Origin of the sequence: Rhodanobacter sp. PCA2 (assembly GCF_013620825.1) — a bacterium.
Lineage (GTDB): Bacteria > Pseudomonadota > Gammaproteobacteria > Xanthomonadales > Rhodanobacteraceae > Rhodanobacter_A.
On the sequence record NZ_NJIC01000042.1, the window covers coordinates 3488 to 59830 of the forward strand.

Genomic DNA, 56343 nt, shown 5'->3' on the forward strand with positions numbered 1-56343 from the left:
AACAATTTATGTTGCTTATAAGTCAATCGCCGCCCAGCCCGGCGCCACCCGCGGCCGCGCCATCGCCGCGGCAGCCACAAGCCCGCAAACACCCGATCAAGCCCTCACGGGCAACACACCGGCCGCTCTTCGAGCCGGCGCTCAGCCGGTCAGCCACACCTCGCCGTCGCGCACGCTGACCGCCAGCGCGCGCAGGTGTTCGCCGCGGCAGGGGCCGGCCACGCAGATGCCGTCGTTGCGGTTGAAGCTGGCGCCGTGCACGGCACAGATCAGCAGTTCGTCCTTGAGCAGGAAGCGGCCGGGTGCGTAGTCCAGCCGGCGGCCGGCGTGCGGGCAGACATTGAGCCAGGCCCGCACCTCGCCACCGCGACGCTGGACGATCACGCTCTCGCCATCCAGTGCGCCCACGCCTTCGACCGCGGTGACGTCGCCGTCGGGAATCTCGTCCAGCCGGCACAACAGGGATTCGGGGGAAACGGTGTCCATCGGCACTTGTCCTGCGGGCCGGATGGCCTCATCGTTGCACGCGTAAGTCGTTGATTTTAGCACACGGATTTTTAACACATGCGCTTCCATCTGCCCTCTCCCCGTCGTTCCCGCCACCCGCTGGTGCGCGCCCTGTCGCTGTTGCTGGGCATTGCGATGCTGGGCGTGCTGCTGGTGTTCGGGCTGGCCGTGGCCGGCGTGCTGCTGGTCGGCGGCGCCCTGTTGCTGGCGTGGCGCCAGTGGAAGCAGCCGCGCGCGCCGATCGCTACTGCAGCCAGGCCGAACAAGCCGACCGACGTCCTGGAAGGCGAGTTCGTGGTGATCCGCCAGGGTCCGGTGGTACACCACTGACGCAAGATCCGGATGGCGTGCGTCGCCGCACCGGCACACCATGGCGTCGTGCCCTGCCGGACGACGCCATGAACGCCCAACCCGCCTCCATCGCCGAAACCCTCGAACGCGTGCGTGCCCGCATCGAGCACGCCGACGAAGCGCCCACGCTCGACGCGCTCGCGCAGTTCGCCGGACTGAGCCCCAGCCACCTGCAGCGCGCGTTCCGCCGCCGCTACGGCATGAGCCCGGCCGAATACCATCGCGCCCGCCGCTTCGGGCAACTCAAGGCGGCGCTGCGCGACGGCGCCGCAGTCGCCGATGCGGTGTACGAAGCCGGCTTCGGCTCCGGCAGCCGTGTCTACGAGAACAGCGACCGCCTGCTCGGCATGACGCCGGCCAGCTACCGCGCCGGTGGCGCGGGCGCCAGCATCCGCTACACCACCACCGCCACGCCGCTCGGCCGGCTGCTGGTGGCGGCCACGGCGCGCGGCATCTGCGCCGTGACCCTGGGCGCGAACGACGCCGAACTCGAGGCGCGGCTCGCCGCCGAATTTCCGCAGGCCGCGCGCGAACGCGTGGACGCTGGCCGCGAGGAGTGGCTGGATGCGGTGATCGCGCGCATCGCCAGCGAACTCGGCTGGAGCGATGCCGCCGCACCCGCGCTGCCGCCGCTGGATGTGGCCGCCACGGCCTTCCAGTGGCGCGTGTGGAACGCGCTCACCCGCATACCAGCCGGCGAGACGCGCAGCTACGGCGAACTGGCCGCCGCGATCGGCGCGCCCAAGGCTGCTCGCGCGGTGGGCAACGCCTGCGGCAACAACCGCCTTGCCCTGATCGTGCCCTGCCATCGCGTGATCCGCGAGGACGGCACGCCGGGCGGCTGGCGCTGGGGCGTGGAACGCAAGCGCACGCTGCTGGCGCAGGAACGGCGTCGCGCCACGCCGCCGGAAGCGCGCCGCAAGCAGGGCTGAGCGTTCGCCCCGGGCCTTGATTCCGCCTCAAGCCTGCCTTGCGCACGGCGCGCTACCGCACGGACCGCATCTCCTCCATCATGCATGCCGCCGCCGTCCCCACGGCGGCATGCCGTGCCCGACGAAGTGCCGGATGAGGCCATGCCCAGCCTGTAGACTGCGCCGCGCGCTGCACCCCTCTGCCGAGTTTCCGCAATGAACGATGCCACCGCCCTCACCGCCAACGGCGCGACGAACGCCGCCGCCGACCGATCCCGCTTGCTGGTGCCGCTGGGCCTGCTCGCGCTGTACGTGATCTGGGGCTCGACCTATCTCGGCATCCGCTTCGCGCTGGAAAGCTGGCCGCCGTTCCTGCTCGCCGGCGTGCGCTTCCTGATCGCCGGCTCGCTGCTGTTCGGCTGGCTGTGCCTGCGCGGCGTGGCGTCGCCCACCCTGCTGCAGTGGCGCAACGCGGCCTTCGTCGGCACGCTGCTGCTCGGCCTCGGCAACGGCCTGGTGTGCTTCGCCGAGGAACGCGTGAGCTCGGGCATCGCCGCCGTGGCGGTGGCCAGCATGCCGCTGTTCGCCGCGCTGTTCGGCAGCTGGTACGGGCACCGATCGAACCGGCGCGAGATGTTCGGCCTGCTGATCGGTTTCGCGGGCGTGATCGTGCTCAACTTCGGCAGCGACCTCTCCGGCTCGCGCATCGCCGCGCTGGCGCTGCTGACGGCCGCCGCCGCATGGGCGTTCGGCTCGGTGTGGAGCAAGCACCAGGACATGCCGGCCGGCCCGATGAACACCGCGGCACAGATGCTGTGCGGCAGCGCGGCGCTGCTGCTCATGGGCTTCGGCGGCGGCGAGCGCCTGCCGGCGCATCCTTCGCTGCACGCCAACCTCGCGCTGGCCTACCTGGTGGTGTTCGGCTCGCTGATCGGCTTCAGCGCCTACCTCTACGTGCTCAAGCATGCGCGTCCCGTGCTCGCCACCAGCTACGCCTACGTGAACCCGCCGGTGGCCGTGCTGTTCGGCATGCTGCTGGCCAACGAGCACATCGGGCCGCTCGAACTCGCCGGCATGGCGGTGATCCTGCTCGGCGTGGCGGCGATCACGCTGGCGCACCAGAAACGCGCCTAGGCGCCACGCCCCGACCATCGTCGGCTTGCCCCGCACGACAACCGCGCGCCACCATGCCCGCGGCATCGCATGGGAGGAGCTCGGCCATGAACACGACGAACGAAGGCCTGATGGCGCGCATGGCGCTGCGCAGCGCGGCATGGTCGGAGCGCTGGTTTCCCGACGCCTGGGTGTTCGCGGCGCTGGGCGTGGCGATCGTGGCGGTGGCCGCGCTGGGCTTCGGCTCGACGCCCGTGGCCACCGTCAACGCGTTCGGCGACGGCTTCTGGAGCCTGATCCCCTTCACCATGCAGATGGCCTTCGTGGTGATCGGCGGCTACGTGGTGGCCACCGCGCCGGTGGTCGCGCGCTTCATCGATCTGCTGGCGCGGGTGCCGAAGAGCGGACGCGGCGCGATCTGCTACGTGGCGCTGGTGAGCATGCTGGCCTCGCTGCTGTCCTGGGGCTTCTCGCTGGTGTTCGGCGGCCTGCTGGTGCGCGCGCTGGCGCGGCGCGAGGAGCTGCGCATGGATTACCGCGCGGCCGGCGCGGCGGCCTACCTCGGCCTCGGCGCGGTGTGGGCGATGGGTCTCTCCTCGTCGGCGGCGCAGCTGCAGGCGAACCCGGCGAGCATGCCGCCCGGCCTGCTCGCGATCACCGGCGTGCTGCCGTTCACCAGCACGATCTTCCTGTGGCAGTCCTTCGTGCTCACCGCCTGCCTGATCGCGGCCTCGCTGGTGGTGTGCTGGCTCACCGCGCCGTCGGAGCGCAATGCGCGCACCGCGCGCGATTTCGGCGTGACCGAAGCCGCCGCCGTGCCCAAGTTGCCGCCGCGCACCCGTCCCGGCGAATGGCTGGAATACAGCCCGCTGCTGGCGGTGCTGATCGGCCTGCTGGGGCTGGGCTGGCTGGGCCACGAGTTCGCCACCAAGAACGCGGTGACCGCGATCGCGAACCTCAATACCTACAACTTCCTGTTCCTCACCGTGGGCCTGCTGCTGCACTGGCGCCCGCGCAGCTTCCTCGACGCGGTGGCGCGCGCGGTGCCGAGCACCGCCGGCGTGCTGATCCAGTTCCCGCTGTACGGCGGCATCGCGGCCCTGCTCACCCACGCGCAGGGCGCGGGCGGCGTGACGCTGGCGCACCGTCTGTCGCAGCTGTTCGTGCACGTGGCCAGCACCGACAGCTTCCCCGCGGTGATGGGCGCGTACTCCGCCATCCTCGGCTTCTTCGTGCCCTCGGGCGGCGGCAAGTGGCTGGTGGAGGCGCCCTACGTGATGCAGGCGGCGAACGACCTGCACGTGCATCTCGGCTGGGCGGTGCAGGTATACAACGCCGCCGAGGCGCTGCCGAACCTGATCAACCCGTTCTGGATGCTGCCCCTGCTCGGCGTGCTCGGCCTCAAGGCGCGCGACGTGGTGGGCTACACCTTCATGCAGTTGCTGGTGCACGTGCCGCTGGTGCTTGGGCTGCTGTGGCTGCTGGGGCTGACGCTTACGTATGTGCCGCCCGTGATGCCTTGAAGGGGCGGGAGCAGCCCGTTTGCTGTCTGGCCGCCGTTCCACTCTTGCTCGCCGTCATTCCTGCGGAAGCAGGAATCCAGTGACTTTCCCCAAAGAGCCGAAGGCGCTGGATCCCGGCTTTCGCCGGGATGACGCTTCATGGGCGCAGCGCCTAGAGGCGTCAGACTGACTTCGGCATGCCTCTCAGCCCGGCTCCTCTCACCACGGGAGAGGAGCCTCGCATGCTCATAGCTCGCGCAGCGCCGTGGTCACCGGCAACCGCGCAGCACGCACGGCGGGAAATAGCCCTCCGACGAAGCCGATCGCCAGCGCCCACTTCAAACCCGTCCAGATCAGGTTGGGGCCGACCTTGAACTGGAACATCACGTCGGTGAAGCCGTTGAGCGTGGAGGCGGAGTAACCGTCGAACACTAGCCACACCAGCAGCGCGCCGAGCAGGCCGCCGGCGAGGGCGAGCAGCATGGTTTCCAGCATCACCGACACCACCACCGGCACGCCGCGGAAACCGATGGCGCGCAGGGTGGCGATTTCGCGGGCGCGCGAGGCCACGGCGGCGAACATGCAGTTGAGCGCGCCGAACACCGCGCCGATGGCCATGATCAGGCCCACGACGATGCCCACCACGCGGATCGTCCTGGCGAGGGATTCGGACTGGCGCGCGAAGAAGGCGCGCGTGGTGTCGGCTTCCACCTTCAGCTTGGGATCGGCCGCCAGCGCCGCCTTGAACGGCTCGAACGCCGCCGCGCCGGTGAGTTTCACCAGCACGGATTCCGCACTGTTGCCGCGACGGTAGACCGCGGCCACTTCCTGGCGGTCGGCCCACAGCTCGGAATCGTAGGCGTCGCCGCTGGCGAACACGCCGACCACCTTCCAGCTCTGCCGGCCCAGCTTCACTTCGTCGCCGACGTCGAGGCCGGCGAACTCGTGGTGCGCGCCCTGGCCCACCACCAGCTCGTCGAGGCCGGGCTCGAACATGCGGCCCGCGACGATCTTCAGCGTCGGCCGCAAGGCCCAGGCCGCGCCGTCCACGCCGCGCAGCTGCGCATTGGCATCGTCGGTGGAACCCTTCTTGTGCAGGGTGGCGGTCACCACCAGCTCGGCCGAGGCCAGCGGCTTGCCGTCGCTGCCGCGGGCGATGCCGGGCGCCTGTTCGACGGCGACGATGTCGTCGCGCGTCAGCACCGACTGCGCCTCGGACACCGAGCCGCCGCGCAGCACGATCGCGGTGTCGTCGCGGCCGCCGCTCTGCAGCGTGGCCTGGAAGCCCTGCCCCATCGCCAGCAGCGCCACCAGCACGCCGACCACGCCGGCGATGCCGACCACGATCACCGAGGACGAACCCAGCCGTTGCCGCAACGTGCCGACGCCCACCGCCGTCACCGAACCCGCCTGGCGGCCGCTGCGCGTGAGCGCCATCCACAACGCCAGCACGACGGCGAGCGCCGCGACGCCGAACCACGGCAACGCCGTCCACGCCATCAGCGCCACCACGACGAGCAGCAGCAGGCCGAGATTGATCAGGAATTTCTTCATGGCTGCTTCCTCACCGCCCGCTCAGGGCATCGACGATGTTCAGGCGCATCGCGCGCCACGCAGGCGGCAGGCCCACCACCAGGCCGATCAGCACCATCAGCAGCACGCCGGCCGACCAGGTGCTGCCGGATACCGCATGCACCGGCACCATGCCGCCGCTGGCGGCGCCGATGTGGGGCACGATGAACGACACCAGCGCCAGCCCGATCACGCCGCCGAGCAGCAGCATCAGCACGCCCTCGGTCAGCACCATCGCCAGCACGCTGCGGCTGGAGAAGCCGATCGTCTTGAGCACCGCCAGCTCCGACGTGCGCTCGCGCACCGCCTGCATCATGGTGTTGCCGGTCAGCAGCAGCAGGGTGAAGAACACCGCGCCCATGATCGCGCTGACGATCAGGCCGATGTTCACCAGCTGCTTGATGAAGGAAGCCTGGAACGCCTGCTCGGTCTGCGCGCGCGTCTCGTGGTCGGAATTCGCCGAGATCGCGTCGATCGTCTTCGCCACCGCATCGGCCCGCGCCGGGTCGGCCACCTTCACCACGTACCAGTGCACGGTGCCGGAACCGAAGGCGTTGTTCTCGTCGAAATACTTCCAGTGGAACATCAGCATCTGCTCGCGCCCGGCGTCGCTCGGAGTCTTCCCGTGGAAGATGCCCACGATGTCGAACGTCCAGGTGCTGTTGCCGCTGGCCTTGGACGGGAAGATCGTCGACTGCAGCGGGATCTTGTCGCCGATCTTCCAGCCGAAGCGCTTCGCCAGCGCCGCGCCGACCACGGCGCCGGTGCGCGTCTTGTCCCAGCTGGCGCGCTGGTCGGCGGGCAGGCTCATTTCCGGATAGAGGTCGAAGTAGTTCGGGCTCACCGCGAAGCTGATGACCTGGTTGCGCGGGTCCTGGTAGACGCCGCCGAACCAGTTCGCCGTGGCCACCGCCGACACGCCCGGCACCGCGGCGATGCGCGCGCCCAGGCTTTCGGGCAGGGCCTGCTGCATCGACATCTTCGAGTTCACGATCAGCCGGCCCGCGCCCGCCACGCTGTCGCCCGCGTTGAAGGCCTGGCGCACGGAGTCGAGCAGGCCGAACAGCACGAACGCGGCCATGATCGACACCAGGGTGAGGAAGGTGCGCGACTTGCGCCGGAACAGCGCCGCCCAGATCAGATGGAAGTATTTCATGGGGTTGCCTCCAGCGTTTTTCCTTCTCCCCGCTGGGGAGAAGGTGGCCCGAAGGGTCGTATGAGGGGCTGGCGTTTGCGATGGCATGGCCCGCGGTGCGCTTTCATCGAGCCCTTCCGCAAGCCTTTCCCCTCACCCCAACCCTCTCCCCGCAGGGGAGAAGAAGCTGCATCCAACGCGTTCACGCCGTCACCTGTTCGACGAGGGTGCCCTTGTCCAGGTGCAGGGTGTGGTTGGCGTACTCGGCGGCCTTGGGATCGTGGGTGACCATCACGATGGTCTTGCCGTGCTCGCGATTCAGCGTGCGCAGCAGGCCGAGCACGTCCTCGGCGCTCTGGCGGTCGAGGTCGCCGGTGGGCTCGTCGCAGACCAGCAGGGTGGGATCGGAGACGATCGCGCGGGCGATCGCCACGCGCTGCTGCTGGCCGCCGGAGAGCTCGCTGGGCTTGTGCGAGGCGCGGTCGGCCAGGCCCACCAGTTGCAGCGCGATGCCCGCGTTCTTCCGGCGCTGCGCGCCCGAGAGCTTGGTGAGCAGCAGCGGCAGCTCCACGTTCTTCTGCGCGCTCAGCATCGGCATCAGGTTGTAGAACTGGAACACGAAGCCGACGTTGGCCGCGCGCCACTTCGCCAGCGCGCCGCCGCCGAGCTGGTCGATGCGCGAGCCGGCCACGCCGATGCTGCCGGCAGTGGGCGAGTCGAGCCCGCCGATCAGGTTGAGCAGGGTGGTCTTGCCCGAGCCGGACGGCCCCATCAGCGCGAGGAAGTCGCCCTCGGCGATGTCGAGGTTGATGTGGTGCAGCACCTCGACCTTCTGCTTGCCGCGCTGGTAGACCTTGGAAAGGTCGCGGATCTGGATCAGTGTGTCCATGGCGTTGCTCCGATGGATGTTGGCCGGATGGATGGCGGTGCGCGCCTGCCGGTGCGGGCGCGGCGATCAGGGAGAGCTTTTTTCCGTCTGGACGTCGGCGCCGTCGCGCAGCTCGGCCGGCGGCGACAGCACCAGCACGTCGCCCGGCTGCAGCGCGTCCGGTACCAGCTTCAGCTCGCCGTAGTTCAGTGCCGCCGGTTTCACCGCGCGCAGTTGCGCCTTGCCGGCGGCGACCACGAACACCACGCTGCGGCCGTCGCGCTGCACGATCGCCTTCGCCGGCACCAGCACGCCTTTCGGCGCCTGCGCCACGTTCGCCGGCTTCTGTTCGAGAAAGGACACCCGCACGCCCATGTTCGGCACGATGCGCGCGTCCTTCTGCTCCAGCGCCACGCGCACCTTCACCGTGGCCTTGCCGCGGTCGGCAGCGGGCACGATGGCGATCACGTGGGCGGGAATCTTCCAGTCCGGGTAGGCGTCGAGCACCGCCTCGGCGGGCATGTCCGGCTTCACGCGGCCGATGTAGGCCTCGTTGACGTCCACGTCGACTTCCAGCGAATCCATGTCGACGATGGTGCCGATGCCGGTGCGGGTGAAGCCGCCGCCGGCGGAGAACGGCGAGACGATCTCGCCCACCTGCGCGTCCTTGGTGGTGATGACGCCGTCGAACGGCGCGCGCACCACGCAGTAGTCGAAGTTGACCTGTGCCTGCATCACCTGCGCGTCCGCCGAACCCGCCGTCTTCATCTGCGCGGCGAGCTGGGCGCGCGTGCCTTCGGCCAGCGTGCGTGCCTGCTCGGCCGCCTGCTTCGGCACCAGTCCCTGCGCGGCCAGCGATTGCTGGCGCGCGGCGTCGCGATCGTTCTGCGCCAGTTGCGCCTTGTATTGCGCCACCAGCGCATGCGCGGCGGCAGCCTGCGCCCTCGCTGCCTCCAGCCCGGCCCGGTACGCGCTGTCGTCCAGCCGGGCCAGCACCTGGCCCTTCTTCACGTGATCGCCTTCCTCGATCAGCACGGCGGTGAGCGTGCCGGTGATCTGCGCCGACACCGTGGCCTGCCGCCGCGCGGTGACGTAGCCGGTGGCCTGCAGCACCGCGCCGGCGCCGCTGTCGCTGGCCGGCGACACCGCGATGGCGGTCTGCACGGCGATGGCGCGATGCCCCAGCATCCACCACGCACCGCCGCCCAGCAACGCCAGCAAGAGCACCAGCGCAAGCACGATCCACGGCCAGCGCGGCATGCGCCCGTCGTGCGCCTCGCGCTGGTGGCGCTCGATGCGCAGCTCCTTCAGCAGCTCGCTGTTGCTCACCGCATTCCCCTTCATCGCTTGATGCCGGATACGGTAGGTTCGCCGCGACACGCCCGACATGGGCAGGCATCAGGCATCGCGCGTGACAGCTGTCATCCACCCCCCGCGAGGCGTTACGCTGGGCGGCATGGACTACGCCATCGCCCCGCCCGCCGTACCCAGCCTGCCGATCCTCGGTTCGGATCGGCGCTTCCCGATCCGCCGCGTGTTCTGCATCGGCCGCAACTACGCCGACCACGTGAAGGAAATGGGCGCCACGGTGGAACCCGGCCGGCCGATGTTCTTCTGCAAGCCGGCCGACGCGGTGGTGGCGGATGGCGCCGACGTGCCCTACCCGTCCATCACGCAGGATCTGCACCACGAGGTGGAAATGGTGCTGGCGCTGGGCGCCGGCGGCCGCGACGTGCCGGTGGAACGTGCCGCCGCGCTGGTGTGGGGCGTGGGCGTGGGGCTGGACCTCACGCGCCGCGACCTGCAGGCGCAGGCCAAGGCCAAGGGCCAGCCCTGGGACGTGGCCAAGGCGTTCGACCACAGCGCGCCGGTATCGGCGCTGCGCCCGCTGGCCGGCGCCCTGCCCGGCCCGGACACCGAGCTGCGGCTGAGCGTGAACGGCACGCTGCGCCAGCACGCACGGCTCAGCGAGATGCTGCACGACGTGCCGCACATCCTCGCCGCGCTTTCCACCCTGTTCGAGCTGAAACCCGGCGACCTGGTATTCACCGGCACGCCCGCCGGCGTGGCCGCGCTCGCGCGCGGCGACCGCTTCCACGCCGAGCTGGCCGGCTACGCCGAACTCGACGGCCGCATCGCCTGAGCCAGCGCAAGATCCTGCCGCCGCCGTTTACCCCGCCCTTGCAGCTGTTGCGCTAGAGTCTCCCGGCCATTCGGCGCACCACCCAGGGAGAACACAGCAATGAGCATGCTGCAGGAATTCAAGGCGTTTGCCATGCGCGGCAACGTGATGGACATGGCGGTCGGTATCGTGATCGGCGGTGCGTTCGGCAAGATCGTCAGTTCCCTGGTCAGCGACGTGATCATGCCGCCGATCGGCGCGCTCACCGGCGGCGTCGATTTCTCGGCGATGAAGTGGGTGCTCAAAGCCGCCGACGACAGCGACCCCAAGCACAAGATCGCCGAAGTGGCGATCAACTACGGCAGCTTCATCAATACCATCATCACCTTCCTCATCGTCGCATTCGCGATCTTCATGGTGATCAAGCTGATGAACCGGCTGCAGCAGAAGAAGGAAGAGGCGCCTGCCGCGCCGCCGGCCGACGTGGCCCTGCTCACCGAAATCCGCGACCTGCTCAAGAACAAGCAGTGATCCGCGCCCGCGGGGGCGGCTACGCGCCGCCTCCGCGCACCACGCGCCGTGACTTCCGGCCCAAGCGGCAGGAACGCGCGGCGCGATAATCGCGGTTCCTTCGCACGGAGTCGCACATGCGCCGCCCCGCCCTCACCCTACTCGCCGCCAGCCTGCTGCTCGCCGGCGGCCTCGCCAGCGCCGCCGATACCGTTGTTCCCGCCGCCGCCGTGAAGACGGCCGAGCAACTGCGCGACAAGGCGCTGCACGACGACACCGCCTGGCAGGTGGTGAAATCGCTGACCACCGAGGTCGGCCCGCGCATGGCCGGCAGCCCGGCCGACCAGCGCGCCCGCGACTGGGCGGTGGCGAAGTTCAAGGCGCTGGGTTTCGACAAGGTCTACACCGAGCCGGTGAGCTATCCGCTGTGGGAGCGCCGCCACGAGAGCGGCGCCATCGTGGCGCCGTTCCCGCAATCGCTGGTGCTCACCGCGCTGGGCTATTCGCCGGGCACGCCCAAGGGCGGCCTCACCGCGCAGGTGGTCAGCTTCGACAGCCTCGCCGCGCTGAAGGCGGCCGACCCAGCCACGATCAAGGGCAGGATCGTCTACGTCGGTCCCCGCATGCAGCGCAAGAAGGACGGCGCCGACTACGCCATCGGCTCCGGCGCGCGCGTGGCCGGCCCGGTGATCGCCGCGGAGAAAGGCGCGGTGGGTTACCTGCTGCGCTCGGCCGGCACCGACGCGCACCAGCGCATCGCCCACACCGGCGTCACCGGCTTCCGCGACGCGGCCAAGGCGATTCCCGCCGCGGCGCTATCCAACCCCGACGCCGACCAGCTCGAACGCGTGCTGGCCTACGGCAAGCCGGTGACGGTAAAGCTCGACCTCGATTGCGGCATCGTGGGCGAATACACCGGCGCGAACGTGATCGGCGAGATCACCGGCCGCAAGCATCCCGACCAGTTCGTCGCCATCGGCGGCCACCTGGATTCCTGGGACCCCGGCACCGGCGCGATCGACGACGGCGCCGGCGTGGCGATCGCGATGGCCGCCGCCAAGCTGATCCACGACCTGCCGCAGCGCCCCGACCGCAGCATCCGCGTGATCGCCTTCGCCAACGAGGAAATGGGCCTGTGGGGCGGCCGCGCGTATGCGGAGAAGCACGCGAACGAAGTAGCGAAGTTCCAGCTCGGCACCGAGTCCGACCTCGGCGCCGACAAGGTGTACCGGATGAGCGCCAGCGTGAAGCCGCAGGCGCGGCATGCCATCGAGCAGATCGCCGGCGTGCTGAAGCCGCTGGGCGTGGCCTATGACGCACGGCGCCCGGGTGGCGGCGGTTCCGACCTGTCGCAGATGCACGCCAGGGGCATGGCCGCGCTCACCCTCGACCAGGACGCCACGCGCTATTTCGACTGGCACCACACGCCGAACGACACGCTGGACAAGATCGACCCGGACCAGCTCGCGCAGAACGTGGCGGTGTACGCGGCGTTCTCGTACATGGCGGCCCAGGCCGATGGCGACTTCGGCTCCGCGCCCGGCGCATTCGCGGGCGACGGCGCCGAGGACTGACCGTCCCGGACCCGCATGACGAACGAAGCAGGCGGCCCGCGGGCCGCCTGCTTCGTCATGGCGCCGGAAGGCTCTCCACGTTCGTCTTGCGCTTGCGCCCGAAGCGCTGCTGCAACCTGTCCATGTACAGGTAGATCACCGGCGTGAGGTACAGCGTGAGCACCTGCGACACCACCAGGCCGCCCACCACGGCGAGGCCCAGCGGGCGGCGCGAGGAGGCGCCGGCGCCCATGCCCAGCGCGATCGGCAAGGTGCCGGCGAACGCAGCCATCGTGGTCATCATGATCGGGCGGAAGCGCACGTGGCAGGCCTCGACGATGGCCGCGGCCGGCGCCATGCCTTCCACGCGCTGCCGTTCCAGCGCGAAGTCGATCAGCATGATCGCGTTCTTCTTCACGATGCCGATCAGCATCACGATGCCGACGAAGGAGAACAGGTCCAGCGGCGCGTTGAACAGCATCAGCGTGAGCAGCGCGCCCACGCCCGCCGCGGGCAGGCCGGAAAGAATTGTCAGCGGGTGGATGAAGCTCTCGTACAGGATGCCGAGCACCAGGTAGATCACGAACAGCGCCAGCGCGAGCAGCAGGCCCATACCCTGCATCGACTGCTGGAACGCCTGCGCCGTGCCCTGCACGCTGCCGGTGATGGAGGCGGGCAAATCGAGCTGGCGCATCGCGCCGTCGATCTCGCTCACCGCCTGGCTGAGGCTCACGCCGGGCGCGAGGTTGAACGACACGGTCACCGCGGGCAGCTCGCCCTGGTGGTTCACGGTGAGCGCCTGCGCCTTGCGCGTGAACGTGGCGACCGCGTTCAGCGGCACCAGCGTGCCGGTGTTCGAGGTGACGTAGAGCTGCGACAGCACGTCCGGATCGTTCTGCAGCTGGTACGGCACCTGCAGGATCACCCAGTATTGCGTGGCGGCGCCGTAGATCGTGGAGACCTGGCCCGCGCCGAACGCGGTGCCCAGCGCGGTCTGCACCTGGCGCATGGTCAGGCCCAGCGGCGCCAGCTTCTCGCGGTCCACCTGCACGCTGATGGCCGGGCCGTTGAGGTCGAGGTCGCTGGTGACGTCCTGGAAACCGGGCAGCCTGGCGAACGCGGTCAGCACCTTGCCCGACTCCGCGTACAGCGCGTTGAGGTCGGTGGACTGCAAGGTGTACTGGTACTGCGCCTTGGACGCGCGGCCGCCCACCTGGATCGCCGGCGGGTTCTGGATGTAGGCGCGGATGCCCGGCACCTGGGCGAATTTTGCACGCAGCTCCTGGATGATCTCGTCCGGGGTCAGCTCGCGCTCGTTCGCGGGCTTGAGCCGCATGAAGATCGAGCCGTTGTTCGTGGTGGTGCGCGAGCCGCCGGAGCCCACCGACGACATGTAGGCGGCGATGTTCGGGTCCTCGCCCACGATCGCCGCGAGCTGCTGCTGGCGGATGCTCATGCCGGCGATGGAGATGTCGTCCGGACCCTCGGTGTTGACCATCAGCTGGCCGGTGTCGCCCGCGGGGATGAAGTCCTTGTTCACCACCACGAACAGCAGCGCGGTGGCGAGGAGGCTGGCGAAGAACACGCCCAGCACCGTGCGCGGATGCGCCACCGCCCAGCCCAGCGAACGGTTGTAGCCGTCGCGCACGCGGTTGAAGCCGCGGTCGAAGGCCAGCGCCACGCGCGACTTCCTTTCGTGCTCGGCGTGCTTCACGAAGCGGCTGCACAGCATGGGCGTGAGCGTGATCGAGACGAAGCCGGAGATCAGGATCGCGGTGGAGATCACCACCGCGAACTCGTGGAACAGCCGGCCCACGATGCCGCCCATGAACATCACCGGCAGGAACACCGCCACCAGCGACAGCGTCATCGAGAAGATGGTGAAGCCGATCTCGCCGGCGCCGAGCAGCGAGGCCTCGTACGGGTCCATGCCGGCCTCGACGTGACGCACGATGTTCTCCAGCATCACGATCGCGTCGTCCACCACGAAGCCCACCACCAGGGTGAGCGCCAGCAGCGAGAGGTTGTCCAGGCTGTAGCCCAGCGCGTACATCACGCCGAAGGTGCCGATCACCGACACCGGCAGCGCCAGCGCGGGGATCAGCGTGGCCGAGGCGTTGCCGAGGAACAGGTAGATCACCAGCACCACCAGCACGCCGGCCAGCAGCAGGGTGAACTGCACGTCGTCCACCGAGGCGCGGATGGAATCGGAGCGGTCGTACAGCGTCTGCAGCCGGATCGACGGCGGCAGCGTGGCCTCGAACTGCGGCAGCACCGCGCGGATGCGGTCGATCGTGGCCACGGTGTTGGAGCCGGGCTGGCGGTCGATCGCCAGCACCACCGCGCGCTTGCCGTTGAACCAGCTCGCCACCTGGTCGTTCTGCACGCCATCCTCGGCCTGGCCAAGCTGCGACAGGCGCACCGGCGCGCCGTTGCGGTACGCCACGACGATATTGTTGTAAGGCGCGGCCTGCTTGAGCTGGCCGTCCGAGTTCACCTGCAGCAGCTGGCGGCTGCCGTTGAGCGAACCGGTGGCGAGGTTGACGTTGGCGTTCGCGATCGCCTGCTGCACGGTGTCGATGCCGACGCCGTTCGCGGCCAGCTTGCCGGGGTCGACCTTGATGCGCACCGCGTACTTCTGCGAGCCGAACACGCTCACCTGCGCCACGCCGCTGATCATCGACAGCTGCTGCGCCAGCTGCGTCTCGCCGTACTCGTCCACGGTGGACAGCGGCAGCGTGTCGGAGCCGAGCGTGAGGTAGAGGATCGCCTTGTCCGCCGGGTTCACCTTGCGGAAGGTGGGCGGCGTGGGCATGGTGGTGGGCAGCTGCCGCTGCGCCGCGGAGATCGCCGCCTGCACGTCCTGCGCGGCGCCGTCGATCTCGCGGCTGAGGTCGAAGGTCAGCGTGATCGAGGTCGAGCCCAGCGCGCTGGTCGAGGTCATCTGGCTGATGCCGGCGATGGTGGAGAACTGGTTCTCCAGCGGCGTCGCCACCGCGGTGGCCATGGTCTCCGGCGAGGCGCCCGGCAGGCTCGCGCTCACCGAGATGGTGGGGAAGTCCACGTTCGGCAGCTCGTTCACCGGCAGCTTCGGGTACGCCGCCACGCCGAACACGATCAGCGCGATCATCAGCAGCGCCGTCATCACCGGCCGGCGTATGCAGAGTGCGGGGAGGTTCAAGGGGTCCGCCCTCCGTGCAGGCGACCCGTCTTCCACGTGCCACGCGCCAAGTCACGCAGACCTGCATCGCGCGTCGTCTCCCTCTCCCCTCCGGGGAGAGGGCCGGGGTGAGGGGCCGGTCTTGCCTCGCCGCCGCTCATCCGTTCACCACCCGCACGTGCGTGCCGTTGGTCAGCAGCATCTGGCCGTCGGTGACCACCTGCTCGCCGCCCTCCAGGCCTTTCTCGATCACCAGCCGGCCGCCGCTGCCGGGCCCGGCCGTCACCATGCGCTGCTGCACGCTGCCGTCGGCGCCCACCACGAACACGAAGCTGCCGTTCGGCGAGTTCTGCAACGCCTCGACCGGCACCGTCACCACGTCGACGAGCCGCGTGGTGGGCAGGCGCACCTGCACGAACTGGCCCGGGGTGAGCCGGTCGTCCGCGTTCGGGTAGGCCGCCTTGAGCTGGATCGTGCCGGTGCTGGCGTCCACCGCGTTGTTGATGAAGTCCAGCGCGGCCTCCAGCAGCGGCCCCTTCACGCCGGGGATGCCGACCTCCACCGTGACCTTGCCGTGCGCGAACGCCTCCTTCACGCCGGCCAGCGCGGTCTCGGGCACGGAGAACGTGATGTGGATCGGCCGCACCTGGTTCAGCACCACCAGGTTGGTGCTGTTCGCGCTGGCCTGCGCGCCGGGGTAGACCAGCGGCGCGCCGGCGATGCTGTCCACCGGCGCCACGATGCGCGCGTAGCCGAGCTGGGTGCGGGCCATCTCCACCGCCGCCTGGTCCGCCTTCACCGTGGCGGCGTACACGCCCACGTTCGCCTTGTAGCTGTCGTACTCCGTCTGCGAGACGTAGCCCTTGGCCAGCATCGGCGTGTAGCGGCGCAGCACCTGTTCGGCGTTCGCCAGCTGGGCCTGGTCCCTGGCGAGGTTGCCGCGCGCCTGGTCGAGTTGCGCCTGCAACAGGCTGGGATCGATCTGCGCGATCGCCTGCCCCGCCTTCACGCGGCCGCCCGGGGTGAACGCCAGCGACTGCAACTGGCCGCTGACGCGCGACTGCACGGTCACGGTGGAGTACGCCTCGACGCTGCCGATCGCCTGCAGCGAGAGATCCAGGTTGCCGCGCTGCGCCAGCGCGGTCTTCACCGGCACCGCCTTCGCCGTGGCCGGCTTGCCGGGCGCCGGCTTGCCGCGACCGGTCCACCAGTGCGCCGCCAGTACCACCAGTACCACCGCGACCAGCAGCGCAGCGAGCTTCTTCCAGGACATGCGCTGAGGCATGGAAACTCCAGTATCGAATCGAACCTTCCGGCCGGGAGCGGACCACACCCATGTGACACCTGAGCACGGGAGGGATCAAGGCAGGGTCAAACGCACGCCTGCATGGATGCGTTGACTGTCGCGGCAGGGAAATGCACGCCGATGCCGCGGCGCCCCTGCGCCGCCCGGGGCCGGAACGGGGCGCCCGGACCCTTTATTCTGCGCGCGGCACCGCCGCGTCGCAGCCGTCCAGCGCCTGCAGGTTCTCCTTGATCCGGCCAATCACTGCCAGCGCCTGCTTCAGCTCCTCGTAGGCGATGCCCGCGGTGACTTCCCGGCGCAGATCGCGCGCGATCTGCTCCATGTCGTCCACCACGTCGTGCGCCTGCGCCGTGACGTAAAGGCGCCACGCGCGACGGTCGCGCGGGTCGGGACGGCGCTCCACGAAGCCCGCGGCCTGCAGGCGGTCGATCACCCGGCCCACCGCGATCGGTTCCATCTCCAGCGCCTCGGCCAGCTCGGTCTGGCGCATGCCTTCGCGGTGGTACAGCATCTTGGTGGCGCGCCATTGCGCGCGGGTGAGGCCGAACTTCACCGCGCGGCGATCGAAGTGCTTGCGGAACAGCAAGGTCACGTCGTTCAGCAGGTAGCCGAAGGAAAGGTCTTCCGTTTTCGCCATGGTGATTGCAACCTCGCCGTCACATGCCCCAAGCATAAGCCGAAGCACCCGCCGCCATGCTGATCTCCGTCATTACCGCCGACATCACCACGCTCGCCGTGGACGCCATCGTGAACGCAGCGAACGAGACCTTGCTGGGCGGCGGCGGGGTGGACGGCGCCATCCATCGTGCCGCCGGGCCGGCCCTGCTCGCCGCCTGCCGCAGGCTGCCGGAAGTGTCGCCCGGCGTGCGCTGCCCCACCGGCGAGGCACGCATCACGCCCGGCTTCGCGCTGCCGGCGGCCCGGGTGATCCATACCGTGGGGCCGGTGTGGCGCGGCGGCGGCCACGGCGAGCCGGCGCTGCTGGGGAACTGCCACCGCAACGTGCTGCTCCTGGCGCGCGAACACGGCCTGCGCCGCATCGCCTTCCCCGCGATCAGTTGCGGCGTCTACGGCTACCCGGCGCCGCTGGCCGCCGAGGTGGCGCTGCGCACCTTGCACGAGTCGCTGGCCAGCGACCCGGCGCTCGAGCTCACGCTGTGCTGCTACAGCGAGCCGATGCGCGCAGTGTTCCAGGACGCGCTCACTTCACTTTGAACGGATACAGCGGCGGCAGGGCGTCGTCATCTGCCTTGTCCGCTGCGCGCCATGCGAAGCCGCGCTTGAACGCCGCGGCCAGCTCGTCGCCCGACGCCACGGTGGCCGCGGCATCGCCATAGCAGCGGCGCTGCAGGCCGGCGATCGCCTGCCGCTGCGCTTCATCCGCCAGCGCCGCGGCCAGGGCGCCCGGATGCTGGATCGCCGGGCGCTCGGCCTGGGCCCAGGCCAGCAGGCTGCGCAACTGCGCCGGCGCATCGCTGCCCCGCGCGGCGGCGAGGAAGGCCTGGCGCAGTTGGCGCGCGGTGTCGCCCGTTGCGCCGCCTGCTCCTGCCGCCGCACCGACGCCTCGCACGGTGCGCCTGCGCCACAGCCACCACGCCAGCATGCTGAGCAGCCACAGCAGCAGGCTGGCCAGGGCGATCCAGCGCCATGGCGTGCCATGTGCCTGCACGCCGGCAGGCGCCGCCGCGACCGCGGGCGCCGAAGCCGCCACGGCCGGCGACGACGACACAGCGGGCGCCGCGGCCTGCGGTGGCGTGGCCGCCGCACCGGCGGCCGGCAGCACGGTGATGCTGTGCGCGGGAATCTCGGCCGTGCGCGGCTGGCCGCTGGTCACGTCGAACCAGCGCAGCGTGGTGGCCGGCACGGTGAGCGTGCCGGCCTGCTCGGGCACCACCGCGAAGGCGCGCTGGCGGGTGCCGACCAGCCACGGGCCGTCGTTCGCGGTGGACGTGAACGGCTGGTCCGGGTACACGGTGGCGCCCTGCAACGCGGGCAGGCTCAGCGCGGGCAGCGTGTCGACCGGCAGGCCGGTGGCGCCGAGCTTCATGGTCAGGTTGATCGGCTGGCCCACGCGCACCGGCGTGTTTGCATCGGGCCAGCCCTCCAGAGTGAGCGTGAGCGCGCGCGCCGGCAGCCACGCCGCCTTGCCCCAGTCTGCCGGCGGCGCCTGGATCTGCGCGGTGAGCGGCGGCGAGCTGGCCGACACCGGCGCGCCGGCGCCGAAGAAACTGTCCGGATCGCCGGGATCCAGCGCCTGGCCCTGGAAACCCACGGCGGGAATCGCCAGCGTGCCGGCATGCTGCGGCACCAGCGCGTAGCGCCGCTCGATCACGTGGTAGTCGCGGCCGCCGCGCTCGGCGTCGTAGCGCAGGTCGCCGCCCACCTGGCTGAGCTGCACGCCGTCGATCTGCGGCGCGTCCAGCGCGCCGCTGGTGATGTTGCCGCTGTAATAGAGCCGCAGCACGTAGCTGAGCTGCTGGCCCACCCACGCCTGCTGCGGCGCGACCTGGGCTTCCATGAACACGCTGCGGTGCATGGCGGCCGCGGCGGCCGGATTCGACGGGGCGACCTGCAGTTGCAGCGGCGCGGTCCGTGCCCCCGCCACCGTCAGCGCCGGAATCGTGAGCATGCCCGCATGCCTGGGCTGCAGCACCACGCCGACCACCAGTTCCGAACTGCTCCTGCCGTTGACGATGCTGAGGCTGCTGCTTTGCGAGCGGCCGAGTATGTCGAAGTCCTGCAGCAGCGGCGTCAGGTCCGGCATCGCCACGCTGCCGCTGCCGCCGGTGACGTGCAGGTTCAAGGTCACCGTCTCGCCCATCTGCACCGTGCCGCGGTCCAGCGTGGCCCGCACGTCGGCGGCATGCGCCAGCAGCGGCAGCGCCAGGAAAAGCAAGAGGCAAAGCCCTTGAACAACCCGGCCGTGGATGGCCGCTCTTTTCACCTTCGCGGTCACGCACGAAAGCAGCATGGACAAAACCGGCATCACGGGCCGTCCTCGTCGGGTGTGCCGCCATGGCGGCGCTGGTATTCCAGCTCGAACTTGCGGCGCAGCAGCGCGCCGGGATCGTCGGGCACGCGCTGCAAGGCCTGGCGCAGGTCGGCCGGCAGTTTCGATTGCGGATCGTCGGCGCCGGCCGCGCCCAGCTCGTGGCTGGTGGGCGGCTTCGCCGCGGGCTTGCCGGGGGCGCCCAGCGCCTGGTCCAGTTGCTGCTTCAGCGCCTGCTGCGCCTTCGCGGCCTGCGCCTGCTGCTCGGCCTGCTGTTCGGGCGTGGGCTGCGGCTGGTCCTGCTGCGCACCGTCCTTGCCGGACGACTGCTGCGGGTCGTGCCGGCTCTGGTCCTGCGGCGACTGGCCGGACTGGCTGTCGTTCCTGTCCTGCCCGCCCTGGTCCTGCCCGTTCTTGTTCTGGCCGTTCTGGTTCTGGCCGTCCTTGCCCTGCCCGTTCTTGTCCTGCCCGTTCTTGTCCTGCCCGTTCTGGCCCTGGTCGCCCTGCGGCTTGCCATCCTGTCCGTTCTGGCCCGGCTTCTGCTGGGACGGGTCCTGCGGCGGCTGCTTGCGCAGCCAGTCCTCGACCGCCTGCCGGTTCGCCTTCGCGTCCGCATTCGCGGGATCGATCTGCAGCGCGCGGTCGTAGGCCCGGATCGCGTCCTGGTACTTGCCGCCCCGCGCCAGCGCATTGCCGAGGTTGTAGGCCGCGTCCCCGCCCTTGGCCTCACGCAGGGCCTGGCTCGCGGCGGCGTAGTCGCCGGCGCGATACGCTGCCGCGCCGCGCCACGCCGGATCGCGCGCCAGCTGCATCGCCTGCTTCGCGTCGCCCTGGCCCAACGCTGCCGCAGCCTGCTGGTCGCGGCGCTGCCAGAGGTCGCGCCAGCTCGCGGCATGCGCCGTACCAGGCAGCATGGGCAGCAGCACCAACGGCAACAGCAGCAGCCAGCCGCGGCGGAAGGCCAGGGCCGCCAGCGGCAGGAGCAGCAGCAGCAACCACGGGCCGCGGTCCTGCCACTCGTCGCCGACCTGGCCTTGCACCGCCTGGGTGGAACCCGCGCGCAGTTCATCGCGCAGGGCCGCGATGTCGCTGCCGTCGGCGCTGGGCGGCACGTAACGGCCGCCGCCCGCCGCGGCGAGCGCGCTCAATGCGGCATCGTCGCGGGCGGCCAGCTGCAGGGCGCCGTTCGCATCGTGCAGGAAGCCGCCGCCGGGCAGCGGCACCGGCGCGCCCTGCGGCGTGCCCACGCCCAGCACCGAGACGCGCACGCCTTCGGCCAGCGCCTTGCGCGCGGCGTCCTGCGCGGCCGCGTCGGCGGTGTCGGTGATCAGCACCAGCGAGCCGCCGCCGGCCTTGGCGTCGCGGATCAACGCGGCGCCACGCCGGATCGCCGCCGCCGCGTTGTCGCCGCCCACCGGCATGGTGTCCGGCGCCATCGCGTCCAGCAGCGCGCCCAGGCTGTGCACGTCCGAAGTAAGGGGAGCCACCACGAACGCTTCACCGGCATAACCGAGCAGCCCGTTGAGGCCGTCGCGGTTCGCCAGCAGCAGGTCGTGCGCCTTGTAGCGCGCGCGGTCGAGTCGGCTGGGCGCCACGTCGTGCGACAGCATGCGCTGCGACAGCGAGATCGCCACCACCTGCGCCGCGCGGCGCGCGTACAGCGGCTGCTCGACCCGGCTCCAGGTGGGGCCGGCCAGCGCGAGCACCGCCAGCGTCCACGCCAGCGAGAGCAGGCCCAGCGGCAGCCGCTGCCGCACCGCCTGCCCCTGCAGCAGGGCGGGCAGCAGCTCCGCATCGACCAGCCGCGCCAGCGCCTGCAGGCCGCGGCCGCGGCGCGCGGCCTGCCACAACAGCCACGGCAATACGGCGAGCGCGCACAGCCACCACGGCCGGAGGAAATGGAACTGCGCCAGCGCCGCGCTCATGCCGGCAGCTCCCGCACGCGCAGGCGCGGCAGCCCGGCCAGCAACCACAGCAGCAGCGCCGTCGCCAGCGGCCAGATGAACCACTCGCGCCGCGGCCTGAGGCTGGGGCCTTGCTGCGGCATCGGCTCCAGCGCGTCGATGGTGCGGTAGGCGTCGGCCAGCTGGTCGCTGTCGGTGGCGCGGAAGAAACGGCCGCCGGTCTCGTCGGCGATCTTCGTCAGCATGCCCGCGTCGAGATCGGCGGAAGGATTGATCACCTGGCTGCCGAAGAAGCCCGGCACGCGCATGCGGGTGGCGCCGATGCCCACGGTGTAGATGCGCACGCCGGCCGCCTTCGCGGTACGCGCGGCTTCCAGCGGCGTGATGCTGCCCGCGTTGTTGACGCCGTCGGTAAGCAGCACAAGCACGCGTGCCTCCTGCGGCAGCGCGGACAGGCGTTTCACCGCGATGGCGATGGCGTCGCCGATCGCCGTCTCGGTGCCGGCCAGGCCCACGGCCACGCCCTGCAGTTGCGCGCGCACCGCGTCCAGGTCGTAGGTGAGCGGCGTCACCAGGAACGCCTGGCTGCCGAACAGCACCAGGCCCATCTCGTCGCCGCGGCGGCGATCGATGAAGTTGCCGGCGATCGCCTTCACCGCGCCGAAGCGGCTCACCGGTTGGCCGGCCAGTTCCATGTCCGGCGTGCGCATGCTGCCGGAGAGATCGACCGCCAGCATCAGCGCGCGGCCGCTGCGCTGCTGCGGCTGCGGCGGCCCCACCCATTGCGGGCGCGCTGCCGCGGCCACCAGGCACAGCCATGACAACGCCAGCAGCCACGGCGCGACGCTGCGCACCGCGTCGCCGCCCGCCGCCGCGAGATGCAAGCCCGGTTGCGGCAGATGCAGCGCCTGCCCGGGCAGGGTCGGCGGCAGCCAGCGGCGCAGCAGCCAGGGCAACGGCAGCAGCAGGAACAGCCAGGGCCAGGCGAACTCAAACACGGCCCGGCTCCGCGACTACGTGCTTCCATGCACGCGGTCGCGCGGCCGCGTGCAGCCAGGTGCGCGCCGCCGCCAGCGTGGCGGGCGCGTCGAAGCTGGCCTGCGGCCGGTAGATCGCCTGCTCCAGCGACAGCAGGCGGTCCAGCACCGGCGTCGCCACCGGCACGCGCGCCAGCGTCTGACGCCAGCTCTCGCCACGCTGCCGTACGGCGGCGGCATCCTGTCGGCGCGCCACGCGGCGCAGCAACTGCTGCAGCGAAGCCGCCAGCGCGGCGGCGTCGCCATCGCGCGCATGCTGTGCCTCCAGCCGCGCCAGTTCGTCCAGCAATTGCCGGCGCTGCCGCTGCAACCGCGCGCGGCGGCGCCAGGCCCAGGCCACACCCAGCAGGACCAGCACCGCCAGCGCCGTCAGCAGCCACCAGCCCGGTGCGGGCGGCCACCATGGCGGCGCCGGCGGCAGGTGGATGTCGCGCAGCTCCGGGCCGCTGGCTGCCGGCGTGGACACGATCATTGCCACACCTTCGCCACGCCCAGCAACTCGCCCACGGCCGCCAGCGGATCATCGCGGGTATCGATCACGCAACAACGCAGGGCGGCGCTGCGCGCCAGTGTTTCGAGACTCGCCGGGCCGGCGCCCAGCGCCTGCTGGAACTCGCGTCGTTGGCGCTCGCCCAGCAGCACCACGTCGCGGCGCTCGCCGGCGTGTTCCAGCGGATAGCGGCCCGGCGGCGGCGGCTCGCGTTCCAGCGCGTCGGCCACCACCAGCACGCCGACCCCGGCGCGCGCGCGCAGATCGAGCAGGCGCTGGCGCGCGGCTTCGTCCGCACTGAAGCCGTCGCTGACCAGCAGCACGCGACTGGCGCCGTGCTGCAGCCGGCGCGCGCGCAGCAGCGCGGCGGACAGCGCCTCGTGGCGATCCACGGGCGGTGCGGCATCCCAGTCCGCCAGTGCGCCGCACACCGCCAGCGCGCCATGCGCGCCGCCCTGGGGGCGCAGCAGTTGATCGGCAGCGCCGAACGCCATCAGCCCCACGCGTTCGCCGGCGCGCACGGCCAGCCACGCGGCGATCGCGGCGGCGCGCGCGGCCTGCACGGACTTGAAGCGCACGCGGGTGCCGAAGCGCATGCTGGCGTGAGTATCCAGCAGGATCAGCAGGCGCCCTTCGCGTTCCTCCTGGAACAGCTTGGTGTGCAACCGGCCGCTGCGCGCTGTAAGCCGCCAGTCCATCCGGCGCACGTCGTCGCCGGCCTGGTAGACGCGCGATTCGGCGTAGTCCATGCCGCGGCCGTAGAGCCGGCTGGACTGCTGGCCGCTGCGCTCGGCGCGGCTTTGCGCCGGCGCGAGTTTCGCGCGGCCCACGCGCGCGCCCAGCGCGATCAGCTCGGCCAGCGCCACGCGCGTGCGGCCGTCGCCATCGACGCGACGCGGCAGGACGGCATCCGCGAGCGCGCTCACGGCAGCGGCACGAGGTCCAGCAGCCGGGCGATCACCTGGTCGCTGCGCATGCCCTCGGCCTCGGCCTCGTAGCTGAGCAGCACGCGGTGGCGCAGCACCTCGTGCACGATCGCATGCACGTCCTCGGGCAACACGTAGTCGCGGCCGGCCAGCCACGCCTGCGCGCGGGCGCAGCGGTCCAGCGCGATGGTGGCGCGCGGGCTGGCGCCCCAGGCGATCCAGCGCTTCAGTTCCGGGCCGTAGCGGCCGGCGTCGCGGGTGGCCAGCACCAGCTGGGCGAGGTATTCCTCCAGCGCGCCCGCCATGTGCACGGCCATCGCGGCATCGCGCGCGGCGAACACCTCGGCCTGGCTCAGCAGCGCGGCCGGCAGCGGCGCCGGGTGCGCGCGGCGGCTGGCCTGCTCGCGGGCGAGCCGGAGGATCGCCAGTTCCGACGTGGCGTCGGGGTAGCCGATGGTGACGTGCAGCAGGAAGCGGTCGAGCTGGGCCTCGGGCAGCGCGAACGTGCCCTCCTGCTCGATCGGGTTCTGCGTGGCCATCACCATGAACAGCTCCGGCAACGGCCGGGTGTTGCGGCCCACGGTGATCTGGCGCTCGGCCATCGCCTCCAGCAGCGCCGACTGCACCTTGGCCGGCGCGCGGTTGATCTCGTCGGCCAGCACGATGTTGTGGAACAGCGGGCCGCGCTCGAACTCGAAGCTGCCGCTCTGCGGCCGGAACACGTCGGTGCCGGTGAGGTCGGCGGGCAGCAGGTCGGGGGTGAACTGCACGCGATGGAAGTCCGCCTCGATGCGCGTTGCCAGCGCCTTCACGGCGGTGGTCTTGGCCAGGCCCGGCGCGCCTTCCACCAGCAGGTGGCCGTCGGCGAGCAGCGCCACCAGCAGGCAGTCGACCAGCCTGGGCTGGCCGATGATGCAGGCCTGCAGATCCTCGCGCAGCCGCGCGAAGGCCTGCTGCAGACGGCCGAGGGGCGGGGTTTCGGGCATGTCCATCATGGGATTCCGGCAGCAAGTCGCCGCTGTTGACCGCGGCGGAGTCCGGAAGTTTAGTCGACGGCGCCCGCGCATTCAGTCCCCGCACGCAAAGAGGCGGCCGCAGCCGCCTCTTTGCGTGCCTTGCGGGCGCGCAGCCTTATTGCAGCGAATCGTTGAGGATGCGCGGCGTCACGAAGATCAGCAGTTCCGCCTTGGTGTTGTTGCGGTAGGTGTTGCGGAACAGGTAGCCGATGCCTGGGATGTCGCCCAGGCCTGGCACCTTGGTGACGGTATTGTTCTTGTTGATCTCGTAGATGCCGCCCAGCACCACGGTCTGGCCGTTGTCCACCAGCACCGACGTGTTCACCGACTGGGTGTTGATCTGCGGCACCTGGCCGTTCGGCGTGGTGAGGAACTTCGCCAGCGAGTCCTTCTTCACGTTGATCGCGAGGTAGACGCGGTTGTCAGCGGTGATCGTGGGCGTGACCTTCAGCTCCAGCACCGCATCCTTGAACTGCACCGAGGCGGTGGGCGCCGCGGTACCACCGACGCCACCCTGGTAGGTGACGTAGCCGATCTCCTGGCCCTGCCGGATCACCGCCTCCTGCTGGTTCGCGGTGATCACGCGCGGACTGGAGATCACCTCGCCGCGGCCTTCGGTCTGCGCCGCGGACAGCTCCAGGTCCAGCGCATAGTTCTTGCCCAGGATGGCCAGGCCCAGCACGCCGGCGGCGGACGAATTCGAGACCGGCAGGTTCACGTTGAGACCGCCGTTGCCCAGGGTGCTGGTGGTGGTGCCGCTGGCGGAATTGCTGCCGTTGTTGCCCACCGTGGTGCCCAATGCGCCACCCACCTGCAGCACCTGGCCGCTGGGATTGGTACGCTGGCCGTTCGCGCCCCACTTCACGCCCAGTTCGCGGGTGAAGTCGTCGGTGGCGATCACGATGCGCGACTCGATCAACACCTGCTGCACCGGCTTGTCCAGCTCGGCCACCAGCTTGCGGATCTGCTCGGTCTTGTCGGCGGTGTCGTTGAGCAGCAGGGTGTTGGTGCGCTCGTCGAAGGAGACGCTGCCGCGCGCCGACAGGAAGCCGCGCGTGACGCCGGCGCCGCCGGCCGCGTTGGCGCCACCGCCGCCGCCCTGCATGCTGCCGGTGGTCAGCAGCTTCGCGATGTCGGCCGCCTTGCCGTAGCTGATCGGCAGATAGGTGGTGACCAGCGGCGCGTTGTCCTCGGCCTTCATGCGGGCCGCGGCCAGGTCTTCCTCGTACTTGGCCAACTCCTGCTGCGGCGCCACCCAGATCACGTTGCCGTCACGGCGCTTGTCCAGGCCCTTGGCGCGCAGGATCACGTCCAGCGCCTGGTCCCACGGCACATTCACCAGGCGCAGCGTGATGCTGCCGCTGACGCTGTCGGCGGCCACGATGTTGAGCTTGGAGGTGTCGGCGATCAGCTGCAGCACCGAGCGCACCGGGATGTCCTGGAAGTTGAAGGTGGCGCGCGTGCCGGTATAGGCCGGCTGCTGGCCAGGGGCCAGCCTGCCGGCGGCGGCGGTGTTCTGGCCCTTCTTCGGCGCCACTTCGACCACGTACTGGTTGCCTTCCTGCCATGCCGAGGTGTCGACCACGCCCTTGGTGGCGATCGTCAGCTGCACGCCGCCGGTTGCGCCGATGCGGGTGTTGATCGACTGCACCGGGGTGGCGAAGTCCAGCGTGTCCAGCCGCTGCGCGAGGTTGGCCGGCACGCTGGCGTTGGGAATGCTCACCTCGACCTTGTCGCCTATCGTGTGCAACTGCGCATCGGCGCCGGGACCGCTGAAGTTGACCAGCACGCGACCCTGCCCGTTCGCGCCGCGGCGGAAATCGATGTTGGTGACGCTGATGCCGCCGGCGGCGGTGGCCGCCACGCGCTTGGACGGATCGATCACCGCCGCGGTGGTGATGCTGTGCCGCACCGGCGCGGCCGCCGCCTGCGGCGCAGCGGCGCTGCTGCCGTTGGCCACCGTGAGCACCAGGCTGTCGCCCTGCACGGCGGACTGGTACGACACCGGACGCATCAGCTCCACGATCACCCGGGTGCGGTCGCCCGCGGCGACCGCCGAGACGCCGGAGGTGGCGCCCTGGCCGATCTCGGTGTGGCGCTGGGCGGTGGACGCGGTGTCGGCGAAATCGATCGCGATGCGCGCCGGGTTGTCGGTGGTGAAGATGCGCGGCTGCGGCACCGCACCGGCGAAGTTCAGGTGCAGTTGCACGCTGCCGCCAGGCAAGGTGGTGTAGCTGATGTCCTTCAGCGTGCTGCCGGCAGCCAGCGCGGCGGGGGCAAAGCCCGCCCCGGCGAGCAGCAGCAGCGACAGGAGACTACGAATGGCGTGGCGCATGACCCGGCCCCGGACAGATTGAATGTGGTTGCTCATTGCATCAGCCCCTGTATTCCCTATTTCTCGCCGAGCGCCATGCTGGCCGGACGTTCCATCCAGCCACCATTGCCATTGGATACCAGCTCGATCAGGTCGATGTGGTCATCGCTGATGGCGGTAATGCGGCCATAGTTCTGGCCCAGGTATTCGTTGCGGTGCACCGGATGGATCACGCCGCCGGGGTCCTTGACCAGGGCCTCGATGCCCGCGCCCGCGCCTATCGTGCCGACCATCTTCAGGCTGTCCAGCGCGAACATCTCCAGCGGCTGCTTGGGCCGGTTCTGGTCCGGACGCGGTCCGCTGTTGGCGGCGGACGAATCCTGCTCCGCGGCGCTGGCGCCGAACGGGTCGCGCAGGTCCTGGTCCGCGTAGGTGAAGGTCTCGAAGGTCTTGATCACCGGCAGCGGCGGGATCGGCGCACCCTTCTTGGCCTTCTGCTGCGCGATCCATTCGCGCAGGTCCGAGGTGCCGCGCGTGCAGCCCCCCAGCAGCAGGGCGGCCAGCAGCAGCAGGGCGAGGCGCGACAGCGTGGACGGTTTCATGGCAGTGGACAGCTTCATCACTTGCGCCCCCCTGCCTTGGCCGGGCCCTTGGCGGCGGCTGCCGCCTCGTCCTCGTCCAGGTAGCGATACGTCTTCACCGTGCCCTGCAACACCAGCTGGCCGTCGGTGGAGGTGCCGTTCTTGGCGCCGTGCTCCGGCGTCAGCGTCACGTCGTGCATGGTCAGGATCACCACGCGCGGCAGCGAGGCCACGCCGCTGATGAAGGTGCCGAACTGGTGGTAGCTGCCCACCATCTTCAGCTGGATCGGCTTCTCGGCGTAGAAGTCCTTCGGCACCTCGGGCTGCGGCACGAAGGAGTCGACCTGCAGGCCGGCGGACAGCGCGGTCTGCGAGATGTCGATCAGCAGCTCGGGCATCTCGGTGCGGCTGGGCAACTGGCGCAGCAGCTGGCGCAGCATGTCCTTCATCTCGTCCAGCTGCTGCTGCAGGGCATCGAGATTCACCGCCTTGGCCTGCTTGGTGGTGAATTCCTGCTGCAGCTGGTTCTCCTTGCCGGCCAGCGAGGTCAGCTCGTCCTGCTGGTTGCTGACGTAGAAGTACCAGCCCAGCAGCACCACCAGCAGGAACAGCAACGTGATGAAGAGCAGCTTGACCGACTGCGGCCAGCCGCCGACGTTGTTGCGGTCGAGACCGCGCAGATCGTCGATGAGCTTCATGGGCGAGCCCCTCCCTTGGCGGCCGCATCCGGCTTGGCGGTCTCCGGATGGCCGGCCTGCACCGCGGCCGGCTTCGGCAACGCCGGGGTGTGCATCGCCGTGGCGGCCGGCACGGGGACGTGCGCCGCACTGCCGGCATGCGCCGGGGCCGCAACCGAGCCGGCGCCGGCCGGGGCGTCCGCGGCGCCGTTCTCGTCCGTCTTGGGCTTGCCCAGCTTCACGCCCAGGCCGAAGCCGTAGGGCATGCGCGAGGCGTCATGGCTGTTCTCGGTCTTGCGCAGGTCCACGTGGCCCATCCACGGCGAAGCCTCGATGTTGCGCATGTATTCGGCCACGCTGGCATTGGACTGCGCCACGCCGTCCAGCGACATGGTGTCGCCGGCCTGCTTGAGGCTGGTGAGGCGCACGCTGCCGGGTATCGTCTTCACCAGCTCGTCGAACAGGTGCACCATCTTCGAGCGGTCGGACTGCAGCTGCTCGATGATCTGCTTGCGCGCCAGCAGGTGCTCGCGCACCTTCTCGAGGTCCTTGATCTTCTCGATCTTCACGTCGAGCTGCTTGATCTCGCCCTGCAGGATGGCGTTGCGGTCGTTCTGGTTGTCGATGCGCGCGCCCATCCAGAGCGCCCACAGCAGCACGAAGCCCAGCCCGGCCACGAAGGCGGCGCCGAGCTGGCCGTAGAACTCGCGCTCGCGCAGCTTGCGTCGCTCCGCGCGCCACGGAAGGAGGTTGACGTGGGCCATCAGTCGAAACTCCTCAGGGCGAGGCCGACCGCGATCATCAGCGCGGGCGCGTCCTGGGCCAGCGACTGCCCCTGCACCTTCGGCGACATCGACATGCGCGCCAGCGGATTGGCCACCACGCAGGGCACGCCGATGTGCTCCTCGAGCATGCCGGCGATGCCGTCGATGGTGGCGCAGCCGCCGGCCAGCACCACCTGGTCCACCTTGCTGTATTCGCTGCCGGCGAAGAAGAACTGCAGCAGGCGGCTGACCTGCTGCACCAGCGATTCCTTGAACGGTTCCAGCGCCTCGCTGTGGTACGAATCGGGCAGGCCGCCCTTGCGCTTGGCGCGGCCGGCCTCCTCGTACGAGAGCCCGTAGCGGCGCATGATCTCGTCGGTGAGCTGCTTGCCGCCGAACACCTGTTCGCGCGAGTAGATCGTGCGCTGGTTGCGCAGCACCGACAGCGTGGTCATGGTCGCGCCCACGTCCACCACCGCCACCAGCGCGTCGCGGCCCACGGCGAGCTGGTCGGTGAGCAGGGCGAACGCGTTCTCCATCGCGAACGCCTCCACGTCGACCACCTTGGCGGTGAGGCCGCCCAGTTCCAGCGCAGCCACGCGCATGTCCACGTTCTCGGTGCGCGAGGCGGCGAGCAGGATGCTGTTCATCTCGGGGTTGTCGCGCACCGGGCCCAGCACCTCGAAATCCAGGCTCACTTCGTCGATCGGGTAGGGGATGTACTGGTTCGCCTCGACCTGGATCTGGCCTTCCAGGTCCTCCTCGCTCAGTTCGCTGGGCATCGGGATGATGCGGGTGATCACCGCCGAGCCCGCCACCGCGGCGGACGCGTGCTTGAGCCTGGAACCGGAGCGCGCCAGCGCACGGCGGATCGCCTCGCCCACCGCCTCGACCTCGACGATGTTCTTCTCGACCACGGCATTGGGCGGCAGCGGCTCCACCGCGTAGTGCTCCACGCGGTAACGGCCGCCAGCCTGGCTGAGCTGCAGCAGCTTGACGGCAGTCGAACTGATGTCGACGCCGACCAAGGCCGGTTTCTTGGGTGTGAAGAGCCCCACGGTTGTTCCCCTTTGCCCCTGAGCGCGCCCGGCAGAGTTCCAGCCGATGTGCGCTGGCATTAGATAGAAAATTCAGCGCTCCCGCAATGGTCTGGCGCGGTTTTCTCAAGTGCTTCCCGTGATGGGGCCCACATTTGGGACAGCCTGTGCGCCTGCCGTGACGGCGGCCTCACTTCCCGCAAACGCATCATCTTGCGTCGAAAGCCGCCGGGCCCCTGAAGATGTACGCAGGCCGCCGGGGGCGGCGGCGACACAGCCTCTATACTCTGCGGGGTTCCGACATGGACGAACCGTCACACATGCGTATTCTCAAGCGTCTGTTGCGCTGGGCCCTGATTCTGGCGTTTTCGGCCTTCCTGCTGGGGGTCCTCGCGATCGGGGTCGCCTACTGGCTGGTGGCGCCCCGGCTGCCCTCGGTGGCGGAACTGAAGGACTACCACATGCAGGTGCCGCTGCGGGTGGAGAGCGCCGACGGCAAGCTGATCGCCACGTTCGGCGAAACGCGGCGCATCCCGGTGGCGATCGCGGACGTGCCGGACAACCTCAAGCATGCCGTGCTGTCCGCCGAGGACGCGGATTTCTACCACCACCCGGGCGTGGACTGGCGCGGCATCGTGCGCGCCGGCTGGCACGTGATCGTGACTGGCGGCGACAAGGGGCCGGGCGGCTCCACCATCACCCAGCAGGTGGCGCGGAACTTCTTCCTGAGCCCCGAGAAGCTGTACTCGCGCAAGCTCACCGAGATCTTCATCGCGCTGCGCATCGAGCACGAGCTGGGCAAGGACCAGATCCTGGAGCTCTACCTCAACAAGATGTTCCTGGGCCACCGCGCCTACGGCGTGGCCGCGGCGGCCTCGTACTACTACGGCAAGACGCTGGACCAGCTCAGCATCGCGCAGTGCGCGGCGATCGCCTCCAGCTTCCAGCTGCCCTCGGTGGTGAACCCGATCAACAATCCCGCGCGCCTGCTGGCGCGGCGCAACTGGGTGCTGAGCGAGATGCTGCGGCACGGCTACATCACCGACGCGCAGTACAAGGCGGCCGTCGCCGAGCGCAACGACGCCGCGCCGCACGAGGCGCCGATCAAGGTGGATGCGCCCTACCTCGCCGAGATGGTGCGCCGGCAGGTGCTGGACCGCCTGGGCAACGACGCGCTCACCGAAGGCTACGTGGTCAAGACCACCGTGCAGAGCGACCGGCAGCAGGCGGCCGTGGACGCGCTGCGCAAGGGCCTGGTCGCCTACGACCACCGCCACGGCTGGCGCGGGCCGGAGGCGCACGAGGACCTGGCCGCCGACGCCGGCACGGCGGACTTCCAGCGCATGCTGGGCGCCTATGCCGAGGTTTCCGGGCTGCAGCCGGGGCTGGTCACCGCCAGCGCGGCCGACGACGCCGCCGTGTTCCTCGCCGACGGCCGCAGCATCCGCCTGGACCTCGCCGCCGTCGCATGGGCCCGCCCCTACGTCAACGACAGCCGCGCCGGCGCGACGCCGAAACGGGTGGACACGGTGCTGAAGCGCGGCGACATCGTCCGCGTGTCGCAGGACGACAAGGGCGGCTGGGAACTCGCGCAGATCCCCGCGGTGCAGGGTGCGCTGGCCTCGATCCGGCCGGAGGACGGCGCGGTCGAGGCGCTGGTGGGCGGCTTCAACTTCACCCGCAGCAAGTTCAACCGCGCGGTGATGGCAGCGCGCCAGCCCGGCTCCAGCTTCAAGCCCTACCTGTACTCGGCGGCGTTCGACCACGGCTTCACGCCGGCCTCCATCATCAACGACGCGCCGCTGGCCCTGCCCGACCCCTCGCGCCCCGGCGGCCTGTGGACGCCGAACAACGACGACGACAAGTTCGCCGGCCCGATGCGCCTGCGCGAGGCGCTGGTGCAGTCCAAGAACCTGGTCTCGGTACGCCTGCTGGACGCGATCGGCGTGCGCTACGCGCGCGAGTTCATCACCCGCTTCGGCTTTCCGCTGGACGCGCTGCCGCCGAACCTGTCGATGGCGCTGGGCACCGCCTCGGTATCGCCGATGAACATGGCGCGCGGCTTCGCGGTGTTCGCGAACGGCGGCTACCTGGTGACGCCGTACTTCATCAGCGAGATCGACGACCGCAACGGCAAGCCGGTGTACATCGCGAATCCGGCCCGCGCCTGCCGCGAATGCCAGGAGCGCCTGCTGGGGAACGCGCCGCCAGGGCCGCCGCCGGCCGACATGGGCAAGCGCCCGGCGAACAGCCTCGCCGAGACCGCGACGGCCGCCGCGCCGGCCACCGCCGCCAGCGTCGACGACTCCGGCGTGGAGACGCTGCCGGCCGACGCCCACGGCAACGGCACCCACCCGCCGGTGCTGGCGCCGCACGTGCTGGGCCCGCGCACCGACTTCCTGGTCACCTCGCTGATGAAGGACGTGATCCTGCGCGGCACCGGCTCGGCGGCCAAGGCGCTGGACCGCGCCGACCTCGCCGGCAAGACCGGCTCCACCAACGACCACCGCGATGCCTGGTTCGTGGGCTTCAACGGCGACGTCTCCACCTCGGTGTGGGTGGGCTTCGACAACTACGGCTCGCTGGGACACGGCGAATTCGGCGCCAAGGCCGCGCTGCCGATCTGGATGGACTACATGGGCACGGTGCTGAAAGGCAGCCCGCTGAACTCGCTGCCGATGCCGCCCGGCATCGCCACGCTGCAGATCGACCGCTCCAGCGGCCTGCCCACCAGCCCGGGCGACCCCAACAGCATGAACGAGTTCTTCAAGGTCGAGGACGTGGACCGCCTGCGCACCCAGGCGACCCAGCAGGAGCAGCAGGACCAGCAGAACCCGTACAACATCTTCTGAGCCGGTCGGCGCCCGGACGTGCTCCGGGCGCCCGGCGGCGGTTCCCGCTTTCCGCCGCATGCGCTAGGCTGGGCCGGTGAGCGGCGGAGGAACCGAGATGGCCCGAGGCGAGCATCACCGCATCCATGCAAGCGACCGCCAGCAACGCAACCGGCGGCGCGTGGCCCAGGAGGCGGCACGCCTCATGAGCGAGCACGGCATCCGCGACTTCCATCGCGCCAAGCTCAAGGCCGCCGAGCGGCTGGGCATCCTCGACACCCAGGCGCTGCCGCGCAACCACGAGATCGAACAGGCGCTGCGCGAACATCAGCGCATCTTCCTCGCCGACAGCCAGCCGCAGCTGCTGCGCGCCCGCCGCGAGGCGGCGGTGGAGGCGATGCGCTTCCTGGAGCCGTTCGAACCGCGCCTGGTCGGCGCCGTGCTGGACGGCACCGCCGACGCGCATTCGTCCATCTGCCTGCACGTGTTCAGCGACGATCCCGAGGCGGTGCACCGCTACCTGCACGAACGCGGCGTGCCGTTCGAGACGCAGACGCGCCGCCTGCGCGTCAGCCGCGACGGGCAGGCCGAATTCCCGGTGCTGCTGTTCGCCGCCGACGCGCTGCCGTTCGACCTCACCGTGCTGCCGCGCGACGCGCTGCGCCAGGCGCCGCTGGACCGCATCGACGAGAAACCCATGCGGCGCGCCACGCTGAGCGCGGTGGAAATCCTGCTGGCCGAAGACGACGGCGCGGACGAACTGGAACGCATGCTGGCCGGCGTGCGGCGCTGAGGCGCCCGGCCCGGCCGCATTTGCAGGCCCGAAAAACGACGCCCCGGCATCGGCCGGGGCGTCGTCGTGGATCGGCGACCGCGGAACTCAGCGCTTGCCGGCCGCCACGTAGTCGCGCACGTCGTGGCCGACGTAGATCTGGCGCGGACGACCGATGCGCGAGCCGGGGGTTTCGTGCTGCTCGATCCAGTGCGCGATCCAGCCGGCGGTGCGGGCGATCGCGAACATCACGGTGAACATCTCGCGCGGGATGCCCAGCGCCTTGTAGATGATGCCGGAATAGAAGTCCACGTTCGGGTACAGCTTGCGCTCGACGAAGTACTCGTCCTTCAGCGCCGCCTCTTCCAGCTTCAGCGCCACTTCCAGCAGCGGATCGTTGACGCCCAGTTCGCCCAGCACCTTGTGGGTCATCTCGCGGATGATCTTCGCGCGCGGGTCGAAGTTCTTGTACACGCGGTGGCCGAAGCCCATCAGGCGGAAGTTGTCGTTCTTGTCCTTGGCGCGCTTGACCGCGGTCTCGACCTTGTCGGCCGTGCCGATCTCCTGCAGCATCGCCAGCACCGCCTCGTTCGCGCCGCCATGCGCCGGACCCCACAGCGCGGTGATGCCGGCGGCGATGGACGCGTACGGGTTCGCGCCGGTGGAGCCGACCAGGCGCACGGTGGAGGTGGACGCGTTCTGCTCGTGGTCGGCGTGCAGGATGAACAGCAGGTCCAGCGCCTTGGCCGCGACCGGGCTCATCTGCAGCGGTTCGCTGGGCACCTCGAACATCATGTGCAGAAAGCGGTCGACGTATTCGAGGTTGTTGCGCGGGTAGCGGAACGGCCAGCCGATCGAATAGCGGTAGCAGGCCGCGGCGATCGTCGGCATCTTCGCGATCAGGCGGATCGCAGCGAGCTTGCGGTCGGCCGCATTCTCGACGTCCAGGTCGTCGTGGTAGAACGCCGACAGCGAGGCCACCGCGGCGGCCAGCATCGCCATCGGGTGCGCGTCGTGGTGGAAGCCCTGGAAGAAGTTCTTCAGCGACTCGTGCATCATCGTGTGATGCGAGACGTCGTGCTCGAAGCTGGCGAACTCGGCCGCCTTCGGCAGCTCGCCGTTGAGCAGCAGGTAGGCCACCTCGAGGAAGCTGGACTTCTCGGCCAGCTGCTCGATCGGGTAGCCGCGGTACAGCAGCACGCCCTGGTCGCCGTCGATGTAGGTGATCGCGCTCTTGGTGCTGGCGGTGCTGCCGTAGCCCATGTCGTAGGTGAAGTGGCCGGTGTCCTTGTACAGCGTGCCGATGTCGATGCAGGCCGGCCCGAGCGTACCGGCGACCAGCGGCAGCGTGCTGCTGCGCTGAGTCGACTCGTCCACCAGCTTGACAGTCTTGGGATCGGACACGGGAACCTCCTTAGCAAGAGTCGCGGCCGGCCGGCGCACGGTGGGACGCCGATCGACGATGGGAAAGGCATCGGGCCGGGGAAAGCGTCGATGCGATCCCGGCATTATCGCACATGGGCCGGCCACGCATACCTTGGCGGATGGTCGTAGCAGGCGCGCATTCGCCCGGCGCAATCCGGCCCCGTGCGGGCGCGCCTTCCGAAATCGCGGACGTAAAAACGCACGAGGCAGGCCTTGGCCTGCCTCGTGCGCGGATTCACCCCGTGTCGCCGCCGTGCGGCGGCGCCGGTCTGCGCTTACTTCTGCGCGTAGCGCTTGCGGAACTTGTCCACGCGGCCGCCGACGTCCAGCGTCTTCTGCTTGCCGGTGTAGAACGGATGCGAATGGCTGGAGATATCCACCTTGATCAGCGGGTACTCGTTGCCATCCTGCCACTTGATGGTGTCCTTGGCGGCAATCGTCGAACGCGTCAGGAACGCGAAGTCGGACGACAGATCCTGGAACACCACCGGGCGGTAATTCGGATGGATATCGGGCTTCATGACGGGCTCAGTGCAACGGGAAAAGAGGACAAGTCTAGCCTGCGGAGCGGGGATGCGTCAACCAACTGCAACAAGGGGCTCAGGCGGCCCCCAGCGCCTTGCGCACCATCGCCGCGAACCGCGCCTGGTCCACCTCCAGCACGATGCGCGCCTGTGCGGGCCGGCCCAGCCGGTTCGCCCAGTCCACCACGGTGGCGCCGCGGGTGAGCCGGCCATCCAGCTCCACCGCGACCGCGCGGGTCTCGCTGCGGGTCACGATGGCCGGATCGATCGCCACCGCCATCGCCAGCGCATCGGCCGCGACCACGCCGCTGCGGTCGTGCTTCGCGTTGTAGTCGCGCGCGGTGCGGAACACGCGGCCGAAGAATTCCGCCCGGCGGTCGCCCGCCGCCAGCCACGCATCGAATTCGACGTCGGCGAAACCGTGGCGCAGGGTGGCCTCCCAGTCGACCAGGTCGAAGGCGGGAAACGCCTCGAATACCACGTGCGCGGCCTCGGGGTCGAAGCCCACGTTGAACTCGGCCGGAATCCTGCCGGTGTTGCCGTGGCCGGTCACCGCGCCGCCCATCACCACCAGCCGTTTCACCCGCTGCGGCAGCGCGGGGTCGAGCCGCAACGCCAGCGCGAGATTGGTCAGCGGCGCCAGCGCCACCAGGGTCAGCTCGCCGGGGCGCTCGCGGGTGAGCCGCAGCAGCGCCAGCGCGGCGGCTTCGGCATCGGCGGCGGTTCCCGGTTCGGGAAAGCCGACGTCGCCGAGGCCGTCCATGCCGTGCACGAAGGCGGCGTCCTCCTCCGGCGCGCGCACCAGCGGCGTGGCGCAGCCGGCGTACACCGGAAACGAGGCGCCCAGCAGGTCGCGCAGGATGCGCGCGTTGCGCACGGTGTGGCCCAGGCCCACGTTGCCGGCGGCCACGCTCAGGGCCGCGATGTCGGCGTGCGCGTGGGCCATCAGGATGGCCAGCGCGTCGTCCACGCCGGGGTCGGTGTCGATCAGGAGTTGCGGTCTGCTCATGGACGGATCATCGCAAGAATTGAAAAACGCGGCCAAGGGCGGCCGTTCGGTCGATCATCACGGACAAGGATGACCGCATGAATCACGCGCGCGCATAGCGCGCCGCGCCGCCGATCCAGCGCGCGATCAGGCGGTCCGCCTCGCGCGGATGATCGGCCAGCAGGCGCTCGCCCACCTGCTGCACGGCAGGCAGCAGGTGCGCGTCGCGCGAAAGATCGGCGATGCGGAAGTTGAGCTGGCCGGTCTGCCGCGTGCCCAGCACCTCGCCGGGGCCGCGCAGTTCCAGGTCCTTCTCGGCGATGCGGAAGCCGTCGTTGGTCTCGCGCATCACCGCCAGCCGCTCGCGCGCCAACTGGCCCAGCGGCGGCTGGTACAACAGCACGCAGTTCGACGCCACCGCGCCGCGCCCCACCCGCCCGCGCAGCTGGTGCAGCTGGGCCAGACCCAGGCGCTCCGAATTCTCGATCACCATCAGGCTGGCGTTCGGCACGTCCACGCCCACCTCGATCACCGTGGTGGCGACCAGCACGGCCAGCTCGCCGGCCTTGAAGGCATCCATCACGGCCTGCTTGTCCTTCGGCTTCAGGCGGCCGTGGATCAGCCCCACCTTGCAGTCGTCGAGCGCGGCGGTGAGTTCCGCATGCGCCACTTCGGCGGCCTGCGCGCGCAACTGTTCCGATTCCTCGATCAGGGTGCACACCCAGTAGGCCTGCCGCCCTTCGGCGCAGGCCACGCGGATGCGCTCGATCACTTCGGCGCGGCGCGCGTTGGATACCGCCACCGTCTGCACCGGCGTGCGGCCGGGCGGCAGCTCGTCGATGGCGGAGACATCGAGGTCGGCATACGCGCTCATCGCCAGCGTGCGCGGGATGGGCGTGGCGGTGAGCACCAGCTGGTGCGCCACCTCGCCGCGCGCGCGGTCGGCGCCCTTGTCGTGCAGCGCGAGCCGCTGCTGCACGCCGAAGCGGTGCTGCTCGTCCACGATCACCAGGCCCAGTCGCGCGAACTCCACGCCTTCCTGCATCAGCGCGTGGGTGCCCACCGTGACCGGCGCACCCTCGGCCACGCGTTGCATCGCCGCCTGCCGCGCCTTGCCCTGCTGCTTGCCGGCCAGCCATTCCACGTCCACGCCCAGCGGCGCCAGCCAATGACGGAAGTTGCGCAGGTGCTGCTCAGCCAGCAGTTCGGTGGGCGCCATCAACGCCACCTGGCGACCCGATTCCACCGCGGCCAGCGCGGCCAGCGCGGCGACCACGGTCTTGCCCGACCCCACGTCGCCCTGCACCAGCCGCAGCATCGGTTTCGTTTGCGCGAGGTCGCGGCGCACTTCCTCGTCCACGCGCCGCTGCGCGGCGGTGAGCGAGAACGGCAGCGATTCGAGCAGGCGGCGGCGCAGCGTGCCGGCCGTCGCCAGCGACGGCGACTTGCGCCGCTGCATCGCCGCGCGCATGCGCTTGAGGCTGAGATGCTGGGTCAGCAGTTCCTCGAATGCCAGCCGCTGCTGCGCGGGATGCCGCCCGTGCAGCAGCAGGTCCAGCCGCGCATCCGGCGTCGGGCGGTGCACGGTGAGCAGCGCCTCGCGCAGCGAGGCGAGGCCGTGCGCCGCGCACAGCTCGTGCGGAACCAGTTCCAGCGCCGACTCCGGCGGCAGCAACGCCAGCGCCCTGGCGATCACCCCGGCCAGACGCTTCTGGCCCAAGCCTTCCGTGGTCGGATAGACCGGGGTCAGCCGGTCCTCCACCACCACCGCCTCGTCGGCGCCAAGCCGGCGGTACTGCGGATGCACCATCTCCAGGCCCTGCGCCGCCTGGCGCACCTCGCCGAAGCACAGCAGGCGCGCGCCCGGCGCCAGCTGTTCGGCCTGCGCTCGGTTGAAATGGAAGAAGCGCAGCTGCAGGCCCTGCCGCGAGTCGTCGCCGACCGCCACCTTCAGCTGCGGGCGATAGCGGAAGCCGCGCTCCACCGCCTCCACCGTGCCCACCACCTGCGCGCTCTGGCCCGGCCGCAGGTCGGCAATCGCAGTGACTCGGGTGCGATCCTCGTAGCGCAGCGGCAGGTGGAACCACAGGTCCTGGACGTGCTCCAGGCCCAGCTTCCGCAGCAGCGCGGCGAGCGCCGGGCCCACGCCCGGCAGCGCGGCGACGGGCTGCATGCCGGCATCGTCGGCGGCCACGCTCATCGCCCGGCGGAACGGCTCAGCCCAGCACCATGATCGCGTCGACTTCCACCTGCGCGCCCTTGGGCAGCGCCGAGACCTCGATGGTGGAACGCGCGGGATACGGCTGCTGGAAGTACTCGCCCATCACCGCGTTCACCGCCGCGAAGTTCGCCAGGTCGGTGACGTAGATGCCCACGCGCACCACCTGCGCCAGCGAGCCGCCGGCCGCCTGCGCCACGGCCACGAGGTTGTCGAACACGCGCCGCGTCTGCGCGGCGATGTCGCCCTCGACCAGGTTGCCGGTAGCCGGGTCCAGCGGGATCTGGCCGGAGAAGTACACGGTGTCGCCGACGCGCACGGCCTGCGAATACGGGCCGATCGCGGCGGGTGCCTGCGGGGTGGAGACGATGCTGCGGGACATGGCGGTTCCTGGGGATTCCCGCGGGATGCGGGATTCGCAAAGGCCGAAGCGTAGCGCGCGGGCGCGCGGCTGCCCAGCCGGATCCGCCGCCGCCGGCCCCGGATCGCGCCTACAGGGGGTAGCGGTAGACGCCGCTCACCACGCCGGTGCGGCGCACCCGGCGCATCACCTCGGCGAGGTGCTTGCGATTCTTCACCTCGATCGCGAACAGCAAGGTGGCGGCGGCGAGGTCGCGCTCGGCGTATTCCACGTTCTCGATGTTGGAATCCGCCGCCGCGATCGCCGCGGCGATGGTGGCGAGCACGCCTGGGCGGTTGATCACCTCGATGCGCAGCTCGGCGCGGTAGTCGCCTTCCACGTCGTGGTCCCACTCGATCGCCACGCAGCGCTCCGGCGACTTGCGCAGCTCGACCACGTTCGGGCATTCCTCGCGGTGGACCACGATGCCCTTGCCCGGCGAGAGGTAGCCGATGATCGCGTCGCCCGGCAGCGGATGGCAGCAGTTCGCGAAGCTGAGCACGCCGCGCTCGGCGCCGGTGATGCGGATCTTCTCGTGCACCGGGCTGGCGCCGGGCGCCGCGTCGTCGGACTGGCCGTCGCGCAACGCCAGCAGGTGGCGCGCCACCACGTCGGGCATGCGGTTGCCCAGCGCGATCTCGGCCAGCAGCTCCTCCAGCCGCTTCAGCCTGGCCTCGTGCAGGAAGCGGTCCAGCACTTCCGGCGGGATCGCTTCCAGGCTGCCGCCGCGCGCGTCCAGCGCACGGTCCAGCATGCGGTGGCCGAAGTCGACCGCGTCCTCGTGCTGCAGGTGTTTCAGGTACTGGCGGATCGCGGTGCGCGCCTTGCCGGTGACCACCGATTCCAGCCACGCCGGGTTCGGCACCGCCGACGGCGCGGTGATGATCTCCACCAGTTGGCCGGATTCCAGCCGCGTGCGCAGCGGCAGCAGCTTCTTGTCCACGCGCGCGGCCACCGCGTGGTCGCCGACGTCGGTGTGCACGGCGTAGGCGAAGTCCAGCGCGGTGGCGTTGCGCGGCAGCGCGAGGATGTCGCCGCGCGGCGTGAACAGGTAGACCTCGTCCGGGAACAGGTCGATCTTGACGTTCTCGATGAACTCCGCCGACGAGGCGGTGTTCACCTGGCTGTCGGCCAGCGAGGCCAGCCATTCGCGGGCGCGCACCTGGGCGCTGTTCGCCGGGCCGGAGTCGGTCTTGTAGGCCCAGTGCGCGGCCACGCCGCGCTCGGCCACCGAATCCATCTCGGCGCTGCGGATCTGCACCTCGATCGGCGCGCCGAACGGCCCCAGCAGCACGGTGTGCAGCGACTGGTAGCCGTTCGCCTTGGGGATGGCGATGAAATCCTTGAAGCGCCGGTCCACCGGCTTGTACAGCCCGTGCACCACGCCCAGCGCCATGTAGCAGTTCATCGCGTTCTCGACCACCACGCGGAAACCGTACACGTCCATCAGCTGGGCGAAGCTCTTGTGCTCGTGGCGCATCTTCGAATAGATGCTCCAGGACGACTTGATGCGCCCCACCACGCGCGCCGGCAGGTGCTCGGCGGCCAGCCGCGCGGACAGCGCCGCCTCGATCTTGCCCATGGCCTCGCGGCGGTTGCCCAGCGCGGCGCGGATGCGCTCGCTGATCACCCGGTAGCGGTCCGGATGCAGGGCGCGGAAGCCGAGGTCCTGCAGCTCGGCCTTGATCTTGTTCATGCCCAGGCGCTGGGCGATCGGCGCGTAGATTTCCAGCGTCTCGCGCGCGATGCGGCGACGCGAGGGAGCATCCTTCGCGCCCAGCGTGCGCATGTTGTGCAGGCGGTCGGCCAGCTTGATCAGGATGACGCGCAGGTCGCGCGCCATCGCCAGCAGCATCTTGCGGAAACTCTCGGCGTCCGCCTCCAGGCGGCTGCTGAAGCGCATCTTGTCCAGCTTGGTGACGCCGTCGACCAGCTCGGCCACGGTCTCGCCGAATTCGCCGGCCAGCGCGCTGCGGCTGAGCGCGGTGTCTTCCAGGGTGTCGTGCAGGATCGCCGCGATGATGGTCTCGGCATCCATGCCCAGCTCGGCGAGGATGCCGGCCACGGCCACCGGATGGGTGATGTAGGGCTCGCCGCTCTTGCGGGTCTGGCCTTCGTGCGCCTGCGCGCCGACCTGGAACGCGCGCAGCACGCGCTCCAGCTGCGATGACGGCAGATACCCGAGCTGCTCCTTCAGCGCCAGCACGTAGGGCGGCAGCGTGGCGGGATCGATGGCGACTGGCGTGCTGGCGGCGGTCATGCCCTGGCGCACCTGCGATGGCGCGCCGACGGCGCCTTCATGCGGTACGGATGAGTGCGACCGGCCGCGCGTGCAAGCACATCGGCAGTCCCGATGCGATGCATGCGCGGTCTACAGCCGCCCTCCATCAATCGTCGCCGACCTTGGACAGATCGTCGTCCACTTCGGCCGCGGCCCACTCCAGCGCCTCGCGCTCGGCGCGCTCGCGCTCGGCCTTGTCGATTTCGTCGATGGTGGCCTGGTCGATGCGGCGGCCGGCGATCTCGCGCAGCGCCAGCACCGAGGGCTTGTCGTTGTCGGGATGGACTGCCGGTTCGGCACCCTTGGCGAGCTGACGGGCGCGCTTGGTCGCCATCAACACCAGCTCGAATCGGTTGTCGACCACCTCAAGGCAGTCCTCCACGGTAATGCGTGCCATGCCAAATCCTCAGGGAAATAGAGACTTATACAGGATGACAGTTTAGAGCAGGCGGCGCTGGCCTGGCAATGCAGGCAACGCCTGGCATGGGCGGTTGCCGCCGCCGCACCGTGAAAGCGGAGCGAAACGCGTGCAGGTTATAAAACCAAGCAGTACACTATTCTGGCTTTCCAACTCCCAGCCACGTCCCCACCCTGGCCGAGACCCATGCCGACGCTTTCACCGCCCCAAACCCGCCTGCTCCGCCGCGGCCTCGCCCTGCTTGCGGTCCTGCTGCTGGCCGGCTGCGCCATCGCGCCGCCGCGCACCGACGACCCGCTGCAGAAGGTCAACCGCAAGGTCTATGCGTTCAACGATACGCTGGACAAGGCGGTGCTGCGTCCCGTCGCGGTGGGTTACCGCAAGGTGACGAATCCGCCGGTGCGCCGCTCGGTCAACAACTTCTTCACCAACATCCAGATGCCGATCACGGTGGCCAACGACCTGCTGCAGGCGCGGCCCTCGGATGCGCTGGGCAATACCGGGCGCTTCCTGATCAACCTCACCGTGGGCGTGGGCGGCATCTTCGATCCCGCCACCAAGATGGGCCTGCCGCTGCAGACCACGGACTTCGGCATCACGCTGGCGCGCTGGGGCGTGCCCGAGGGCGATTTCCTGATGCTGCCCCTGATGGGGCCCAGCACGCTGCGCGACGTGTGGCACTACCCGGTGGACGGCTACTTCTTCGATCCGCTGAGCATCGTGGCGCGCACCCACTACTTCAACTACGGCCAGTACTACCTGCCCCAGGTGCTGTACGTGGTGTCGATGCGCTCGCAGCTGATCGACGCCGAGGGTTTCCTGCAGTCGGCCTACGATCCCTACGCGTTCCTGCGCGACGCCTACCGCCAGCGTCGCCTGTACATGCTGTACGACGGCAACCCGCCGGCCGACGTGATCGAGAAGATGCAGGGCGTCGACCAGCCGGGCTTCGATCCCGACGAGCTTCTGCAGCAGCAGAAGCAGTGGGAGCAGCAGCACGCCGCGACGAAGTCCGCGCCCGGCAGGAACTGAGACACGGCACATGCGCACGTGAAAACGGGGCCGCTCGCGCGGCCCCGTCTTTCATGTGCGGTTGCGAACCTGCGCTTCAGGCCGGCGCCAGGAACGCCTCCACGCCGCTGACCTGCGCCAGGGTGCGCAGCCCATCGGGCACGTGCCGCAGGCTCACGACCTGGCCGCGCACGCGGGCCGCGGCCAGCACGGCCAGCACGCAGGCCAGGCCGGCGCTGTCGCAGGAGCGCACGCCGGCGAGGTCCAGCGTGAAGCGGTCGCCCGCCCGCAACGCCCCGTCCAGCGTCTGCCACGCCTCGGCCGCGGTGGGAAAACCCAGCACGCCGGACACCGCCAGCGTGCCCGGCTCGCCGCGTTCCAGCCGGAAACCGGTATCAGCCGCCATTGGCCTTGCCGCCCGGTTGCTGCTCCATCGCCTTCAGCGCCTGGTCGCCCTGGGTCTGCAGGTTCTTGATCAGCTGGTCGAGGCCGACCTTGCGGATCTCCGCATCGACCTGGTTGCGATAGTTCGTGATGTAGGAAATGCCCTCGATCACCACGTCGTAGGCCTTCCACTCGCCGCTGGCGGTCTTGCGGAACGCGAAGTCCACGGACACGGTCTTGCCGTCGCCGGTGGCCACCTGGGTACGCACCACGGTGCGCTTGTCGTTGAGGTCGCCGGTCGACGGCAGCACCCTCACCGCGCCGTTGGTGTAGTTCAGCAGGCCTTCCGCGTAGCGGTGGGTGATGGAGTTGTAGAACGCCTTGGCGAACTCCGCGCGCTGCGCTGGCGAGGCCTCGCGGGCATGCTGGCCGAGCACCAGGATCGCCGCGTAATCCACGTCGAAATGCGGCAGGAACACCTGGTTGATGACGCCGACCAGCTTTTCGCGGTTCTTCTGCAGGTCGGCCTTGCGCCCGCCCACTTCGGCATCGAGTTGCCTGGCGATGCCCTGCACCACCTGCTCCGGGGTCTGCTGGGCCGCAGGCTGCTGGGCGGCGGACTGTTGGGCCATGGCCGGCGCGGCGAGCGCGCCGCCGAAGGCCACGGCGATGGCGAGAGCCAGATGACGCATCATGCGGAAACTCCTGTGCGAACTGTGCAGGGTGCCGGCCTCAATGCTTGCCGGCCGTGGGGGTGGACGAGCCTGCATCCTTCCTGGCGTCGCCGCCGCCGGAACCGTTGACCAGGAACTTGCCGATCAGGTCTTCCAGCTGCATCGCCGACTGGGTCAGGATCATCTCGTCGCCGTTCTTCAGCATGTCCGGCGAACCGCCGGGCTGGATCGCAACGTACTGGCTGCCGATCAAACCGCTGGTGAACACCGCGGCGGCGGAGTCGTCGGGAATCTGGTTGTACCGGTTGTCGATCGCCAGGGTCGCCACCGCGTCCAGCTTGGCGGGTTCGGCCCGCACCGACACCACCTGGCCGATCGGCACGCCGGCCATCTTCACCGGGGCGCCCGCCGACAGCGTGCCCACGTTGGTGAAGTGCGCGGTGACCTCGTAGGTGCCGCCGATGTTGTCGGCCGCGCCGCCGGCGCCGAAGAACTTGCTCAGCATCTCCTCCAGCGGCTGGGTGGAGCGGGTCAGCGCCAGCTTGCCGCCGTCGGCGACGTACTTCTTGTCGTGGCCGTACTCGATGCCCACGTACTGGTCGCCGAGCAGGCCGCTGGTGAAGATCGTGGCGACCGAATCGGCGGGAATCGTGGCGTAGCCCTTGTCGATGGACAGCTTCACGTCGGCCACGGACTTGCCGGGCACCAGCGCGATCGACTGCACCTGGCCCACGCGCACGCCGGCGATCTTCACCGGGGCGCGCTCCTTCAGCTGCCCGATGTTCTCGAACTGCGCGTCCACGATGTAGCTGGCGCCCTGCTGGCGGTTCGCCACCGAGCTGGTCTGGGTGGCGAGATAGGCCAGCGCGGCGAAGCCGAGCACGATGAACAGGCCGGTGCCGACGGCATAGGATTTTCTCTGGCTCACGGCAACATCCTCGAAGAAAGTCGGATCGTCATGCGGGTCACGTCGGGCGGGTCACATAAGGAACGCGGTCAGCACGAAGTCCAGCGCCAGGATGGCGATGGACGAGGCGACCACGGTGCGGGTGGTGGCGTAGGCCACGCCTTCGCTGGTGGGCGGTGCGGTATAGCCCTGGAACACGGCGATCAGCGCCACCACGGCGCCGAACGCCAGGCTCTTCCAGATCACGCCGCTGATGATGTCCTGCCACACGTCGACGGTGGCGGTCATGTTCGACCAGAACGTGCCGTTGTCGATGCCCAGCCACGACACGCCCACCAGGTGGCCGCCGAAGACCGCCAGCGCGCAGAACACGCAGCACAGCAGCGGCATCGCGACCAGCCCGGCGAGGAAGCGCGGCGCGGCCACGTAGGCCAGCGGGTCCACCGCCATCAGCTCCATCGCGGCGATCTGGTCGGTGGCGCGCATCAGGCCGATCTCGGCGGTGATCGCGGTGCCGGCGCGACCGGCGAACAGCAGCGCGGTGACCACCGGCCCCAGTTCGCGATAGGTGGCGATGGCCACCACCGTGCCGCTCATCGAGGTGCTGCCGAACATCGACAGCACGTGGTAGAGCTGCAGCTCCAGCACCATGCCCACGAACAGGCCGCAGGTCATGATGATGGTGAGGCTCATCGCGCCCACGAACCACAGCTGGCGCACCGTCTCGCGCCCGTAGCGCAGGCTGCGCGGGATCGCCGCGAGGATCTGCAGCAGGAACAGGCCGCAGCTGCCGATCTGGCCCAGCGCCTGCGTCACCACGTTGTCGTTTGCCATGCGCGCGTTCATGCACCACCCCGCGGAAAGCCCAGCGCCTCGGCGTAGTCGCCGGCCGGGTACTGGAACGGCACCGGGCCGTCCGCCTCGCCGCCGAAGAACTGCCGCGTCCACGGCGAGCCGTCGTCGGCGATGGTCTTCGGATCGCCCTGCGCCACCACCTTGCCGTTGGCGATCAGGAAAATGTGGTCGGCCACGTGCTTGATCGCATCCAGCTCGTGCGCCACCAGCACGCTGGTGATGCCCAGCGTCTCGTTGAGCGTGCGGATCAGCTTCAGCACCTGGTTCAGCGCGATCGGATCGATACCCACGAACGGCTCGTCGTACAGGATCAGCATCGGATCGAACACGATCGCGCGCGCCAGCGCCACGCGCCGCGCCATGCCGCCGGAAAGCTCGCTGGGCATCAGCTGCGCCGCGCCGCGCAGGCCCACCGCCTGCAGCTTGGTCAGCACCAGGTTGCGGATCAGCACCTCGGGCAGTTTCGTGTGCTGGCGCAGCGGGAAGGCCACGTTCTCGAACACGTCGTAATCGGTGAGCAGGGCCGAGTTCTGGAACAGGTAGCCGATCTTCTCGCGCAGCTCATACAGCGCCTCGCGGCTCAGCTCGGGCACGTTGCGGCCGTCCACCGTGATCTGCCCGGCATCGCCGCGCATCTGGCCGGTGATGTGCTTGAGCAGGGTGGTCTTGCCGGTGCCGCTGGGGCCCATGATCGCGGTGACCTTGCCGCGCGGGATGTCCATGTCCAGCGCGTCGAAGACCTTCTTGCCGCTGAGCACCGTGGTGAGGCCGCGGATGCGGATCAGCATGTCATCGGGGGAGGCGGCGGCGTTCATAAGCAGGCTACGTTAGCGGAGCGGCGGAGGGCAGCCAAGCCGGGGATGCCGGGCCGCTGGCACGGCGTTCAGGCCAGCAACTCGGCGATCAGGGCTTCGTACCGGCGGCACTGCAGCGAACTGCGCAGGCGCACGGCGCGCACGATGGCCTGCAGTTCGTCCAGCGCGGCCTCGAAACGGTCGTTGACGAGGATGAAATCGAACTCGTGGGCGTGGGCGATCTCGCCGCGCGAATTGGCGAGGCGCCGGTCGATCACCTCGGGCGCGTCCGAGCCGCGGCCGCGCAGGCGGCGCTCCAGCTCCCCGCGCGACGGCGGCAGGATGAACACGCTGACGCAATCGGGCTTGCTCTTGCGGATCTGCGCCGCACCCTGCCAGTCGATCTCCAGCAGCACGTCGCGCCCCTGCTCCAGCAGCCCCCGCACCTTGTCGCGCGAGGTGCCGTACAGGTTGCCGTGCACCTCGGCATGCTCCAGGAAGATGCCTTCGGCTGCCTCGCGCTCGAACTCCGCGCGCTCTACGAAATAGTAGTGCCGCCCGTACTGCTCGCCCGGCCGCGGCGGCCGCGTGGTGTGCGACACCGACAGCGAGATCGCCGGCTCGCGCTCCAGCAGCGCGTTGACCAGGGTGGACTTGCCGGCGCCCGAGGGCGCGGCGACCACGAACAGGGTGCCCGGTTCAATGCTCATGAAAGTGCGCGACGCGTTTGCGCCCTCTTCCGTTGCTGGAGAGGACCGGGAAGCGGGAAGCGGGGCCTGCCGGATGCACCTAGACCTCGGCCGGAATCGGCAGGTGGCCCAGCCGTGCGGCTCCCATGCTCGATCCTTTCGCTCGGGTACGGCTCAAACGGCTGGTGGACATCGGTGCCCCATCGACGGCGTGCGGCCCGGAAGTATAGCCGGATCACCGAGGCTGCCGCCTGGACAGCGGGACAGGCGGGAGCCCGCGAGACCGGGATGCATCGATGAAAGCCATGACGGGCGGCGCGGGACAGCGCCCGTCAGCCGCCGCCTAGACCGCCTTGCCTACGAGCGTGCCGATCAAGGCGGTCGACGCCAGGGCCACGGCACCCCAGAACACGACCCGAAGCGTGGGCTTGAACACGCCGGCTCCACCCGCCCGCGCCCCGATGGCGCCGAGGACCGCAAGACCGACGAGGCAGGCGAGCGACACGCTCCATACCACCGCTCCGGCAGGCGAAAGCAACGCGACGACGAGCGGCAGCGACGCGCCAAAGGCGAAGGTGGCGGCCGAGGTGAAAGCTGCCTGGGCGGGCCTGGCCATCATGTGGCTGGTGAGTCCGAGTTCATCGCGCGCATGCGCGGCGAATGCGTCTTTCGCCATCATCTGCTCGGCGACCTGCTGCGCCAGTTCACGCGTCACGCCGCGCTGTTCATAGATGGCGACAAGTTCCGCGAGTTCGGCGCCGGGCTGCGTCGCCAGTTCATGGCGTTCACGCGCCATGTCGGCTTCTTCCGTATCGGCCTGGGAACTGACCGATACATATTCGCCCGCCGCCATCGACATCGCGCCGGCAACGAGCCCCGCGACGCCGGCAACGAGAATCTCGTGCTGCGCCGTCGCTGCGGCGCCCACGCCCACGATCAGGCTGGAAGTCGATATCAACCCATCGTTGGCGCCAAGCACCGCGGCTCGAAGCCAACCTATCCGTTCGATCAGATGACTTTCTTTGTGGAGGGCACGCATGGAAAGTGTTCCTTGCTCGAGAAGTTGTATCGGGAGTTTCCGCCCAGGCGGCGCGAGGCCGGCAGCCCCGGGGGCGGACATTCTGCGCCCTGACGGACGCGGCACGTGAAACCGGCAAGGCGCCATGGAGTCGCACCCGCGACGCACCCCACCAAGGGGCTGCGGGCATGGTCGTGGATACGGCCCCGACGCCGGATCGCGCTTGACGCCATCGGACGACGCCGGACGCGAAAAAGCCCGCGTGGAGCGGGCTTTCGACCTTGCGACGCGGTGTGCCGGACGCCATCGGGCGGCACGGAACATCACTCGATGTTCTGCACCTGCTCGCGCATCTGCTCGATCAGCACCTTGAGTTCGACGGCGGCGTTGGTGCTGCGCGCGTCCACCGACTTGGAGCCCAGCGTGTTCGCCTCGCGGTTGAACTCCTGCATCAGGAAATCGAGGCGGCGGCCCACCGGCTCCTTCAGGCCCAGCACGCGGCGCGTCTCGGCGATGTGGGTGCTGAGGCGGTCCAGTTCCTCGTCCACGTCGCTGCGGGTGATCTGCAGCACCAGTTCCTGCTCCAGCCGGCCGGGGTCGGCGGGCTGCTTGAGGTCGGCCAGCCGCGCCTCCAGCCGGGCGCGCAGCGCGGCGCGGATCCCGGGCATCCATTCGCGCACCTGGGCCACGATGCGCTCGATCGCGTCCAGCCGGTCGCGCAGGATCTGGCCCAGCTTCGCGCCCTCGCGTTCGCGGGTGGCGGTGAGCGCGTCCAACGCACGGTCCAGCACCTCGAACAACGTGGCCTGGCGCGCCTCGGGGTCGGCCGCCTCCTGCTGCAGCACGCCGGGGAAGCGCAGCAGTTCGGTGAACTGCACCTGCAGTCCGGGGAAGCGCGCCTGCAGGTCCAGGTTCAGGTCGGACAGGCGCGACAGCAGCGCGCCGTTCACCTGCAGGGATTCGCTGCGCGTGTCGTTGCTGCGCACCGTCACGTCCACCTTGCCGCGCGAGAGCTTCGCCGCGATGCGCTCGCGCAACTGGGACTCCAGGCTGCGCAGCTCGTCCGGCAGGCGCGGCGAAAGCTCCAGGTAGCGGTGGTTGACCGTGCGCAGTTCGCAGCTCAGCGTACCGGCGGGTCCGCCGGTCTCGGCCGAGGCATAGGCGGTCATGCTGCGGATCATCGGCGGCCTGCGAACGGTGGGAAGGGTCGCAATGGTAAACTTTCCGACCCCGAGTTGCCCAACGGCCCACATGAACCAGTCCGTCCGACCCAGCGGCCGCGCCAGCGACCAGTTGCGCACCGTCGCCATCGAACGCCACTACACCCGCCACGCCGAAGGCTCGGTGCTGGTGAGCTTCGGCGACACCCGCGTGCTGTGCACCGCCAGCATCGAGGATCGCGTGCCGCAATGGCTGCGCGGCAAGGGCGAGGGCTGGGTCACCGCCGAATACGGCATGCTGCCGCGCGCCACCCACACCCGCATGCAGCGCGAAGCCGCGCGCGGCGGCCAGGGCGGCCGCACCATGGAGATCCAGCGCCTGATCGGCCGCAGCCTGCGCGCCTGCATCAACCGCCAGGCGCTGGGCGAACGCGTGGTCACGCTGGACTGCGACGTGATCCAGGCCGACGGCGGCACCCGCACCGCCGCGATCACCGGCGCCTACGTGGCCCTGGCCGACGCGGTGAACGCGCTGATGCAGCGCGAGAACCTCAAGCGCAACCCGATCGTGGGCGCGGTGGCCGCGGTATCCGTGGGCATCTACAAGGGCGTGCCGGTGCTCGACCTCGACTACGCCGAGGATTCGGACTGCGACACCGACATGAACGTGGTGATGAACGACGGCGGCGGCTTCATCGAGGTGCAGGGCACCGCCGAGGGCCACGCCTTCCGCCGCGACGAGATGGACGCGCTGCTGGCGCTGGCCGAGAAGGGCATCGGCGAACTGGTGGCCGCACAGCGCGCCGCGCTCGCCGCCTGAGCTGCCGGGCGATCCCGCACCCATGAGCCAATACATCGCCAGCTTCGTGCTCGTCGTGGCGGACTACGACGAGGCGATCCGGTACTACACGCAGGCGCTCGGCTTCGAGTTGCGCGAGGATTCGCCGCGCGGCGACGGCAAGCGCTGGGTGCTGGTGGCGCCGCGCGGCGCCACGACGGCCATCCTGCTGGCGAAGGCCGCGGACGAGGCCCAGGGCGCGTGCATCGGCAAGCAGACCGGCGGCCGCGTCGGCTTCTTCCTGCACACGGACGATTTCGATCGCGACTTCGCCGCGATGACGGCGCGCGGCGTGCGCTTCGCCGAAGCGCCGCGCCATGAAGCCTATGGAACCGTGGCGGTCTTCGAGGACCTGTACGGCAACCGCTGGGACCTGCTGCAGCCGAAGCCATGAAACTCGTCCTCGCCAGCAGCAACCCCGGCAAGCTGAGGGAATTCGGCGCCCTGTTCGCCGACAGCGGCTTCGACGTGGTGCCGCAGGCCAGCCTCGGCGTGGACGACGCCGAGGAAACCGGCCTCAGCTTCGTCGAGAACGCGCTGCTCAAGGCGCGCCACGCCGCGCGCGCCACCGGCCTGCCCGCGCTGGCCGACGACTCGGGGCTGTGCGTGGATCACCTCGGCGGCGCGCCCGGCCTGTATTCCGCCCGCTACAGCGGCGACCACGGCAACGCAGCGGCCAACAACGCCAAGCTGCTGCAGGCCCTCGAAGGCGTGCCGGAGGAACGGCGCAGCGCCTTCTTCATCGGCGTGCTCGTCCTGCTGCGCCACGCCGAGGACCCTGCCCCGCTGATCGCGGAAGGCCGCTGGTACGGACGCATCCTCACCGAAGGGCGCGGCACCGGCGGCTTCGGCTACAACCCGGTGTTCCTGCCGGACGGCTACGCGCAGAGCGTGGCCGAGATGGACGACGCGCTGAAGAACCGCCTCAGCCATCGCGGCCAGGCGCTCGCCCTGCTGCACGAAAGGCTGCGCGAACTGCACTGGCAATGAGCCTCGCCGCACCGCCGCTGGCGCTGTACGTGCACATGCCGTGGTGCGTGAAGAAGTGCCCGTACTGCGACTTCAACTCGCACGGCCTGCGCGGCGCGCCGCCGCCCTATGCCGAGTACGCGGACCTGCTGCTGGCCGACCTGGACGCCGACCTTGCCGACTTCGGCGCGGCCGCGCGCGGCCGCGACATCGTCAGCGTGTTCTTCGGCGGCGGCACGCCCAGCCTGTTCGCGCCGGACCACATCGCGCGCTTCCTCGACGGCGCCCGCGCACGCCTGCCCTTCGCCGGCGACTGCGAAATCACCCTGGAGACCAATCCCGGCACGGTCGAGCACGGCCGCTTCGACGGCTATCTCGCGGCGGGCGTGAACCGCCTTTCCTTCGGCATCCAGAGTTTCGACGACGACAAGCTGCGCCGCCTCGGCCGCATCCATTCCGCGGGCGAAGCGGAGGCCGCCGTGAAGTCGGCGCAGGACGCCGGCTACGCCAACATCAACCTCGACCTGATGTACGCGCTGCCGACGCAGGACCTCGACGGCGCGCTGGCCGACGTCGAGCGCGCCATCGCGCTCGCGCCCACGCACGTCTCGCACTACCAGCTCACGCTGGAACCGAACACCGCCTTCGCCGCCAACCCGCCGCCGCTGCCCGACGACGACCACGCCTGGGCCATGCAGGAAGCCTGCGAGGCGCGCCTGGCGGCGGCCGGCTACGGCCAGTACGAGATTTCCGCCTATGCGCAGGCCGGCCGGCGCTGTGCGCACAACCTCAACTACTGGCAGTTCGGCGACTACCTCGGCATCGGCGCCGGCGCGCACGGCAAGCTCAGCGACGCGGCCGCCGGCCAGGTGCGCCGACGCTGGAAGACCCGCCACCCGCGGGCCTACATGGAAGCAGTCGGCGGCGCAGCGCGCATCGGCGGCGACGGCGCGGTCGACGCCGACGAGCTGCCGTTCGAATACATGCTCAACGCGCTGCGCCTGATCGACGGCGTGCCGCTGGCCGACTTCGCCGCACGCACCGGCCTGCCGCCGGAACGCATCGCCGCGCCGCTGGCCGCGGCGCGCCGCCGCGGCTGGCTGGTCGACGATCCGCACTGGCTGCGCACCACCGCGCTGGGCCAGCGTTTCCTCAACGACGTGATTTCCGGCTTCCTCGACTGAGCAGGCTGCGCGCGCGTCAGTGCAGCCCCAGCGTCGGCGACTGCGCCAGCGCCTTCAGGAACGCCAGCACCACCCCGGAGCTGCCTTCCTGCAGCGGCAGCGCTACCGGACTGTCGACCACCGCGCCGTCCGGCCGGTGCACGTGCACGGCGCCGGCCACGCCCGGATGGACGGCCGGCGCGGTATCCAGCCGCCAGGCTTCGTCGGCGAGGTTCCACTCGAACGACCAGGCCTGCGGCGTCTGCATGCGCACCAGCGCCTGGACGCCTGACGTGCCCCGGAAGGCGATGCCGTCATGGTGCAGCCGCATGCCGCCCGCGAACACGGCCGGCAGCACGGGCTGGATCGCATACGCCAGGGCGGCCAGGCCGGAGCGGGGCGGCGGCAGGCGCTTCGCGCCGTTCGCGACCAGGCAGCGCCATTGCAAGGTGTCGTGCAGGGCGCGCTCGCGATCGTCGATCAGGCGCACGGCCAGCCACGCGTCGTAACCGGGGTGTTCGGGCAGGCTGCCGTCGCGCACCGCCGCCAGTATTTCGTCGGCCTCGCCGCATCCGGTCGCCGCCAGCAGGCGCTTGCGCCGTTCGCGCAGTTCGTACATCCGTCGCGACACGTCGGAAATCGCCGTGGCGGCCCGCGGGTCGACATTCTCGAAGAAGTTCGTCATGTGTCCCTCACATGCCCATGTCGCCGCCGGCGGCGCCGTCCAGGCGCACCATGTCCGGCGTGATCTGCGCGTAGCCCAGCACTTCCCCGCCGAACTCGCGCGCGAACGCTTCCGCGTCCGCGCGCACGGCGAAGCTCGCCAGCGTGGGGCCCATGCTGCCGTGGCGGCGCGAACCGCGCACGTAGAAGGCCTTGGTCGCATCGGTCCAGTGCCCGTGCGGGTGATCCCAGTCGGCATGCCCCATGTCCTGGGTGTACGCCCCGGCCACGGCGCGTACCTGCTCGGGCTGCAGCAGCATCGACAGCAGCTCCACCGTGTCGCAGAAGTACGCGGTCTTGCCGTCCGCATAGTTGATCTGGCCCTTGGGGCCGGGGTAGTCGGCCAGCGTCATGCCGTCCAGCTCGCACTGCGCGCCTGCCTGCGGCTCGAACGGCCCTGGCGTCGCCACCTGCTGCGCGCAGGCGGCAAGCAACAGCGCAAGCAATCCGGGCATCCAACGTCGCATCGATTTCATCGGAACCTCCAAAGGGCCGCGCCCAGCGGCGCGACGATCCAGGCGAGCAGCACGCCGTACAGGGTGGCGGCCGCATTCCAGCCCTGGGCGGTCAAGGTGCCCAGGCCGAACGAACTGCGCAGCGCATCTGCGCCGAACACGTTGATCGCGCGGAACACGTCCGCGGGATTGAGCAGCAGCACATACGGCGCCCAGGTCGAGGCGTGGCTGCCCGCCGTGGCCACCAGCACGCCCAGCAGCGACAGGTCGAACACCAGCACGAAGCCGAACCACAGCGCGATCGCGGCGCCGGTGGCCCGCGTGCGGTCCCGCGCCACGGTGGACACCAGCACGGCGAGGCTGAGGAAGGCCAGGCCCAGCATCAGCGCACTGCCCACGAAGCGCAGGTAGATCGCCAGCGCGGTCAGGTCCATCGAGGGCGCCAGCGGCACCAGCGCGGCGCCGAAACCCACCAGCGTCGCCATCGCCAGGGCCGCGGCCAGCCCCAGGTATTTGCCGAGCAGCAGCTCGGCCCGGGTGATCGGTTGCGACAGCAGCAGGTCCAGCACGCCGCGCTCGCGCTCGCCGACCACGGCGTCGAAACCCAGCAGCAAGGCGATCAGCGGCACCAGGTAGATCGCCAGGCTGGTCAGGCTGGCCACCGTGACGGCGGCGCTGCGCAAGCCCAGCACGCCCGACTGGGCGCCGCCGAAATACGCGATCAGCAACGCGAACGCACCGAATACCACGGCCACCGCCAGCACCCAGCGGTTGCGCAGGCGGTCCCGCCATTCCTTGGCCGCGATCGCGGCCACCAGGCGCCATTGCCAGTGCGATGCGGGCCTCATGCCGCACGCTCCACCCAGGTGGTGCCGCGCTGGTGGTGCAGGAACACGTCCTCCAGCGTGGGCTCGGTCAGCGTGTACTCCTGCAGGTCGCCGGACAGCCCGGCCAGCACGCGCAGCAGCGTCATGCGATGGGGCTTCGCCACGATCGCGTGCACCGTGCCGTCGGGGGCATCCAGGGGCACGAGGCCGGCGGCCAGCAGGGCGCCCTTCACGCGCTCGCGGGCGCCTTCGCGGGGCGTCAGCGCCAGCCCGGCGGGCAGCCCGGAGGCGGCGGCCAGCGCGGCCACCGTGCCCGTGGCCACCAGCTTGCCGCTGGCCATGATCACCAGGCGATCCACGCGCGACTGGATCTCGGCCAGCAGATGCGAACTCAGCAGTATCGTGGTTCCCGCGTTCTTCAGCTGTTGCAACTGGTCGTAGAAGTCATGGATGGCTTCCGGGTCCAGGCCGTTGGTGGGTTCGTCCAGCAGCAGCAGGCGGGGCTCGCCCAGCAGCGCCTGCGCGAAGCCCAGGCGCTGGCGCATGCCCTTGGAGTATTCGCGCACGGCACGATGCATCGCCCCGGCCAGCCCCACGCGTTCGAGCAGGTCCTTGCAGCCTGCGGGATCGGCGGATTTCAGCCGCGCGAAGAAGCGCAGGGTCTCCAGTCCCGACAGGTTGTCGTACAGCGCCACGTGTTCGGGCAGGTAGCCGATCGCGCGGCGCACCTCGCGGAAGCGGCGCCCGCGCACCGGCTCGCCGAACAGCAGGATGTCTCCCGCGTCCGCGGCGATGATGCCCAGCATCATCTTGAACAAGGTGCTCTTGCCGGCACCGTTGTGGCCCGCCAGGCCGACCATCTCGCCTTCCCCGCAGGAAAAGCCGATGCCGTCGACCACCGGCGTCGCGCCATAGCGCTTCACCACGCCCTTGATTTCAACGACCACTGCGTTCAAGCCACTGGCTCCAGTCGGCATGATGGGGACGCATCGCCGGATGCGCATCGATGATGGTGGCCACGCGCAGCACCGGGAATTGCCGCGACACCAGGCTCAGCGCCTGCAGCGCGGGGCTGCTTTGCAGCAGCTTCACGAACGGGTAGCGCGAGACCAGGCGGTCGGTCAGCTCGTTCGCCTCGAACGGCACGTCGCCGTAGCCGTTCGCGTCCGCGTCCCAACCCAGGTAGTTGCTCCAGTAGTTGCCCTCGCGCTTGCCCCACTGCACGTCGCGCGTAGCCACGTAGTTCACCTGCTCGGTATTGCCGATGAAGTCGTTGCCGTCGACTTCGTTGTTGTACGAGCCGGCCCACAGGTGCACGCCCACCGCGTTGCCGACCACCAGGTTGCCGCGCAGGGTGACGTACTCGGCGTCGTAGACGAACAGGCCCTCGCGATTGCCGGCCGAGATGTTGCCGGCGATGGTGGAGTCCTGGATCGTCCGCAGCATGATGCCGTGGCTTTCGTTGCCCCAGGCCACGTTGTCGCGCACGTCGAGGTCCCGCACCTCCATCAGCGCCATGCCGCCGATGTTGTGGAAGCTCTCGTTGCCCTGCCACAGGTTGTGGTAGGAATTCATGTAGTGCGTGCCGTAGCGCACGTCGTGGATGCGGTTGCCGACGAAGCGCGCGTGGTGCGACACGTCCACGTAGATGCCGTCGCGCGCGAAGCTGATGCG

At 70.1% G+C, this 56343-nt stretch carries 54 protein-coding genes (1 of these 54 running past the window's edge); 15 read left to right on the forward strand and 39 right to left on the reverse strand.

Going from position 1 to position 56343, the window contains the following annotated elements; all coding sequences use genetic code 11:
- Window positions 1–141: 141 nt before the first annotated feature.
- Window positions 142–486, reverse strand: coding sequence for a Rieske (2Fe-2S) protein (locus tag PCA_RS13735; RefSeq protein WP_181303186.1), 345 nt, complete (start codon window positions 484–486; stop codon window positions 142–144).
- Window positions 487–564: 78 nt separating this feature from the next.
- Between PCA_RS13735 and PCA_RS13740 the strand changes: the two genes are divergently transcribed.
- From PCA_RS13740 to PCA_RS13755, 4 genes are all read left to right on the forward strand, one after another.
- Window positions 565–837, forward strand: coding sequence for a hypothetical protein (locus PCA_RS13740; protein ID WP_181303187.1), 273 nt, complete (start codon window positions 565–567; stop codon window positions 835–837).
- 68 nt (window positions 838–905) lie between these two features.
- The gene (locus PCA_RS17740) at window positions 906–1790 is read left to right on the forward strand and encodes a methylated-DNA--[protein]-cysteine S-methyltransferase (protein ID WP_181303188.1); all 885 of its coding nucleotides are present in this window, start codon (window positions 906–908) and stop codon (window positions 1788–1790) included.
- A 195-nt stretch (window positions 1791–1985) separates the two neighbouring features.
- Window positions 1986–2903 (forward strand): drug/metabolite exporter YedA, encoded by a 918-nt coding sequence (gene yedA / locus PCA_RS13750; protein ID WP_181303189.1) that lies wholly within the window; start codon window positions 1986–1988, stop codon window positions 2901–2903.
- Window positions 2904–3013: 110 nt separating this feature from the next.
- Window positions 3014–4405: a TIGR00366 family protein gene (locus tag PCA_RS13755; protein WP_181303252.1), complete on the forward strand. Its 1392-nt coding sequence runs from the start codon at window positions 3014–3016 to the stop codon at window positions 4403–4405.
- 225 nt (window positions 4406–4630) lie between these two features.
- On the opposite strand, the gene PCA_RS13760 is transcribed toward PCA_RS13755, so the two are convergent.
- The 4 genes from PCA_RS13760 to PCA_RS13775 all read right to left on the reverse strand — a co-directional run bounded on the left by PCA_RS13760 (window position 4631) and on the right by PCA_RS13775 (window position 9288).
- Window positions 4631–5938 carry an ABC transporter permease gene (locus PCA_RS13760; RefSeq protein WP_181303190.1) on the reverse strand — a complete coding sequence of 436 codons (1308 nt, stop codon included), beginning with the start codon at window positions 5936–5938 and terminating at the stop codon, window positions 4631–4633.
- Window positions 5939–5948: 10 nt separating this feature from the next.
- Entirely contained in the window at window positions 5949–7112 is a 1164-nt protein-coding gene (locus tag PCA_RS13765) for an ABC transporter permease (RefSeq protein ID WP_181303191.1), read from the reverse strand.
- Window positions 7113–7293: 181 nt separating this feature from the next.
- A complete protein-coding gene (locus PCA_RS13770) occupies window positions 7294–7980 on the reverse strand; it encodes an ABC transporter ATP-binding protein (protein ID WP_181303192.1) in 687 nt (228 codons plus the stop codon).
- A 66-nt stretch (window positions 7981–8046) separates the two neighbouring features.
- Window positions 8047–9288 (reverse strand): efflux RND transporter periplasmic adaptor subunit, encoded by a 1242-nt coding sequence (locus tag PCA_RS13775; RefSeq protein ID WP_181303193.1) that lies wholly within the window; start codon window positions 9286–9288, stop codon window positions 8047–8049.
- A 127-nt stretch (window positions 9289–9415) separates the two neighbouring features.
- Here PCA_RS13775 and PCA_RS13780 point away from each other — a divergent pair, with 127 nt between their 5' ends.
- The 3 genes from PCA_RS13780 (at window position 9416) to PCA_RS13790 (ending at window position 12165) form a co-directional block, all read left to right on the forward strand.
- Window positions 9416–10102, forward strand: coding sequence for a fumarylacetoacetate hydrolase family protein (locus PCA_RS13780; protein WP_181303194.1), 687 nt, complete (start codon window positions 9416–9418; stop codon window positions 10100–10102).
- A 99-nt stretch (window positions 10103–10201) separates the two neighbouring features.
- Window positions 10202–10612, forward strand: coding sequence for a large-conductance mechanosensitive channel protein MscL (gene mscL / locus PCA_RS13785; RefSeq protein ID WP_219918825.1), 411 nt, complete (start codon window positions 10202–10204; stop codon window positions 10610–10612).
- A 116-nt stretch (window positions 10613–10728) separates the two neighbouring features.
- A complete protein-coding gene (locus PCA_RS13790) occupies window positions 10729–12165 on the forward strand; it encodes a M20/M25/M40 family metallo-hydrolase (RefSeq protein ID WP_181303195.1) in 1437 nt (478 codons plus the stop codon).
- Window positions 12166–12220: 55 nt separating this feature from the next.
- Here PCA_RS13790 and PCA_RS13795 read toward each other — a convergent pair whose 3' ends face one another.
- The 3 genes from PCA_RS13795 to PCA_RS13805 form a co-directional block, all read right to left on the reverse strand.
- Window positions 12221–15325: an efflux RND transporter permease subunit gene (locus PCA_RS13795; RefSeq protein ID WP_181303196.1), complete on the reverse strand. Its 3105-nt coding sequence runs from the start codon at window positions 15323–15325 to the stop codon at window positions 12221–12223.
- A gap of 136 nt (window positions 15326–15461) precedes the next feature.
- The gene (locus PCA_RS13800; RefSeq protein WP_255436872.1) at window positions 15462–16589 is read right to left on the reverse strand and encodes an efflux RND transporter periplasmic adaptor subunit; all 1128 of its coding nucleotides are present in this window, start codon (window positions 16587–16589) and stop codon (window positions 15462–15464) included.
- 193 nt (window positions 16590–16782) lie between these two features.
- Window positions 16783–17247, reverse strand: a complete 465-nt coding sequence (locus PCA_RS13805) for a MarR family winged helix-turn-helix transcriptional regulator (protein WP_181303197.1) — start codon at window positions 17245–17247, stop codon at window positions 16783–16785.
- 56 nt (window positions 17248–17303) lie between these two features.
- Here PCA_RS13805 and PCA_RS13810 point away from each other — a divergent pair, with 56 nt between their 5' ends.
- Window positions 17304–17825, forward strand: a complete 522-nt coding sequence (locus tag PCA_RS13810; RefSeq protein WP_181303198.1) for an O-acetyl-ADP-ribose deacetylase — start codon at window positions 17304–17306, stop codon at window positions 17823–17825.
- Here PCA_RS13810 and PCA_RS13815 read toward each other — a convergent pair.
- From PCA_RS13815 to PCA_RS13865, 11 genes are all read right to left on the reverse strand, one after another.
- Entirely contained in the window at window positions 17812–19506 is a 1695-nt protein-coding gene (locus PCA_RS13815) for a BatD family protein (protein ID WP_255436873.1), read from the reverse strand. The two genes, PCA_RS13810 and PCA_RS13815, sit on opposite strands and share 14 nt — an antisense overlap.
- Window positions 19507–19595: 89 nt before the next feature.
- On the reverse strand, window positions 19596–21524 hold the full coding sequence (locus PCA_RS13820) for a tetratricopeptide repeat protein (RefSeq protein ID WP_181303200.1): 1929 nt from the start codon (window positions 21522–21524) through the stop codon (window positions 19596–19598).
- Complete coding sequence (locus PCA_RS13825) at window positions 21521–22501, reverse strand: VWA domain-containing protein (RefSeq protein WP_181303201.1); 981 nt, start codon at window positions 22499–22501, stop codon at window positions 21521–21523. Before PCA_RS13825 ends, PCA_RS13820 begins: the two co-directional genes overlap by 4 nt.
- Window positions 22494–23012, reverse strand: coding sequence for a DUF4381 family protein (locus PCA_RS13830; RefSeq protein ID WP_181303202.1), 519 nt, complete (start codon window positions 23010–23012; stop codon window positions 22494–22496). The genes PCA_RS13825 and PCA_RS13830 overlap by 8 nt, the downstream gene beginning before the upstream one ends.
- On the reverse strand, window positions 23009–23956 hold the full coding sequence (locus PCA_RS13835; RefSeq protein WP_343204458.1) for a DUF58 domain-containing protein: 948 nt from the start codon (window positions 23954–23956) through the stop codon (window positions 23009–23011). The genes PCA_RS13830 and PCA_RS13835 overlap by 4 nt, the downstream gene beginning before the upstream one ends.
- Window positions 23953–24948, reverse strand: coding sequence for a MoxR family ATPase (locus PCA_RS13840; protein WP_181303256.1), 996 nt, complete (start codon window positions 24946–24948; stop codon window positions 23953–23955). The genes PCA_RS13835 and PCA_RS13840 overlap by 4 nt, the downstream gene beginning before the upstream one ends.
- A 139-nt stretch (window positions 24949–25087) precedes the next feature.
- Complete coding sequence (pilQ, locus tag PCA_RS13845) at window positions 25088–27307, reverse strand: type IV pilus secretin PilQ (protein ID WP_181303203.1); 2220 nt, start codon at window positions 27305–27307, stop codon at window positions 25088–25090.
- Window positions 27308–27363: 56 nt separating this feature from the next.
- Window positions 27364–27906, reverse strand: coding sequence for a pilus assembly protein PilP (locus tag PCA_RS13850; protein ID WP_181303204.1), 543 nt, complete (start codon window positions 27904–27906; stop codon window positions 27364–27366).
- Window positions 27906–28565, reverse strand: a complete 660-nt coding sequence (gene pilO, locus PCA_RS13855; RefSeq protein WP_181303205.1) for a type 4a pilus biogenesis protein PilO — start codon at window positions 28563–28565, stop codon at window positions 27906–27908. Before pilO ends, PCA_RS13850 begins: the two co-directional genes overlap by 1 nt.
- On the reverse strand, window positions 28562–29308 hold the full coding sequence (locus tag PCA_RS13860) for a PilN domain-containing protein (protein WP_181303206.1): 747 nt from the start codon (window positions 29306–29308) through the stop codon (window positions 28562–28564). Before PCA_RS13860 ends, pilO begins: the two co-directional genes overlap by 4 nt.
- The gene (locus PCA_RS13865) at window positions 29308–30366 is read right to left on the reverse strand and encodes a pilus assembly protein PilM (protein ID WP_343204459.1); all 1059 of its coding nucleotides are present in this window, start codon (window positions 30364–30366) and stop codon (window positions 29308–29310) included. Before PCA_RS13865 ends, PCA_RS13860 begins: the two co-directional genes overlap by 1 nt.
- Window positions 30367–30665: 299 nt before the next feature.
- Here PCA_RS13865 and PCA_RS13870 point away from each other — a divergent pair, with 299 nt between their 5' ends.
- Window positions 30666–33197 carry a penicillin-binding protein 1A gene (locus PCA_RS13870; RefSeq protein WP_181303208.1) on the forward strand — a complete coding sequence of 844 codons (2532 nt, stop codon included), beginning with the start codon at window positions 30666–30668 and terminating at the stop codon, window positions 33195–33197.
- A gap of 97 nt (window positions 33198–33294) precedes the next feature.
- Window positions 33295–33969, forward strand: a complete 675-nt coding sequence (locus tag PCA_RS13875; protein WP_181303209.1) for a hypothetical protein — start codon at window positions 33295–33297, stop codon at window positions 33967–33969.
- An 87-nt stretch (window positions 33970–34056) separates the two neighbouring features.
- Here the strand turns inward: PCA_RS13875 and PCA_RS13880 are convergent, their stop codons facing one another.
- The 7 genes from PCA_RS13880 to rpoZ all read right to left on the reverse strand — a co-directional run bounded on the left by PCA_RS13880 (window position 34057) and on the right by rpoZ (window position 42181).
- Window positions 34057–35352, reverse strand: coding sequence for a citrate synthase (locus PCA_RS13880; protein ID WP_181303210.1), 1296 nt, complete (start codon window positions 35350–35352; stop codon window positions 34057–34059).
- Window positions 35353–35648: 296 nt separating this feature from the next.
- Window positions 35649–35894, reverse strand: a complete 246-nt coding sequence (locus PCA_RS13885; protein ID WP_181303211.1) for a type B 50S ribosomal protein L31 — start codon at window positions 35892–35894, stop codon at window positions 35649–35651.
- Window positions 35895–35973: 79 nt separating this feature from the next.
- Window positions 35974–36906, reverse strand: coding sequence for a nucleoside hydrolase (locus PCA_RS13890; protein ID WP_181303212.1), 933 nt, complete (start codon window positions 36904–36906; stop codon window positions 35974–35976).
- 82 nt (window positions 36907–36988) lie between these two features.
- Window positions 36989–39085, reverse strand: coding sequence for an ATP-dependent DNA helicase RecG (recG, locus tag PCA_RS13895; RefSeq protein WP_181303213.1), 2097 nt, complete (start codon window positions 39083–39085; stop codon window positions 36989–36991).
- A gap of 16 nt (window positions 39086–39101) precedes the next feature.
- Window positions 39102–39485 (reverse strand): RidA family protein, encoded by a 384-nt coding sequence (locus PCA_RS13900; protein ID WP_181303214.1) that lies wholly within the window; start codon window positions 39483–39485, stop codon window positions 39102–39104.
- 109 nt (window positions 39486–39594) lie between these two features.
- Complete coding sequence (locus tag PCA_RS13905; RefSeq protein ID WP_181303215.1) at window positions 39595–41763, reverse strand: bifunctional (p)ppGpp synthetase/guanosine-3',5'-bis(diphosphate) 3'-pyrophosphohydrolase; 2169 nt, start codon at window positions 41761–41763, stop codon at window positions 39595–39597.
- Between the two features lie 127 nt (window positions 41764–41890).
- Complete coding sequence (rpoZ, locus tag PCA_RS13910) at window positions 41891–42181, reverse strand: DNA-directed RNA polymerase subunit omega (protein WP_181303216.1); 291 nt, start codon at window positions 42179–42181, stop codon at window positions 41891–41893.
- 207 nt (window positions 42182–42388) lie between these two features.
- Here rpoZ and PCA_RS13915 point away from each other — a divergent pair, with 207 nt between their 5' ends.
- Window positions 42389–43234 (forward strand): VacJ family lipoprotein, encoded by an 846-nt coding sequence (locus tag PCA_RS13915; RefSeq protein WP_181303217.1) that lies wholly within the window; start codon window positions 42389–42391, stop codon window positions 43232–43234.
- A gap of 76 nt (window positions 43235–43310) precedes the next feature.
- Here PCA_RS13915 and PCA_RS13920 read toward each other — a convergent pair whose 3' ends face one another.
- From PCA_RS13920 to PCA_RS13955, 8 genes are all read right to left on the reverse strand, one after another.
- A complete protein-coding gene (locus PCA_RS13920; RefSeq protein WP_181303218.1) occupies window positions 43311–43619 on the reverse strand; it encodes an STAS domain-containing protein in 309 nt (102 codons plus the stop codon).
- Window positions 43609–44292: an ABC transporter substrate-binding protein gene (locus PCA_RS13925; RefSeq protein ID WP_181303219.1), complete on the reverse strand. Its 684-nt coding sequence runs from the start codon at window positions 44290–44292 to the stop codon at window positions 43609–43611. Before PCA_RS13925 ends, PCA_RS13920 begins: the two co-directional genes overlap by 11 nt.
- Window positions 44293–44329: 37 nt before the next feature.
- Window positions 44330–45199, reverse strand: a complete 870-nt coding sequence (gene mlaD / locus PCA_RS13930) for an outer membrane lipid asymmetry maintenance protein MlaD (protein WP_181303220.1) — start codon at window positions 45197–45199, stop codon at window positions 44330–44332.
- Window positions 45200–45250: 51 nt separating this feature from the next.
- Window positions 45251–46024 (reverse strand): lipid asymmetry maintenance ABC transporter permease subunit MlaE, encoded by a 774-nt coding sequence (mlaE, locus tag PCA_RS13935; protein WP_181303221.1) that lies wholly within the window; start codon window positions 46022–46024, stop codon window positions 45251–45253.
- Window positions 46021–46848: an ATP-binding cassette domain-containing protein gene (locus PCA_RS13940; RefSeq protein ID WP_181303222.1), complete on the reverse strand. Its 828-nt coding sequence runs from the start codon at window positions 46846–46848 to the stop codon at window positions 46021–46023. Before PCA_RS13940 ends, mlaE begins: the two co-directional genes overlap by 4 nt.
- A gap of 68 nt (window positions 46849–46916) precedes the next feature.
- A complete protein-coding gene (gene gmk, locus PCA_RS13945) occupies window positions 46917–47537 on the reverse strand; it encodes a guanylate kinase (protein ID WP_181303223.1) in 621 nt (206 codons plus the stop codon).
- Window positions 47538–47859: 322 nt separating this feature from the next.
- The gene (locus PCA_RS13950) at window positions 47860–48555 is read right to left on the reverse strand and encodes a VIT family protein (protein ID WP_181303224.1); all 696 of its coding nucleotides are present in this window, start codon (window positions 48553–48555) and stop codon (window positions 47860–47862) included.
- A 302-nt stretch (window positions 48556–48857) separates the two neighbouring features.
- Entirely contained in the window at window positions 48858–49715 is an 858-nt protein-coding gene (locus tag PCA_RS13955; RefSeq protein WP_181303225.1) for a YicC/YloC family endoribonuclease, read from the reverse strand.
- Between the two features lie 70 nt (window positions 49716–49785).
- Between PCA_RS13955 and rph the strand changes: the two genes are divergently transcribed.
- From rph to hemW, 4 genes are read left to right on the forward strand one after another with little or no spacing between them, the layout of a single operon-like run.
- Window positions 49786–50514 carry a ribonuclease PH gene (rph, locus tag PCA_RS13960; RefSeq protein ID WP_181303226.1) on the forward strand — a complete coding sequence of 243 codons (729 nt, stop codon included), beginning with the start codon at window positions 49786–49788 and terminating at the stop codon, window positions 50512–50514.
- A 22-nt stretch (window positions 50515–50536) separates the two neighbouring features.
- Window positions 50537–50926: a VOC family protein gene (locus PCA_RS13965; protein WP_181303227.1), complete on the forward strand. Its 390-nt coding sequence runs from the start codon at window positions 50537–50539 to the stop codon at window positions 50924–50926.
- Window positions 50923–51522 carry an RdgB/HAM1 family non-canonical purine NTP pyrophosphatase gene (gene rdgB / locus PCA_RS13970; RefSeq protein ID WP_181303228.1) on the forward strand — a complete coding sequence of 200 codons (600 nt, stop codon included), beginning with the start codon at window positions 50923–50925 and terminating at the stop codon, window positions 51520–51522. The genes PCA_RS13965 and rdgB overlap by 4 nt, the downstream gene beginning before the upstream one ends.
- Window positions 51519–52685, forward strand: a complete 1167-nt coding sequence (gene hemW, locus PCA_RS13975) for a radical SAM family heme chaperone HemW (protein WP_181303229.1) — start codon at window positions 51519–51521, stop codon at window positions 52683–52685. Before rdgB ends, hemW begins: the two co-directional genes overlap by 4 nt.
- Window positions 52686–52701: 16 nt before the next feature.
- On the opposite strand, the gene PCA_RS13980 is transcribed toward hemW, so the two are convergent.
- The 5 genes in view from PCA_RS13980 to PCA_RS14000 are tightly spaced (at most 17 nt apart) and all read right to left on the reverse strand, a layout consistent with a single transcriptional unit that may run on beyond the window.
- Entirely contained in the window at window positions 52702–53349 is a 648-nt protein-coding gene (locus tag PCA_RS13980) for a hypothetical protein (RefSeq protein WP_181303230.1), read from the reverse strand.
- A 7-nt stretch (window positions 53350–53356) separates the two neighbouring features.
- Window positions 53357–53842 (reverse strand): nitrous oxide reductase accessory protein NosL, encoded by a 486-nt coding sequence (locus PCA_RS13985; RefSeq protein WP_219918827.1) that lies wholly within the window; start codon window positions 53840–53842, stop codon window positions 53357–53359.
- A 17-nt stretch (window positions 53843–53859) separates the two neighbouring features.
- Window positions 53860–54690 carry an ABC transporter permease subunit gene (locus PCA_RS13990; RefSeq protein ID WP_181303232.1) on the reverse strand — a complete coding sequence of 277 codons (831 nt, stop codon included), beginning with the start codon at window positions 54688–54690 and terminating at the stop codon, window positions 53860–53862.
- The gene (locus PCA_RS13995) at window positions 54687–55616 is read right to left on the reverse strand and encodes an ABC transporter ATP-binding protein (RefSeq protein WP_343204463.1); all 930 of its coding nucleotides are present in this window, start codon (window positions 55614–55616) and stop codon (window positions 54687–54689) included. The genes PCA_RS13990 and PCA_RS13995 overlap by 4 nt, the downstream gene beginning before the upstream one ends.
- Window positions 55606–56343, reverse strand: partial view of a nitrous oxide reductase family maturation protein NosD gene (locus PCA_RS14000; protein WP_219918829.1) — the 3' portion only. It continues 510 nt past the right edge of the window; 738 of the gene's 1248 nt are visible here — the last part of the coding sequence; the start codon falls outside the window, past its right edge; its stop codon occupies window positions 55606–55608. The genes PCA_RS13995 and PCA_RS14000 overlap by 11 nt, the downstream gene beginning before the upstream one ends.

Coding starts and splice junctions, on each gene's coding strand:
- pilO (WP_181303205.1), bottom strand. CDS start 28,565: ATGAAGCTCATCGACGATCTGCGCGGTCTCGACCGCAACAACGTCGGC.
- recG (WP_181303213.1), bottom strand. CDS start 39,085: ATGAGCGTGGCCGCCGACGATGCCGGCATGCAGCCCGTCGCCGCGCTG.
- rph (WP_181303226.1), top strand. CDS start 49,786: ATGAACCAGTCCGTCCGACCCAGCGGCCGCGCCAGCGACCAGTTGCGC.
- PCA_RS13870 (WP_181303208.1), top strand. CDS start 30,666: ATGCGTATTCTCAAGCGTCTGTTGCGCTGGGCCCTGATTCTGGCGTTT.
- rdgB (WP_181303228.1), top strand. CDS start 50,923: ATGAAACTCGTCCTCGCCAGCAGCAACCCCGGCAAGCTGAGGGAATTC.
- PCA_RS13790 (WP_181303195.1), top strand. CDS start 10,729: ATGCGCCGCCCCGCCCTCACCCTACTCGCCGCCAGCCTGCTGCTCGCC.
- PCA_RS13760 (WP_181303190.1), bottom strand. CDS start 5,938: ATGAAGAAATTCCTGATCAATCTCGGCCTGCTGCTGCTCGTCGTGGTG.
- PCA_RS13925 (WP_181303219.1), bottom strand. CDS start 44,292: ATGATGCGTCATCTGGCTCTCGCCATCGCCGTGGCCTTCGGCGGCGCG.
- PCA_RS13765 (WP_181303191.1), bottom strand. CDS start 7,112: ATGAAATACTTCCATCTGATCTGGGCGGCGCTGTTCCGGCGCAAGTCG.
- PCA_RS13955 (WP_181303225.1), bottom strand. CDS start 49,715: ATGATCCGCAGCATGACCGCCTATGCCTCGGCCGAGACCGGCGGACCC.
- PCA_RS13950 (WP_181303224.1), bottom strand. CDS start 48,555: ATGCGTGCCCTCCACAAAGAAAGTCATCTGATCGAACGGATAGGTTGG.
- PCA_RS13990 (WP_181303232.1), bottom strand. CDS start 54,690: ATGAGGCCCGCATCGCACTGGCAATGGCGCCTGGTGGCCGCGATCGCG.
- mlaE (WP_181303221.1), bottom strand. CDS start 46,024: ATGAACGCGCGCATGGCAAACGACAACGTGGTGACGCAGGCGCTGGGC.
- PCA_RS13735 (WP_181303186.1), bottom strand. CDS start 486: ATGGACACCGTTTCCCCCGAATCCCTGTTGTGCCGGCTGGACGAGATT.
- PCA_RS13860 (WP_181303206.1), bottom strand. CDS start 29,308: ATGGCCCACGTCAACCTCCTTCCGTGGCGCGCGGAGCGACGCAAGCTG.
- PCA_RS13980 (WP_181303230.1), bottom strand. CDS start 53,349: ATGACGAACTTCTTCGAGAATGTCGACCCGCGGGCCGCCACGGCGATT.
- PCA_RS13780 (WP_181303194.1), top strand. CDS start 9,416: ATGGACTACGCCATCGCCCCGCCCGCCGTACCCAGCCTGCCGATCCTC.
- PCA_RS17740 (WP_181303188.1), top strand. CDS start 906: ATGAACGCCCAACCCGCCTCCATCGCCGAAACCCTCGAACGCGTGCGT.
- PCA_RS13885 (WP_181303211.1), bottom strand. CDS start 35,894: ATGAAGCCCGATATCCATCCGAATTACCGCCCGGTGGTGTTCCAGGAT.
- PCA_RS13805 (WP_181303197.1), bottom strand. CDS start 17,247: ATGGCGAAAACGGAAGACCTTTCCTTCGGCTACCTGCTGAACGACGTG.
- PCA_RS13920 (WP_181303218.1), bottom strand. CDS start 43,619: ATGGCGGCTGATACCGGTTTCCGGCTGGAACGCGGCGAGCCGGGCACG.
- pilQ (WP_181303203.1), bottom strand. CDS start 27,307: ATGCGCCACGCCATTCGTAGTCTCCTGTCGCTGCTGCTGCTCGCCGGG.
- PCA_RS13820 (WP_181303200.1), bottom strand. CDS start 21,524: ATGAGCGCGGCGCTGGCGCAGTTCCATTTCCTCCGGCCGTGGTGGCTG.
- PCA_RS13890 (WP_181303212.1), bottom strand. CDS start 36,906: ATGAGCAGACCGCAACTCCTGATCGACACCGACCCCGGCGTGGACGAC.
- PCA_RS13810 (WP_181303198.1), top strand. CDS start 17,304: ATGCTGATCTCCGTCATTACCGCCGACATCACCACGCTCGCCGTGGAC.
- yedA (WP_181303189.1), top strand. CDS start 1,986: ATGAACGATGCCACCGCCCTCACCGCCAACGGCGCGACGAACGCCGCC.
- PCA_RS13940 (WP_181303222.1), bottom strand. CDS start 46,848: ATGAACGCCGCCGCCTCCCCCGATGACATGCTGATCCGCATCCGCGGC.
- hemW (WP_181303229.1), top strand. CDS start 51,519: ATGAGCCTCGCCGCACCGCCGCTGGCGCTGTACGTGCACATGCCGTGG.
- PCA_RS13755 (WP_181303252.1), top strand. CDS start 3,014: ATGGCGCGCATGGCGCTGCGCAGCGCGGCATGGTCGGAGCGCTGGTTT.
- PCA_RS13770 (WP_181303192.1), bottom strand. CDS start 7,980: ATGGACACACTGATCCAGATCCGCGACCTTTCCAAGGTCTACCAGCGC.
- gmk (WP_181303223.1), bottom strand. CDS start 47,537: ATGAGCATTGAACCGGGCACCCTGTTCGTGGTCGCCGCGCCCTCGGGC.
- PCA_RS13905 (WP_181303215.1), bottom strand. CDS start 41,763: ATGACCGCCGCCAGCACGCCAGTCGCCATCGATCCCGCCACGCTGCCG.
- PCA_RS13965 (WP_181303227.1), top strand. CDS start 50,537: ATGAGCCAATACATCGCCAGCTTCGTGCTCGTCGTGGCGGACTACGAC.
- PCA_RS13840 (WP_181303256.1), bottom strand. CDS start 24,948: ATGGACATGCCCGAAACCCCGCCCCTCGGCCGTCTGCAGCAGGCCTTC.
- rpoZ (WP_181303216.1), bottom strand. CDS start 42,181: ATGGCACGCATTACCGTGGAGGACTGCCTTGAGGTGGTCGACAACCGA.
- PCA_RS13915 (WP_181303217.1), top strand. CDS start 42,389: ATGCCGACGCTTTCACCGCCCCAAACCCGCCTGCTCCGCCGCGGCCTC.
- PCA_RS13800 (WP_255436872.1), bottom strand. CDS start 16,589: ATGCCTCAGCGCATGTCCTGGAAGAAGCTCGCTGCGCTGCTGGTCGCG.
- PCA_RS13985 (WP_219918827.1), bottom strand. CDS start 53,842: ATGCCCGGATTGCTTGCGCTGTTGCTTGCCGCCTGCGCGCAGCAGGTG.
- PCA_RS13900 (WP_181303214.1), bottom strand. CDS start 39,485: ATGTCCCGCAGCATCGTCTCCACCCCGCAGGCACCCGCCGCGATCGGC.
- mscL (WP_219918825.1), top strand. CDS start 10,202: ATGAGCATGCTGCAGGAATTCAAGGCGTTTGCCATGCGCGGCAACGTG.
- PCA_RS13875 (WP_181303209.1), top strand. CDS start 33,295: ATGGCCCGAGGCGAGCATCACCGCATCCATGCAAGCGACCGCCAGCAA.
- PCA_RS13740 (WP_181303187.1), top strand. CDS start 565: ATGCGCTTCCATCTGCCCTCTCCCCGTCGTTCCCGCCACCCGCTGGTG.
- PCA_RS13830 (WP_181303202.1), bottom strand. CDS start 23,012: ATGATCGTGTCCACGCCGGCAGCCAGCGGCCCGGAGCTGCGCGACATC.
- PCA_RS13850 (WP_181303204.1), bottom strand. CDS start 27,906: ATGAAGCTGTCCACTGCCATGAAACCGTCCACGCTGTCGCGCCTCGCC.